Source organism: Pseudoalteromonas sp. AS71 (assembly GCF_038900275.1).
GTDB lineage: Bacteria > Pseudomonadota > Gammaproteobacteria > Enterobacterales > Alteromonadaceae > Pseudoalteromonas.
In genome coordinates this window covers 1-57,671 of the sequence record NZ_JBBMQZ010000011.1, presented here as the reverse complement: position 1 = coordinate 57,671, position 57,671 = coordinate 1, and the positions used below count along the sequence as shown (strand labels likewise).

At 39.2% G+C, this 57,671-nt stretch carries 49 protein-coding genes, 1 rRNA gene and 2 pseudogenes (1 of these 52 running past the window's edge); 24 read left to right on the top strand and 28 right to left on the bottom strand.

All coding sequences use genetic code 11. The features are described 5' to 3' along the window. The 6 genes from folE to ycaO form a co-directional block, all read right to left on the bottom strand. On the bottom strand, positions 1 to 153 hold the start of the coding sequence (gene folE, locus WNY98_RS10120; protein WP_024598803.1) for a GTP cyclohydrolase I FolE. 402 nt of this gene lie to the left of the window's left edge; only the first 153 of its 555 coding nucleotides appear in the window; its start codon is at positions 151 to 153; its stop codon lies beyond the left edge, outside the window. Between the two features lie 22 nt (positions 154 to 175). Continuing rightward, entirely contained in the window at positions 176 to 895 is a 720-nt protein-coding gene (folM, locus tag WNY98_RS10115) for a dihydromonapterin reductase (RefSeq protein WP_342877823.1), read from the bottom strand. Between the two features lie 223 nt (positions 896 to 1,118). Continuing rightward, positions 1,119 to 1,949: an ammonia-dependent NAD(+) synthetase gene (gene nadE / locus WNY98_RS10110; protein WP_342877822.1), complete on the bottom strand. Its 831-nt coding sequence runs from the start codon at positions 1,947 to 1,949 to the stop codon at positions 1,119 to 1,121. A gap of 68 nt (positions 1,950 to 2,017) precedes the next feature. Continuing rightward, the gene (locus WNY98_RS10105) at positions 2,018 to 2,647 is read right to left on the bottom strand and encodes a YceH family protein (protein ID WP_342877821.1); all 630 of its coding nucleotides are present in this window, start codon (positions 2,645 to 2,647) and stop codon (positions 2,018 to 2,020) included. 43 nt (positions 2,648 to 2,690) lie between these two features. Then, entirely contained in the window at positions 2,691 to 6,050 is a 3,360-nt protein-coding gene (locus WNY98_RS10100) for an ATP-binding protein (RefSeq protein ID WP_342877820.1), read from the bottom strand. 107 nt (positions 6,051 to 6,157) lie between these two features. Then, positions 6,158 to 7,918 carry a 30S ribosomal protein S12 methylthiotransferase accessory factor YcaO gene (gene ycaO / locus WNY98_RS10095; RefSeq protein ID WP_342877819.1) on the bottom strand — a complete coding sequence of 587 codons (1,761 nt, stop codon included), beginning with the start codon at positions 7,916 to 7,918 and terminating at the stop codon, positions 6,158 to 6,160. 157 nt (positions 7,919 to 8,075) lie between these two features. On the opposite strand from ycaO, the gene WNY98_RS10090 reads away from it, so the two are divergent. The 7 genes from WNY98_RS10090 to WNY98_RS10060 all read left to right on the top strand — a co-directional run bounded on the left by WNY98_RS10090 (position 8,076) and on the right by WNY98_RS10060 (position 16,777). After that, a complete protein-coding gene (locus tag WNY98_RS10090) occupies positions 8,076 to 10,361 on the top strand; it encodes a penicillin acylase family protein (protein ID WP_342877818.1) in 2,286 nt (761 codons plus the stop codon). A 58-nt stretch (positions 10,362 to 10,419) separates the two neighbouring features. After that, positions 10,420 to 11,268, top strand: coding sequence for an MBL fold metallo-hydrolase (locus tag WNY98_RS10085; protein ID WP_024598810.1), 849 nt, complete (start codon positions 10,420 to 10,422; stop codon positions 11,266 to 11,268). A gap of 88 nt (positions 11,269 to 11,356) precedes the next feature. Beyond that, positions 11,357 to 12,889, top strand: coding sequence for a bifunctional GNAT family N-acetyltransferase/carbon-nitrogen hydrolase family protein (locus WNY98_RS10080; protein WP_076925558.1), 1,533 nt, complete (start codon positions 11,357 to 11,359; stop codon positions 12,887 to 12,889). Beyond that, positions 12,889 to 13,206 (top strand): multidrug efflux SMR transporter, encoded by a 318-nt coding sequence (locus WNY98_RS10075; RefSeq protein ID WP_076925559.1) that lies wholly within the window; start codon positions 12,889 to 12,891, stop codon positions 13,204 to 13,206. The genes WNY98_RS10080 and WNY98_RS10075 overlap by 1 nt, the downstream gene beginning before the upstream one ends. 371 nt (positions 13,207 to 13,577) lie before the next feature. After that, positions 13,578 to 14,627, top strand: a complete 1,050-nt coding sequence (locus tag WNY98_RS10070; RefSeq protein WP_342877817.1) for a hypothetical protein — start codon at positions 13,578 to 13,580, stop codon at positions 14,625 to 14,627. Positions 14,628 to 14,720: 93 nt separating this feature from the next. Beyond that, complete coding sequence (locus WNY98_RS10065) at positions 14,721 to 15,434, top strand: response regulator transcription factor (protein WP_342876028.1); 714 nt, start codon at positions 14,721 to 14,723, stop codon at positions 15,432 to 15,434. A gap of 77 nt (positions 15,435 to 15,511) precedes the next feature. Next, positions 15,512 to 16,777 (top strand): ATP-binding protein, encoded by a 1,266-nt coding sequence (locus WNY98_RS10060; RefSeq protein ID WP_342877816.1) that lies wholly within the window; start codon positions 15,512 to 15,514, stop codon positions 16,775 to 16,777. A 338-nt stretch (positions 16,778 to 17,115) separates the two neighbouring features. Here the strand turns inward: WNY98_RS10060 and WNY98_RS10055 are convergent, their stop codons facing one another. Then, entirely contained in the window at positions 17,116 to 17,985 is an 870-nt protein-coding gene (locus WNY98_RS10055) for a DMT family transporter (RefSeq protein ID WP_342877815.1), read from the bottom strand. Positions 17,986 to 18,224: 239 nt separating this feature from the next. Here WNY98_RS10055 and WNY98_RS10050 point away from each other — a divergent pair, with 239 nt between their 5' ends. Continuing rightward, on the top strand, positions 18,225 to 18,608 hold the full coding sequence (locus WNY98_RS10050) for an MAPEG family protein (RefSeq protein WP_342877814.1): 384 nt from the start codon (positions 18,225 to 18,227) through the stop codon (positions 18,606 to 18,608). A gap of 73 nt (positions 18,609 to 18,681) precedes the next feature. On the opposite strand, the gene WNY98_RS10045 is transcribed toward WNY98_RS10050, so the two are convergent. From WNY98_RS10045 to WNY98_RS10035, 3 genes are all read right to left on the bottom strand, one after another. Beyond that, entirely contained in the window at positions 18,682 to 19,893 is a 1,212-nt protein-coding gene (locus tag WNY98_RS10045) for a M56 family metallopeptidase (RefSeq protein ID WP_342877813.1), read from the bottom strand. Between the two features lie 9 nt (positions 19,894 to 19,902). Further along, positions 19,903 to 20,277 carry a BlaI/MecI/CopY family transcriptional regulator gene (locus tag WNY98_RS10040; protein WP_007580531.1) on the bottom strand — a complete coding sequence of 125 codons (375 nt, stop codon included), beginning with the start codon at positions 20,275 to 20,277 and terminating at the stop codon, positions 19,903 to 19,905. A 108-nt stretch (positions 20,278 to 20,385) separates the two neighbouring features. Next, the gene (locus tag WNY98_RS10035) at positions 20,386 to 21,084 is read right to left on the bottom strand and encodes a pseudouridine synthase (RefSeq protein WP_165722700.1); all 699 of its coding nucleotides are present in this window, start codon (positions 21,082 to 21,084) and stop codon (positions 20,386 to 20,388) included. Positions 21,085 to 21,174: 90 nt separating this feature from the next. Between WNY98_RS10035 and WNY98_RS10030 the strand changes: the two are divergent. Further along, positions 21,175 to 21,496 (top strand): annotated as a pseudogene (locus WNY98_RS10030) (DUF6482 family protein). 40 nt (positions 21,497 to 21,536) lie between these two features. Next, the gene (locus WNY98_RS10025; RefSeq protein WP_342877812.1) at positions 21,537 to 21,944 is read left to right on the top strand and encodes a GNAT family N-acetyltransferase; all 408 of its coding nucleotides are present in this window, start codon (positions 21,537 to 21,539) and stop codon (positions 21,942 to 21,944) included. Between the two features lie 11 nt (positions 21,945 to 21,955). On the opposite strand, the pseudogene WNY98_RS10020 reads toward WNY98_RS10025, so the two are convergent. From WNY98_RS10020 to WNY98_RS09985, 8 genes and pseudogenes are all read right to left on the bottom strand, one after another. Next, positions 21,956 to 22,313, bottom strand: a pseudogene (locus WNY98_RS10020) (HopJ type III effector protein). A gap of 21 nt (positions 22,314 to 22,334) precedes the next feature. Further along, positions 22,335 to 23,438: a retroviral-like aspartic protease family protein gene (locus tag WNY98_RS10015; protein ID WP_342877811.1), complete on the bottom strand. Its 1,104-nt coding sequence runs from the start codon at positions 23,436 to 23,438 to the stop codon at positions 22,335 to 22,337. A 28-nt stretch (positions 23,439 to 23,466) separates the two neighbouring features. Beyond that, entirely contained in the window at positions 23,467 to 24,174 is a 708-nt protein-coding gene (locus WNY98_RS10010) for an HAD-IA family hydrolase (protein WP_342877810.1), read from the bottom strand. A gap of 10 nt (positions 24,175 to 24,184) precedes the next feature. Continuing rightward, the gene (locus WNY98_RS10005) at positions 24,185 to 25,129 is read right to left on the bottom strand and encodes a tyrosine recombinase XerC (RefSeq protein WP_342877809.1); all 945 of its coding nucleotides are present in this window, start codon (positions 25,127 to 25,129) and stop codon (positions 24,185 to 24,187) included. After that, positions 25,126 to 25,737, bottom strand: coding sequence for a DUF484 family protein (locus WNY98_RS10000; protein ID WP_342877808.1), 612 nt, complete (start codon positions 25,735 to 25,737; stop codon positions 25,126 to 25,128). Before WNY98_RS10000 ends, WNY98_RS10005 begins: the two co-directional genes overlap by 4 nt. Next, entirely contained in the window at positions 25,734 to 26,564 is an 831-nt protein-coding gene (gene dapF, locus WNY98_RS09995) for a diaminopimelate epimerase (RefSeq protein WP_024609948.1), read from the bottom strand. Before dapF ends, WNY98_RS10000 begins: the two co-directional genes overlap by 4 nt. A 64-nt stretch (positions 26,565 to 26,628) precedes the next feature. Continuing rightward, positions 26,629 to 27,882 carry a diaminopimelate decarboxylase gene (gene lysA / locus WNY98_RS09990; protein WP_024589650.1) on the bottom strand — a complete coding sequence of 418 codons (1,254 nt, stop codon included), beginning with the start codon at positions 27,880 to 27,882 and terminating at the stop codon, positions 26,629 to 26,631. Continuing rightward, on the bottom strand, positions 27,883 to 28,077 hold the full coding sequence (locus tag WNY98_RS09985; RefSeq protein ID WP_342877807.1) for a lipoprotein: 195 nt from the start codon (positions 28,075 to 28,077) through the stop codon (positions 27,883 to 27,885). A gap of 157 nt (positions 28,078 to 28,234) precedes the next feature. Between WNY98_RS09985 and cyaY the strand changes: the two genes are divergently transcribed. The 8 genes from cyaY to add all read left to right on the top strand — a co-directional run bounded on the left by cyaY (position 28,235) and on the right by add (position 37,999). Beyond that, positions 28,235 to 28,558: an iron donor protein CyaY gene (gene cyaY, locus WNY98_RS09980; RefSeq protein WP_002960979.1), complete on the top strand. Its 324-nt coding sequence runs from the start codon at positions 28,235 to 28,237 to the stop codon at positions 28,556 to 28,558. Next, entirely contained in the window at positions 28,555 to 29,211 is a 657-nt protein-coding gene (locus WNY98_RS09975; RefSeq protein ID WP_007580555.1) for a dienelactone hydrolase family protein, read from the top strand. The genes cyaY and WNY98_RS09975 overlap by 4 nt, the downstream gene beginning before the upstream one ends. Positions 29,212 to 29,233: 22 nt before the next feature. After that, positions 29,234 to 30,211: a DUF2914 domain-containing protein gene (locus WNY98_RS09970; protein WP_024598827.1), complete on the top strand. Its 978-nt coding sequence runs from the start codon at positions 29,234 to 29,236 to the stop codon at positions 30,209 to 30,211. Between the two features lie 35 nt (positions 30,212 to 30,246). After that, on the top strand, positions 30,247 to 31,185 hold the full coding sequence (gene hemC, locus WNY98_RS09965; RefSeq protein ID WP_342877806.1) for a hydroxymethylbilane synthase: 939 nt from the start codon (positions 30,247 to 30,249) through the stop codon (positions 31,183 to 31,185). Then, positions 31,186 to 33,027 (top strand): uroporphyrinogen-III synthase, encoded by a 1,842-nt coding sequence (locus WNY98_RS09960; protein WP_342877805.1) that lies wholly within the window; start codon positions 31,186 to 31,188, stop codon positions 33,025 to 33,027. It abuts the gene before it with no gap. Continuing rightward, a complete protein-coding gene (locus WNY98_RS09955; RefSeq protein ID WP_342877804.1) occupies positions 33,024 to 34,133 on the top strand; it encodes a heme biosynthesis HemY N-terminal domain-containing protein in 1,110 nt (369 codons plus the stop codon). The genes WNY98_RS09960 and WNY98_RS09955 overlap by 4 nt, the downstream gene beginning before the upstream one ends. A 49-nt stretch (positions 34,134 to 34,182) precedes the next feature. Continuing rightward, positions 34,183 to 36,870: a CHASE domain-containing protein gene (locus tag WNY98_RS09950; protein WP_342877803.1), complete on the top strand. Its 2,688-nt coding sequence runs from the start codon at positions 34,183 to 34,185 to the stop codon at positions 36,868 to 36,870. Positions 36,871 to 36,997: 127 nt separating this feature from the next. Next, positions 36,998 to 37,999, top strand: coding sequence for an adenosine deaminase (gene add, locus WNY98_RS09945; protein WP_024598832.1), 1,002 nt, complete (start codon positions 36,998 to 37,000; stop codon positions 37,997 to 37,999). A 58-nt stretch (positions 38,000 to 38,057) separates the two neighbouring features. On the opposite strand, the gene WNY98_RS09940 is transcribed toward add, so the two are convergent. The 4 genes from WNY98_RS09940 to WNY98_RS09925 form a co-directional block, all read right to left on the bottom strand. Beyond that, complete coding sequence (locus WNY98_RS09940; RefSeq protein ID WP_342877802.1) at positions 38,058 to 38,468, bottom strand: CBS domain-containing protein; 411 nt, start codon at positions 38,466 to 38,468, stop codon at positions 38,058 to 38,060. A 168-nt stretch (positions 38,469 to 38,636) separates the two neighbouring features. Next, positions 38,637 to 39,350 carry an NAD(P)H-flavin reductase gene (fre, locus tag WNY98_RS09935; RefSeq protein WP_342877801.1) on the bottom strand — a complete coding sequence of 238 codons (714 nt, stop codon included), beginning with the start codon at positions 39,348 to 39,350 and terminating at the stop codon, positions 38,637 to 38,639. 109 nt (positions 39,351 to 39,459) lie between these two features. Next, positions 39,460 to 40,926: a 4-hydroxy-3-polyprenylbenzoate decarboxylase gene (ubiD, locus tag WNY98_RS09930; protein WP_342877800.1), complete on the bottom strand. Its 1,467-nt coding sequence runs from the start codon at positions 40,924 to 40,926 to the stop codon at positions 39,460 to 39,462. A 209-nt stretch (positions 40,927 to 41,135) separates the two neighbouring features. Further along, entirely contained in the window at positions 41,136 to 41,417 is a 282-nt protein-coding gene (locus tag WNY98_RS09925) for an MliC family protein (RefSeq protein ID WP_294119778.1), read from the bottom strand. A 144-nt stretch (positions 41,418 to 41,561) separates the two neighbouring features. Between WNY98_RS09925 and WNY98_RS09920 the strand changes: the two genes are divergently transcribed. Next, positions 41,562 to 42,467, top strand: a complete 906-nt coding sequence (locus WNY98_RS09920; protein WP_170072757.1) for a DUF808 domain-containing protein — start codon at positions 41,562 to 41,564, stop codon at positions 42,465 to 42,467. 75 nt (positions 42,468 to 42,542) lie between these two features. On the opposite strand, the gene WNY98_RS09915 is transcribed toward WNY98_RS09920, so the two are convergent. The 3 genes from WNY98_RS09915 to WNY98_RS09905 all read right to left on the bottom strand — a co-directional run bounded on the left by WNY98_RS09915 (position 42,543) and on the right by WNY98_RS09905 (position 47,250). Then, positions 42,543 to 43,484 carry a tetratricopeptide repeat protein gene (locus WNY98_RS09915; RefSeq protein WP_342877799.1) on the bottom strand — a complete coding sequence of 314 codons (942 nt, stop codon included), beginning with the start codon at positions 43,482 to 43,484 and terminating at the stop codon, positions 42,543 to 42,545. Between the two features lie 106 nt (positions 43,485 to 43,590). Then, the gene (locus WNY98_RS09910) at positions 43,591 to 44,991 is read right to left on the bottom strand and encodes a M20/M25/M40 family metallo-hydrolase (protein ID WP_342877798.1); all 1,401 of its coding nucleotides are present in this window, start codon (positions 44,989 to 44,991) and stop codon (positions 43,591 to 43,593) included. Between the two features lie 180 nt (positions 44,992 to 45,171). Next, positions 45,172 to 47,250 (bottom strand): TonB-dependent receptor, encoded by a 2,079-nt coding sequence (locus WNY98_RS09905; protein WP_342877797.1) that lies wholly within the window; start codon positions 47,248 to 47,250, stop codon positions 45,172 to 45,174. Positions 47,251 to 47,441: 191 nt separating this feature from the next. Here WNY98_RS09905 and dbpA point away from each other — a divergent pair, with 191 nt between their 5' ends. Continuing rightward, positions 47,442 to 48,830, top strand: coding sequence for an ATP-dependent RNA helicase DbpA (gene dbpA, locus WNY98_RS09900; RefSeq protein ID WP_024598838.1), 1,389 nt, complete (start codon positions 47,442 to 47,444; stop codon positions 48,828 to 48,830). A 22-nt stretch (positions 48,831 to 48,852) separates the two neighbouring features. On the opposite strand, the gene WNY98_RS09895 is transcribed toward dbpA, so the two are convergent. Next, the gene (locus WNY98_RS09895) at positions 48,853 to 49,425 is read right to left on the bottom strand and encodes a DNA-J related domain-containing protein (protein ID WP_342877796.1); all 573 of its coding nucleotides are present in this window, start codon (positions 49,423 to 49,425) and stop codon (positions 48,853 to 48,855) included. A gap of 76 nt (positions 49,426 to 49,501) precedes the next feature. Between WNY98_RS09895 and WNY98_RS09890 the strand changes: the two genes are divergently transcribed. Beyond that, positions 49,502 to 52,321 carry an ATP-binding protein gene (locus WNY98_RS09890; protein WP_342877795.1) on the top strand — a complete coding sequence of 940 codons (2,820 nt, stop codon included), beginning with the start codon at positions 49,502 to 49,504 and terminating at the stop codon, positions 52,319 to 52,321. A 64-nt stretch (positions 52,322 to 52,385) separates the two neighbouring features. On the opposite strand, the gene rho is transcribed toward WNY98_RS09890, so the two are convergent. Continuing rightward, positions 52,386 to 53,645 (bottom strand): transcription termination factor Rho, encoded by a 1,260-nt coding sequence (gene rho / locus WNY98_RS09885; RefSeq protein WP_002960945.1) that lies wholly within the window; start codon positions 53,643 to 53,645, stop codon positions 52,386 to 52,388. A 185-nt stretch (positions 53,646 to 53,830) separates the two neighbouring features. After that, positions 53,831 to 54,157 carry a thioredoxin TrxA gene (gene trxA, locus WNY98_RS09880; RefSeq protein WP_002960942.1) on the bottom strand — a complete coding sequence of 109 codons (327 nt, stop codon included), beginning with the start codon at positions 54,155 to 54,157 and terminating at the stop codon, positions 53,831 to 53,833. Positions 54,158 to 54,248: 91 nt separating this feature from the next. Between trxA and rhlB the strand changes: the two genes are divergently transcribed. The 3 genes from rhlB to WNY98_RS09865 form a co-directional block, all read left to right on the top strand. Beyond that, entirely contained in the window at positions 54,249 to 55,526 is a 1,278-nt protein-coding gene (rhlB, locus tag WNY98_RS09875; RefSeq protein ID WP_024598841.1) for an ATP-dependent RNA helicase RhlB, read from the top strand. A 43-nt stretch (positions 55,527 to 55,569) separates the two neighbouring features. Further along, positions 55,570 to 57,063: a guanosine-5'-triphosphate,3'-diphosphate diphosphatase gene (gppA, locus tag WNY98_RS09870; protein WP_342877794.1), complete on the top strand. Its 1,494-nt coding sequence runs from the start codon at positions 55,570 to 55,572 to the stop codon at positions 57,061 to 57,063. A gap of 543 nt (positions 57,064 to 57,606) precedes the next feature. Beyond that, positions 57,607 to 57,671: ribosomal RNA gene (locus WNY98_RS09865) — 16S ribosomal RNA — on the top strand; the annotation flags it as partial.

Below are 57,671 nucleotides of genomic sequence, written 5' to 3'. Positions count from 1 at the left end.
GGTTATCTCATCAAGCGTTTGGCGATACCCTTGTGTTAAATATTCCATTGCTTTTGCGGCACGTTTTGGCGTATCAAGTAAACCTTCGCGGTTAGCATCTTCACCTACAGCAGTAATTATTTTTTGGTAACTTTCTTTTAACTCGTCATGCATAAGTTTCTCAGTCTAGTGTGTTCTACTTTAAATGGCGTCCGCCATCAACAGGCAAGGAGCGCCCTGTGATGTAGTGGCTTTGTAATAGTAAATCAATACTATTGATAATTTCTTGGCATCCGGGTTCAATGCCCATTAATGATTTTTTAAGGGTTTTAGCTCTATATTGCTCATCGTCATGTTCATTAAAAATAATGAGCGATGGAGCAACCGAGTTCACTTTTATATTTGGCGCATATTTAGCGCTAAACGATTTGGTTAGGTTGTCGAGTGCTGCTTTACTTGCTGCATAAGCTAAGTGTTTAGGGCTGCCTGTTTCAACTACATAATCAGTAAGATGTATTATATCGGCAGGTACTTTTTCCTTTTGCTGATAGTTTAAAAGCAGCTCTGCGCACATTAAATTAATTAAATACGGTGTTTTGGCATGTATCCGCATCATATTATCAAACAGTGCTGCAAAGTCAGGGTTGTTAGCTTCGCAGTCCCAGCTTGATGCGTTATGAACAATAGCGCGCAGCGATGTTGTATGCTCTTTAAGCGTATTTATAAATGTACTAATACCTTCATCGGTACTAAAATCGGCATAAATACATACAGCGCCTTGTTGCTCTAATTTATCAACAGCGGCGTGACGAGTACGATACGTGATAATAATACTCTGCCCTTGGGCTATATAATGCTGAGCGAGTGCTAAACCAATACGTTGGCCTGCGCCGGTAATTAAAATGGGCGATGTCATATAAGGCAGTGTTCTCTTTGGCGGGTAGTTATACCAATATAATTAAAAATATCATCATTCTATCGCTATTTCATAGGGCTATAATAGCTCACTAATTTAATGCAATTGGTATTATAAAATTCAAAGCGTTAATTTATTAAAATATACGCAGCTTCTTAATCTGTCGATCAAAAAAGCAATTAATCCTCAAAGGCATTAATTGCTTTATTTTAGCTACTAAACCTTAATCGTAAATTGTCGGAATTGGTTGACGCTTATGTTGTGTACGCGTGTAAATGTTTACAAGCTTTTGTTCAACATCATTAGACACAGGTTTACCTTCTAAAAAGTCATCAATTTGCTCATAGCTCAAACCAAGTGCTTCTTCGTCTGTTAAACCTGGGCGGTCACTTTCTAAATCAGCTGTAGGTGCTTTATCTACCAATAAAGCTGGCGCACCTAGCGCAGTAGCAAGTGCACGAACTTGGCGTTTTGATAAACCAAACAGAGGGGCTAAATCGCACGCGCCGTCACCAAATTTAGTATAAAAACCAGTAATGTTTTCAGCACTATGATCGGTACCCACTACTAGGCCTTGGCAAAAACCTGCAATTTCGTACTGAGCAACCATACGTTGACGCGCTTTGACATTACCTTTAATAAAATCTATTTGAGCTTGCTCAGGCAGTGCTTCACCACAGCCAACTACGGCAGCTAGCGCTTGCTCATGCAATGCATCAGCCGCAGGTTGTACGTTTACGGTCATACGTTTACTTGGTTGAATAAAATCAACCGCCATTTGTGCTTCGTCTTCATCGGCTTGTATGCCGTAAGGTAGGCGCACAGCAATAAACTGATACTTGTTTGTGTTTTGCTCTTTATTTAGTTCGTTTACGGCAAGTTGACATAAGCGACCGCAAGTTGATGAGTCAACACCACCACTAATACCCAGTATTAATGATCGTGAGTGAGCAGCTACTAAACGTGCTTTAATAAAAGCAACTCGACGAGTTATCTCAGCATTTACATCAATCGTTGACTGAACCTTCATTTCAGCCATAATTTCGGCGCGCATTGCCAGCTCCTTATAAAATTTAATATGTGATACGCAATAAACTTATTATGTGATTTAGTTTTAATTAATTAAAGTTTTAAATGAGCTTTTATTCTGCGAAGCTCTACTTTTAATTCTTCTACTTCTGCAAGTAAATCACTCAACTCTTTGTCTTTAATTACTTCGCTTGGTAGAGCAACAAAGGCATCAGCGGGATTATTTCGTTGTTCGCCAAATAAATGAATGTATCGGCTGTCGCGTTTACCAGCTTCTCGCTCTAATTTACGCGTGTACTCGCTTTCAATCAATTTATTGAGCGCTGCCTCTACTTCATTTACGTTATTAAAATCAGCAAGTCTAGCACTGCGGGTTCTTAATTCACCAGGGGTTTGAGCACCACGCAAAAGTAATAAACAAACAATGGCACGCTGCTGAGCAGAAAATTGCAGGTTACTAAATTCAGTGTTGCAAAAGCGGTGATCGTATTTATTTACGCGACCAGAAAGCCCTTCATCTATTGTAACCAAACGCATTTCTATTAGTTCATCAAGTGCGTTTTGCACGTCTTCATCTGTAAGACTTAACACAGGATCGCGATTAGACTTTTGGTTACATGCGTTCACGAGAGCGTTTAACGATAGCGGATAATGCTCTGGCGTCGTGCTTTGTTTTTCTAGTAAGCAACCAAGAATACGTTGTTGATTTGTTGATAACTGCATAAATAATCTCAAATTAGTAAGCGTATTTTATTAGCTTACACCTTTATTGAATGCCAAGCCATTGTTGAAGCTTTGGTTGTAATGCAGCTAAATCGAGAGGCTTACTTAAATAGTCGTTCATGCCTGCGGCTAGACATTTTTCTTTATCGCCCTGCATGGCATTGGCTGTTAGCGCAATAATAGTAATATTTTCATTATCTTTACCTGCATCACCTTCTCTAATGGCTTTAGTGGCTTGGTAGCCATCCATTTCGGGCATTTGGCAATCCATTAAAACTAGCTTATATGGTTTACCTTGTTTTGCATTGAGCTTTACAATTGCCTCAAGGCCATTTTCGGCAATATCAAAAGTAACACCCGCCTGCTTTAATAGCGCCGAGGCAACTACTTGGTTTATTTTATTGTCTTCAACGAGTAGTAGTTGTGGCTCTGATGAATCGAGTACCGGTGCTTTAGTTAGCTTGTTTTGCAGCTGTGCTTGTTGCTGCTGTTGTTCAATGTATTTATCGTTCGTGAGTGAGTCAAACAAATCAGAAGGTGTAAGTGGTTTGAAAATCATACAGTCGACTTCCATACCTACTTTAGACTCCTCAGGTGAATAACTCATTGGCGCCATAAGAACTAACTTGCAACTATGCATATTTATAAAGTTTTTAAGCGCAGTTATATGCGTTTGTGGGGCTTTTTCAAAAAAGTAGTAATCAACTAAAATAGCTTCAGGGTGGGTGGTTACATTATTTAAATAATCATCAACCTCGAGATAGTCACGTAAGCAATTGACCTTTGCACCCCATACCGTGAGTTGTTTGCTGGCTGTATTTGCATTTAACGAGCACTCATCAATAATTAAAATATGTTTGTTTTTAATTAAATGACTCGGTAAATCTTGTTCTTTGCTTAAGCGAGGCTGTATTTGTATTGTGAAAGAAAATGTACTTCCTTCACCTTGCATACTGTTTACGCTTACTTCTCCGTTCATTAGCTCACACAGTTGTTTTACTATGGCAAGGCCAAGCCCTGTGCCTCCAAACTGGCGTGTAGTTGAGGTATCTGCTTGTGTAAACGAATCAAATAGCGACGCTTGTTTTTTAGGGTCAATACCAATGCCAGTATCAATAATCGAACATTGTAGGAACGAGCCATCAGTTGTTTCATCCACTTTGGCAGTAATAACGACTTCGCCATCTATAGTAAATTTAACGGCGTTGCCAATTAAGTTATTCAAAATTTGGCGTAAGCGGTTAGGGTCACTAATTATTTCGCTAACTGTAATTTGAGTGGCATCTAAAATAAGTTTTGTATTGTTTTGCTCTACTTTTAAAGCAAACGATTCAACCACTTCTCCTAATAACCGAGGCAGATTAAATTGCACGTTTTCAATATCGAGTTTACCGGCTTCAATTTTAGAAAAGTCTAATATGTCGTTAATTATATTAAGTAAAGATTGAGCTGATGACTGAGCAAGTTCGATATGATGCTTTTGCTGCAGATCTAATTGAGTTTGCTTAATTATATTAAGCATACCTAAAACCCCATTCATGGGGGTGCGAATTTCGTGGCTCATACTCGCTAAAAATTCACTTTTAGCTTCAACCGCTTGTTCAGCAGTTTCTTTGGCGGTAACGAGTTGCTGCTCAGTTTCAATACGTTTTTGGCTTGAGTATAAACTGCCAATAAGCGCTGCGACGGCAATTAAAAAGCTCTCTTCGTTACGTGACCATACCTTTGGCGATTGACATTGTTCGGCACATACAACACCCAGTGCTCCACTACCTGCAGGAATAACCACGCATAACATAGCTTGAATTTCTAAAGGGTTTAAATAGTGCGCTTTTAAAGGCGCTAAAACAGGATTGTTTAGTGTATCAGGCGCGTTAAATACAGCTTGATGATCAATGGTATTAAAAAAGTTTTTGGCATGTTTCCTTAGCCAGACAGACTCTATTGTGTCGCTTTGTAAGTGCTTGCTATGTACAGCAAACGGATTTAATTGACTCTTATCTTCATTAAAAAACCAAATGCTGGCACGTTTAACGTCAAATGCTTGGCAAATCGATTGTGTGATTATGTCTTTAGATTGACTTAGTTGTCCGTTTAATATGAGTTTATTAACGGTTAGCGACGCGAGTATTTCATTATGCAGTGCAACTTTATTGCTTTCTAATTCAATTTTTTTACGGGTATCAATATTTTGCAATGATCCAAAGATACGAATGCTTCGGCCATTCTTTCGCTCCACTTCACCGTGCGCGAGTACCCATATAGTTTTATTTTCAGCGTTAATAACTTCAAGTTCTACTTCGTAACTTTCACCAAACTTTATAGCACGTTCAATTAACCCGGCTATTTTTTTTCGGCTTTCACCTTCTTTAAAATAACCTAAATCACTTGGCCACTCAGGTTGTGTATCTAGTGAGTATTTAAATATTTTTTTGGTCATGTCTGACCAATAAATTTGCTTGTTTTCTAAATTAAATGACCAAGCCCCAATTTGAGCTAGATCACTCATTGCTTCAAGCATTTTTTCATTTTGCTGCTGACGATTAAGCATTTTTAAAAAGAATAAAAAGGCCCAAATTAATAACCCGCAAATAATAATAATCGATAACCGAAGTGGCCATACAGCTGAGTTTGGAGGGCTCCAACCTATTTTAGGTGCAACATAAAGTTGCCAATTCCCACCTTGAAAGCTTAATGTAAACTCAAGGGGGTCTTGATCTGTTATATTTTGATCACCATAAAAAAACTCCCCTTTTTTGCCTAGCCCATGTCTGCCTTGTAAAGCGACGTTATACTCTTTTTCGAGCTCATAAATACCCGAATTTTTGTAGACTTTATCAATATTAAGAACAACTGAGAGTAATCCCCAAAAGCGATTCTCTGGAGGTACGTAAACAGGAACTCGGGCAATAAGTGCAATGTCACCTTGAATTAATTTTAATGGACCAGCCATAACTATGGTATTTGTATCGCGGGCTCTAATTGCATCAGCGCGTTGGTTTTTTTCTTCTAAGAAGTTTAAACCGAGTGCTTTTTCATTACCTTTTAAGGGGTAAGTCATGCGAATTACCATATCGGGAGCGCCACCAATATTACGAAGCTCATTTGAGGTTTTAAATAGCGGTTGAGCAATTTGTTCAAATTGTTTTTGCTTTAAATTAGGCTGTGCTGCGACGGCAACCCCTAAGCCCCGAACTAGTTGGATATTAGAAACTAAAATAGATTCTAATTGAGCACGATAGGTACTTACTTCAGAGAGTATTTGTAACCTATGTGCATCTTTTACACGATTATAGTTAATACGATCAAGAACAACACCAACTAGTACAGTTAGCGTAAGCGATAACCAAAAGGTCAGCTTAAAGTTATGAACATTTGTTTTGTTATTAGTAGACGGTGACATTAGCTATATCGTGGCGTTAATTTAGGCAAATTAACTATAGCTAATTTATGACATAAATGAAAACGGCGCATTAACAAATGCGCCGTTTTATTTTTATAATTAGTAGTTTAGCTATCGCTAACTTCACGCGCCCAATGATTTTGCTTTGCTACATGTAGCTTGCGGTAACCATCAAGTAGTGCCGCATGCTTTTTAAAGCCTTCAAGCGATAAACCAGGGAAAGTTAAACCGTTAAATTGTTTTTCACCTTCGGCAATTTCAATAGCGAGTGTTACGTTATTAGCGCCAAACATTAAGCCTAACGCATCTTGGTAATCAGCGTATTGGCGCTCGTCATCATATTTTATTTCTAAAATAGCTTTTAAACAGCGAAAATGGCGCATTGCATCTTCGTTTACTTGGCCTGTATGAAGTATCCAATCTACCCAATCGATTGCCTCTTCACTGCCTGCAGCTAAGCAAAGATGCGCTTTAAGCTCACCTATACGTAGTGTGTGCCATGGCGTGTCGGCATCAGTTGCTAAACCAATAAATTCTGCGGCGCGAATAATATCGCTGTGACCGGCTTCTTCAAGGCTGTCGTAAATCTCCATCCATTGCTCGGCATCGTACTGATCAAGCGATAGGAATGTTTCGCGGAATTTAGCGCCTTCATTGTTATTACGCCAAATTAGTTCATCAACAGGGTAAATGTCTGACATGCCCGGTACTAAAATACGACATGCGTATACGTTTAGGTGCGTGTAATCCATGATGTAGATATCATGATCCATGCTGTGAATTAGGTCGGTACAGAAATTATATTCTTGCTCTGTTGTACCGCTAAAGTCCCAATGTACAAATTCAAAGTCAGGTTTTGCACGGAAGAAATCATGTGAAATTAAACCACTTGAATCAATAAAGTGCAGTTCAATGTTCTCTGGTGTTGCTACTTCATCGTTATCAAATGTTGCTGGTTGAAATACATCTAACTGATCTAAACGGCGACCTTGTAGTAACTCGGTAACGGTACGCTCAAGTGCAACTTCAAATGATGGGTGAGCACCAAAAGAGGCAAATACAGAACCATCTGTTGGGTTAATAAGCGTTACGCTCATTACAGGGTATTTGCCACCAAGTGATGCATCGGCAATACGTAAATGAAAGCCATGGCCGCGAAGTTCTTCACACGCTTCGTGAATTTTAGGGTATTGCTTAACAACATCTTCAGGCACGATTGGTAAACAAATACCTTCGGCGATGATGCGGTTTTTAATAGCGCGTTCAAATACTTCTGATAAACCTTGTACGCGTGCTTCAAATTTTGTGTTACCTGCGCTCATACCGTTAGATACAAAAATATTACCAATAACATTTACTGGAATGTATACGTCTTGGTTATCGCGCTGGCGTGTGTAGGGCAGGGTACAAATACCACGGTCAATATTGCCTGAGTTAAAATCAAAAAGGTGTGATGCGGTAAGTTCGCGCTCTGGGTCAAAGTAATCCCATAAGCTTTCATCCATAATACCTTGTGGTACTTCATCGCCTTCAACTTTAAACCATTTTTCGGTTGGGTAATGAGTAAACTCGCCATTGGCAAATTCTTCACCTAAATAAAAGTCTGCAAAAAAGTAGTTACAGCTTAAACGCTCAAAGTATTCACCTAGCGCTGAGGCAATAGAGGCTTTGTCGGTTGCGCCTTTACCATTGGTAAACATAACACCGCAATCACTGTCTTTTATATGAACCGAATAACAGTTAGCTACAGGGTTAAGCCAAAGCGCTTCTTCAACATTAATGTTTAGGGCTTTAAGCTTGTTTTGCATGGTAGAGATTGACGATTCTAGGTCGCGGTCTTTACCTTTGATAAATGTTTTTTCAGTCATATTTTACTCAACTAGTTCTGCACGATGTGTGGAGCCGACATTATCGTGGATTTTGATGTTTATTTCACCCTTTGCGAGCAAGAACATTATTATTTAATAAAACTATGGTTATTATATGCCCTTAACGCTTGGTCAAAAACGTGCAAAGGAAAGGTTGATGTTTAAAGTAATCAAACGCTTGTTGTTATTAATTGTGATTTTAGGACTGGCAAGTACCGCCGTTGTTTATGGTGTACTTACTTTAAGTTTACCCGCCCTTGATGGAAACGGACGTAGTAACGCAGTAGTAGAGCCTGTAAAAATTTCGCGCGATGCACTAGGGCAAGCAGTAATAAACGCAAATAGCCGAAACGACGCCGCCTATGGTTTAGGTTATGCGCATGGGCAAGACCGCTTTTTTCAAATGGATTTATTAAGGCGCAACGCTGCAGGCGAGCTAAGTGAATTATTTGGTAAAGCAGCGCTGGGGCTTGATAAAAAAATGCGTTTTCATCAATTACGCAAACGCAGCCAAATTATTTTACAAACGCTGCCTGATGCAGATAAGCAATTACTTAAAAGTTACGCTCAAGGTGTAAACGAAGGATTGGCGCAAGTAGGGTATTCAAGCTTTGAATATTTACTAACGGGTGCAGCACAAAATCCATGGCAAAGCGAAGACAGCCTATTAGTTATATTTAGCATGTACCTTGATTTGCAAAGTGCCACATTTAAGCGTGACCAAGCACTTATTCAAATTGAGCAAGCGTATGGTAAGCAAATGGTTGATTTTTTAACGCAACCGAGCAAATACCAAGCCGCACTTGATGGCAGCAAATTAGCGGCCTATAACGGCGGCATACCTACTTTGCCAACTCAAACAAAACAGACAGTTAAAAGCATTGACGCTAATCAAGAGCGCGGCAGTAATAACTGGGCAGTTACGGGGACGCTTACTAAAACAGGTGCGGGTATGGTGTCGGATGATATGCACTTATCGATGGCAGTACCTGTAATTTGGTACAGAGCGCAGTTAAATTATATAAAAAATGGAGATCCTGCTCAGGTAACCGGTGTATCCCTGCCCGGAGCGCCCGCCATTGTAGTGGGCACTAACAATAATGTTGCATGGGGATTTACTAACGGTTATTTAGATACCGCCGATTGGATTGCATTAAACGATAACAGTAAAACATGGCAAGTTGATGAGCCTATTGCATTACCCGATGGGGAGGTCGAAAACTACTCATTAATACTCAGCGAATACGGACCTGTAAAATACATTAACGAAAAACCTTATGCACTTAGCTGGGCGGCATACCAGCCTTATGCCGTTAATATGCAGTTATTAAAATTAGAGCAAGCCAAAACAGTAGATGATGCACTTGCTGTCGCAAGCGATGTGGGAATACCGGTGCAAAATCTAATGGTGGTCGACAGCCAGGGCAGCGCAGCGTGGAAGCATATGGGCGGTATCCCAGCGCGTAAAACGCCTAGCGAACTTGGTGTAAATGCCGATGACTACTCAGCGCTTTGGCAGCAAAGCGAGTTACAACGCCCATTTGTTAAAAACCCACAAAGCGGGCGATTATGGACTGGTAATTCTCGCGTGGTGTCGGCTGAAGATAATACCCGTTTTGGTAATGGTGGCTATGCACTGGGCGCGCGCTCAAGCCAAATACGCGATAGATTATTTGAAAAACAAACATTTGCAGAGAGCGACTTTTACGCTCTACAGCTCGATAACCAAGCTCGCTTTTTAATGCCTTGGCATGCTTTGCTATTAAAGCAATTAAACACCGAGCAAACTAAAAATCAGCAATATATAACCGCGCTCGAAAATTGGCAGCAATGTGCATGTTCAACCTCCATAGGGTATACCTTAGTTAAGCGCTACCGCGATGAAGTCATTAATATTTTATTTAGTAATATTGAAAGCCAATTAAATAAACAGCAAGGCACACTTAAATACGTAAAACGAGATTTAGAGCCCGCAGTTTGGCAGCTTATTAACAACAAACCCGACACATGGTTAAACCCACAATTTAAAAGTTGGGATGCGCAATTACTCGGTGCATTTAGCCAAACTGTTACTAAGCTTACCGAGCAATTTGGTAATAACGTACAAAGTTGGCAGTGGGGCAAGGTAAACGAGCTAGTAATAGAGCATCCGTTTGCAAAGCAAATCCCCTTACTTGCTAAGTTTTTAAATATGCCTACAGCACAAGGTTTTGGCGATAGTTACATGCCCGCTGTACAAGGGCGTAGTTTTGGCGCATCGCAGCGCTTTATTGCTCAACCAGGTCATTTAAAACGTGCAATTTTAGCTATTCCGGGAGGGCAATCGGGGCATCCGTTATCTGAATTTTATAGAGCGGGTTTTAGTGACTATGTAGAGGGCAAACATACGCCTTTATTACCTCAAGAATTAATACATCAAATAGTAATAGAGCCTACGCGATGAACTAAAGTATACCTAAACACGTTCTATATAATCACTAATAAAACAACAGAGAACTAAAATGAAAAAAATACTACCCGCATTAATAACAGGTTTATTACTAAGCACTACAGCGCAAGCCGATGAAGGCCCAGTAACAGCACAAAAATTAAGTGACCATGTATACGTACTATTTGGGCAAGGCGGTAATATTGCAGCAAGTGTAGGCGATGATGGCATTTATATTATTGATGATCAGTTTGCCAAGTTATCAGATGATATTAAAAAAACGATTAGCGATTTAAAACCAGGCAGTGCAGAGTTTGTTATTAATACGCATCATCATGGCGATCACACCGGCGGCAACGAAAATTTTGCTAAAGCGGGTGCGCACGTTATAGCACACGACAATGTACATAAACGTTTAGAAGAGCAGCATGGAGAAGGGTCAGACTTTTTACCGCGCATTAGTTTTGGTCACGATTTAAAACTGCATTTTAATAACGAACACGCCCATGTGGTGCATTATGAGCATGCACATACCGATGGCGATTCAGTTATCTTTTTTAGTAACGACAACATAGTACACATGGGCGACATTTACTTTAATTTTGGTAGCTTACCGTTTGTTGATGTAGATAGCGGCGGTAGCGTTAATGGTATTTTAGCGGCAGTAGACGATGTAGTTAAACAAATTGACGACAACACTAAAGTAATACCAGGGCACGGTAAGGTAAGTGACCGTTCAGGACTAATAGCGTATGGTAAGTTAGTTCAAAGCGCGAAAGATGTGATGCTAAAAGCAATGCAAAATAATGCAAGCTTAGAGCAAGTACTTAAAGCCGATCCATTGGCAGAACTTGGTCTTGAATACGCAGGCTGGTTACCAAAAGAGAAAGTAACCACACTCTTTTACCGCAGCTTAAAGTAGTACATCTAAAGTAAAAAACATGATACAAAGCTGAATGTATTTTAAAGTGCATTCGGCTTTTATTTTCTTATGCCTAAAGGAGTTGTGTATGTCGGCAGAAAAAACCCATCTTGAAATTTGTAACTTAACCAGAGAGCAATATCCGCAAATTAAAACCTTGATGGATCAAGCGTATCCCGACTTAGGTGGTGCGTGGCCAAGTCATACCATTTTTAGATTAATAGACCAATTTCCTGAAGGACAAATAGGTATTGTAGATGACGGCGTGCTGGTGGGCTTAGCGCTGAGCGTGCAAGTTGATTACACACGCTTTTCAAACCCGCATACATACGAAGATATTGCAGATGGCCACGACCGTGTATTTAGCGATACCGACGGCGATGCGCTATACGGCTTAGATGTTGCTATTAGCGAAACTCACAGAGGCATGCGCTTAGGTCGTCGCCTTTATGATGCCCGTAAAGAACTGTGCCGCCAATATAACCTACGCGCTATTTTAGCGGGTGGGCGTATTCCACGTTATTTTAATCACAGTAGTGAAATGACGCCAATGGAATACATTGCAAAAGTAGATCAAAGAGAGCTGTACGATCCTATTTTAAGTTTTCAGTTATCTAACGATTTTCAGGTAAAGCGTTTACTTAAAAAGTACTTACCAGAGGATCAAGAGTCAGTTGGTTACGCCACTTTACTTGAGTGGAATAACATTATGTATGAACCAACCGACACGGTACTTGAGTCAACTAAATCAATAGTGCGTGTAGGTGCTGTGCAATGGCAAATGCGCTGCGTTGAATCGGTTGAAGAAATGCTAAAGCAGGTTGAATACTTTGTAGATACCGTATCTGACTACAAAAGTGACTTTATATTATTCCCTGAATTTTTTAACGCACCACTAATGGGCTTAGGAAATCAAAGCAACCAAACGGAAGCGATTCGTTATTTAGCCGAATATACCGAAACGTTTAAAAACGCGATGTCGCGTATGGCAATAGAATACAACGCCAATATAATTACTGGCTCTATGCCACTTGCCGAAGATGATAAAATTTATAACGTGAGTTATTTATGTCACCGTAGCGGTAAAATAGACGAGCAACGTAAAATACACATTACCCCGCATGAGCAAAACGATTGGGTTATTCAAGGCGGCGACAAAATTGCTGTATTTGAAACTGATGCCGGGCGTGTAGGTATTCAAATTTGTTATGACGTTGAGTTCCCTGAATTATCGCGCATATTAGCAAAACAAGGGTTAGATATTTTGTTTGTGCCATTTTGGACAGACACTAAAAATAGCTACTTACGTGTTCGCCATTGTGCACAAGCACGCGCAATCGAAAACGAATGTTATGTAGTTATTGCAGGCTCGGTAGGTAATTTACCACAAGTAGAAAGCCTTGATGTGCAGTACTCACAATCGGCAGTGTTAACGCCTTCTGATTTTTCGTTCCCGCACGATGCAACACTTAACGAAGCCACACCTAATACAGAAATGCTGTTATTTAGTGACCTTGATATGGATAAGTTAAAAATTCTTCACAGCGAAGGCACAGTGCGTAACTTAAAAGACCGCCGCGAAGATTTATATGAAGTTATATTGAAAAAGAGAGATGTTTAATGGCGTGGATTTATTTGGTTATTGCCGGTTTACTTGAAATTGGCTGGCCGATAGGTTTAAAGGTGTCGCAAAACCCAGATACTCGTTGGCAAGGCATAGCAATAGCGGTGGCATTTTTAGTTGCTAGTGGTTTTATGTTGTGGCTTGCCCAAAAGCAAATATCTATGGGCACCTCATACGCCGTATGGACAGGCATTGGCGCTGCAGGTACGTTTTTAGTGGGTATATTGTTTTATAACGATGCCGCCACATTTGGTCGTATTGCCGGTGTACTAATGATTATTAGCGGTGTAATAACACTAAAAATCAGCTCTTAGAATCAGTCTTTAAAGCTATAAAAAAATTATAATAGCGCAGGTATAAAAGCCTGCGCTTTTTGATACTTTTAACCTAGCAACATAACCAACCTAATCTTAAAGTTTAGCCTTATCAACAGGCTAAATCGTTATAAAAGTTAAAAGAAAGTTGAGTCGTTTAACCATCTAAGTTAGTAGGACAGTGCGATCGTATCAAGTGATTAATACTTCATTGTCAAATTTATGGATTCAGAAATCTAGAGCAATTAATGAATAATTCACCGTACAGAATGTAAGTTTTTTACATACATTTGCAAGACATATAAGTGATATTAGTAATTGTTGGTTTCCAATACACTTACTCCAGCTTAAGAAACTGAACTGGAAATACCATGAACACAATTTTGAAATATACTTGCCCAATTGTACTTGCCATAGCTTTAGTTGCTTGTGGTGGAAGTAACAGTACTAAGAGTGAGCCGATTACAACGGCATCAGATCCTACAGATAGCTCAACAACAATTACTCAACCTGAAGCAGTTTATAACCTTCATCCTGATGACGTTGCGGAATATGTTGAAGAGTTTAAATATAAGTATGATCAATTAGAGCTGCAAATTGATGGCGTGCAATATGATATATCGGTTCATTCTACTGATGTAAAGGGGAAAGTTGTATATGCCAGCTATGAAAAAGGTTTTTTGTCTTTTGGCTTTGACTTTATTGAAGGGGTACCCTTGGCTCACCTCTATGTAATAGAAACTGGGACTGGAGATCTAGGGGCTGCTCAAGAGGAAGTGGACGCATATTTGTTTGGCTATGACATATCGATTGAATTTGATGATGATAATGCCATTTATACTGGTAGACTTAATAATACTGCTCAACAAGATTACAGTGTTCGCCTTGTTATTAATGATTCTGTAGTTTCGAGTGGTAGTACAACATTAGCAATAGAAGGAACTATTGCAACAGTAAAAGGTGAATTAGGCACAAAGACTTACATACAGATTCAAGATCTTGTAAATAATAACCCTGAAGTTACAACGTTACTCTTACAAACTATTACTGGCTCTGTTGATGATGATATTAACTCACATACAGGAAGGTTGATCCGTAATGCTCAGTTAACAACAAAAGTAGAGAAAGGTTCTAGAATATATTCTGGAGGTGTAGATTTATTTGCATCTGGTTATCAACGTGTATATGAAAGCGGTGCTATAGTTGGCGTGCATTCTTGGTGTTGTGAATCTGGCAAAACGGCTGACCAGTTGAGCGAAGATGACCCTGCTCACAAATCACAATTAACTTATTTCCGTGAAATGTTAGGTGATGAATTAGGACCTGAGTTTTATTTCTTTACTATTAATGCTGCTCCTTTTGATAGTATTCATGAAATGTCTGATGAAGAAATGAGTAAATACTTACTCAAAGATGATTAAATAAAGTACTTAGAGGGGATGTTATCCCCTTACTAACTTTTCGGTATTTGTTATACTCAAAGTTTGCTAATCATATACGATACTTTGAGCGCTATGAACTTTTCTTCAAAAATACTCTTAATAGAAGATGATGAGGAGCTTTCTCATTTACTAACAAACTATTTATCAGGGTATGGTTTTAATGTAATAGCTCTTAATTCTGGGGAGAACGCCGTAGAAGTTATTCTTACTCATGACCCTGATATGGTTATATTGGATTTGATGTTACCTAAAGTTGACGGTTTAACCATAGGAGTTCAGTTAAGAAAACAATTTAAGGGTATAATTTTGATGCTCACTGCAAGTGCAGATGATATGGATCAGGTTGCGGCACTTGAAATGGGAATTGATGATTTCATGCAAAAACCCGTTTTACCGCGAGTTCTTTTGGCAAAAATTAAAAACTTACTTTCTCGAAAAGCCTCTATTCAAGAAAAAATCCTAATTCAACCTTCTAATAAAGAGCGGACCTATGGGGCGTTATGGCTAAGTAACCAACTCAAACGGTGTAAATTAGATAATCAGTTAATTCATTTAACCCCGTCTGAATTTTCATTGTTATGGCACCTTGTCGAAAACTCAGAGCAAGTAATCAGCCGAGAAGAATTAATTAAATCTTTAAGAAACATAGACTATGATGGACTGGATCGATCGATTGATAATAAAGTCTCTCAAATAAGAAAGAAGCTGAAAGATAATGCTTCTAGACCACAAGGGATAATTACTGTGCGTGGTAAAGGTTATATGTTCGTTCCTGATTTTTGGTAATCACACATCTAATTTATTTAGAAGCTATCTAAGTTCTCTTTGAGAACTATACTTCGCTAACTTGAAAAGTTTTTATCATGGCTAGACTATTTTTACCTTTGTATTTTGGTTTACTGTTTACATTGTATTTATTTTTTATAATGTTACATATATTAAATACCTACTTGTATGTTGATGTATACAATATTATTGATGCTGATAACTTTTCCGCAGAAGTTATCTTACTAAATGAGCTAGAAAAACACATATCAGAAGATAAACAAGAGCATCTCCTGCAATTAATCGCTGAACGTAACAAAGTTATTATTGAACCCATATCGAAATCTGCTATTCCTCCTAACATTCGTAATGAATTAACATCTCAAGATGTCTGGGTTGACGATGAATTTTATGATTACTTTAAAGTCTTTTCTGGCGAACAGTATTATAGAATGCGTGAAGATGAATCAAATGAATTGATTCAATTAACACATAAGTTAGATAATTATATTGTTCTTACTTTGGTTTTTATGGTTGCACTTTGCTGCTTTATTTGGTTTTTTAATTTACATCGAAAGCTGAGATTAATTGAAGCAACTGTAGTGAATATCAGCGAAGGGGAACTTTTTGCAAGAGTGCCTACGAAAAGCTCTCTGAGAGTGGGAAGACTAAATTCTTCTTTAAACGATATGGCTGAAAGATTAGAGCGACTGTTAAGTAGTCATAGGCGACTAACCCTTTCTCTTGCACATGAAATTCGCTCCCCTCTATTTAAAATGCACTTATATATAGAGCTATTAAGCAAAATAATAGATAAATCGTCACAAGAGCATTTTAGTGGTCTAGAGAAACAGATTTTTGTTATGGAAGAAATGGTAGAAGAGTTACTGCAATATGCTCAAATGGAAAGAGCAGAACTAAAGTTAGAACAGAAATCAATTGAGGTAGGGGATTTTTTAGCATTAAATTGCGAAAATTTTCAACAGGAGTGCAAGAGTAAAATCCACCTCAAAATTGAGTCACCCTGTAATCTAATTGCGGATGGCTCTTTATTGTCAAGAGCAATAAGAAACCTAGTGATAAATGCCGACAAATATGGCAAAGATAATATATATATAACCGTCCAAAAACAAAATAAAAATATTAATATCTTTATAGAAGATGATGGGCAGGGAATAAAAAAGGAAAATAGCGAACAGGTTTTTCAACCATATTTTCGACAAGAAGTTCATTCAGACAGGGCAGGATTTGGGCTCGGTTTGTCTATTGTAAAAGAAATAGTTGATCTTCACGGGGCGAATATTTTATTGTCGAATAGTAGTTATGGGGGAGCTAAGTTTACGCTTATATTCGAATTGGGATAATGCTCAGCAGTTGTACAGTAGTATAATGATCAAGGTAGTCAATAAGTTAGCGCTGGCTACCTCATCTTCATGAGAAAACATAATCTTGTATTTTCGATGAAGCCGTGCAGGGAGCTGTCATGATAATGCGGGTGCTGAAAGCTTTTTTACAACAATTAAAAAACGAATAATTAAGCATAAAATATATTCGCCACGCGAATATACGAAAGCTGAAATATTTTATAGATAAGTTTTACAGTACAAAAAAGTGCTAGCTACGCACAGGCGGCGTTTCACCTGCTAAGTTTGAAAAGGCTACTATCCTGAGTAAAAAGCTGCCTGGTGAAGGCTTTGCAAGTTTACATAACCAATATGGCAGCCACTGCAATCAATAATAGCCCTGCGCTTTCCTGGTGTTTTGGTGGTTGTTTTAGCCAAAGCACAGCAATTAGCATCGTAAAAAACACTTCCACCTGTCCAAGCGTTTTAACATACGCCACGTGCTGCAAGCTCATTGCACTAAACCAACCAATTGAGCCTACACAGCTAAAAATACTAACGGCTGTTGTAATACCTTTATATTGCCAAAGTTTACTAAGAGTATGTGGCTCTTTTAGTAATAAATAGCCCAGTAGTATTAGCGTTTGTAAGCTAATTACAAACAGTAAAACCCAAGCGGCTGAATGTGGGAATAATAATCCTGAGTTTAAGCTCGCTTCACGTACCCACAGTGAGGTAAGTGCAAAGCAAGTACCGCATGCCAGTCCTAGTAATGCAGTTTTAGCATTAAAGTGTTTAACGCTTGTTATGCCGCTGAGTAACAATACGGCAATAGCGCCAAAAAACACACCAAGCCAACCGAGTAAAGAAAGTGCCGAGCCAAAAAATAATACACCTAAAATAGCAGCCACTAACGCTTCGCTTTTGGCAAGACCAGCACCTACAGCGTAATTATTCATTTTAAATAACTTAACCATTAAACCAGTGGCAAGTATTTGCATAACACTTGCGCCTACAATAAATCCCCAAAAGGCATTATTAAACGTAGGCATGGCGGTATCTTGGTATTGATACAAACCATATAAATACACGGCAGCAATAGGGCCTGCAATAATAAAGCGGGAGAGGGTTACGCCAGCAACACTCACATCGTTACTTAATTTACTTTGCAGGGCATTACGCCATGCTTGCATGAAGGCGGCTAAAAAAGTGAAAAAGATCCAAGTCATGGTATTCGTCGTTAAAATGTAAGGCAGTAAAGTTAACAAGCTTTATGAAGTAAAGCGATTCATTAACCGTGATATTGAATATTCATCATCTGCGACATTATGTCGCACGGGTTTGAGGATAAATTTAGCTATAGTAAGCCTGATGTTATTGTTAGCCGCCAGCGTTTGTCATAAAACGTATCTGGCGGCTTTTTTATTACGTTTATGCTAAATTATCCGAAACATCAAAAGGATAAATTATGACAACATTAGTTGTATGTGCATTACTTGCGGTATTAATGCCTTACTTTGCAAAAGTGCCGGTTGCTATAGCAATGGCAAAATTAGGTCGATACGATAATAAACACCCAAGGGCGCAACAAACAAAATTAACCGGCTTTGGTGCACGGGCGCTCGCGGCTCATCAAAATTGTTTTGAATCGCTCGCTGTTTTTGCTGTCGCTATTGCAGTTGTACTGGGCACTGGCTCTGTAGGTGCAGTGACCGAAATGTTAGCTGTTACGCATATTGTGTCGCGTATTTTGTATTGCGTATTTTACTATATGAACCTAGATATAATTCGCTCATTAGTGTGGTTTATTGGTTTGGGTACGGCCATTGCCATGATTGTGGTGAGTTTATAACTTTATAGCGTAAAACCACAAAGCAAGCAGCCTAGAAGGGTGCTTGCTTTGTAGTCTTGAACAACTCGTGGTGTTAATGCGATACTTTAATTCGCTCAATTAAATCGGTAGGTGCCACTTCACTATTAATCGCAAAATCTAGTTGTACAAGTACATCTTCAAAACCTGAATCAGATGCTTTATATTTCCACTTTGCTAGTGCCTCTTTCGCTGATTTATCAAAAACATCTTTAGGTTTAGATTGAATAACACTAATGTTTTTTGTTTTACCGTTTGCTGCAATATCGTATTTTAATACAACAGAGCCGCTGATCCCTTGTTGAGCTGCTTGTATTGGATAAGCAGGTTCAATGCGTATTGTTGGTGAGATATGCTCCTCTTGCGTTTTATTTACTTCTGGTTGTTTTGCAATGGCTAAGCCGCTTAGCATGCTTGCGGCTACAAGTAATAAGCCACCTTTAGCAAACTTTGAACGCTCTGCGCTGTGTTTTATATTAGTTAGTCGTTGTAACATGGTTTTTTTATCTCCGTAGTGTGAATAAGCCATAAGCCCTGTGGGCGCATTCGCCGCGCAGTTTATTAAGGCTTTGCTATATAAAATATGTTGTTGTGTGGTTTTATTGCTAAGTACCCGTTCATCACAAGTCAGCTCTTGTAGTCGGCGCATACTTGCGTAACAAAACCAAGCTAGTGGGTTAAACCACAGTAAAATGGTAGGCAGTAATATAAGTGCGTTTGTTAGGTTGTCTTTGCGTTTAATGTGTACGTTTTCGTGCTCTAAAATAAGTGCTAATGTGGCTTGATCAAACTGAGTATTGTAGTTAGTCGGTAACACCAGTTTGCTGTTTAAAATACCGACCACCATTGGCGTGGCTACATGTTGGCTGGTATAAGTTTTAACATCAGCGGTAAGAGTGCCTTCAAATTGTGGTAACTCAGTTAACTGCAGGCTTTTAACAAAACGGGTATGCGTAATAAAGCTGGCTATTAATAACCCTGCGGTAATAAGTACATATATGAGCGCCCAGCTAATACCTACCTCGTTTGTAAAAGGTTGGTTGGGGGTGATTAAGTAGTGACTAATATTACTGTTTTGCAGTGGTTTAATCGCGTTTGGTAAATTAGCGATAACCAATGCCGCAGGTAATAGCCATGCTAATTTATATACAAATCGCGAGCCAAGGGCTTTTAAACCAAATCGCTCGAGTAAAATAAATCCACAAAACAAAATGCTTAATAGTAATTGCTGCTCAATCAACCAATTAAAACCAGTTTGAATAACCATGTTAATCCCTTACTTTTGGTTTTTTTCCCAGTCATCTATAACTTTTTTAAGCTCGTTTATATCTTGCTGAGAAAGCTGCTCCGATTTAGCAAAACCGCTTACAAGTGGCGCAATACGTCCACTAAAAAAGCGCTCAATAAAGTTTTGGCTTTCTTTTAAGGTGTAGTCGGCGCGCTCCATACACGGCATATAAATATACTGACGACCTTCTTTTTCAAATGTAAGTGCGCCTTTTTTTACTAGTCGACCTAGTAGGGTTTTAATGGTTTTTTCGTGCCATTGCTTATCGTCGCTTAAGCGCTCAATTATTTGGCTCGCGGTGGCGGGGTAGTTAATCCAAAGTGCGTCGAGCACGTCAAATTCTGCTTTTGATAACTCAATCATGCTATTGCCTACAAATGTAATCTTTAATCAAAGACTACACCTGTAATCCATAAATGCAAGTTTATTTTTTAACTTTTTAGTGTGTTATTTAAACTAATAGGCAGGAGGTTAGCTGTGGGCTTTTAAAATATCAGCTTTATTAATGCGGATATACTGCCCTTCAGGGAGGTTTAAATCCTCAAGTACAAGGTCACTAAATTGCGCTCTATATAAATCAATAACTTTGTATCCGCAGTAATGCGCCATTTTACGTATTTGCCTGTTTAGCCCCTGCTTTAAAACAATACTAAACTGGTTACTGGCTATTTTACTTACCTCACAAGGTAGGGTTATGTGTTTATCAACGGGTACGCCTGCTGCCATTTTTTTACAAAAAGCATCGTCTAAAGGCTTATGTACGGTGACTAAATAATGTTTAGGCTGGTGGAAGTCAGGATGTATTAGTTGGTTACAAAAATCCCCATCGTTGGTCAAAATAAGTAAACCGCGAGAGTCTTTATCTAATCGTCCAATAGGGTAAACACGGGTGAGATTGGGCAAATGGTGGATAAGGCTGGCTGAGTCATCAATATTTAATTTGCAATCAATACCCACTGGTTTGTGATACGCAAAATAAACTAAGTCGGCAGCACCTTTAATTTCTTTTTCGTTCACTATTATTGTGTCTTGCTCATCAACGTGATCAATATGATTTGCTGGGCGATTATTTACAGTCACAACACCTTCATCAATTAAACGCGATGCCTGTTTACGAGAACAAATACCTGCATGGGCAATATATTTAGCGAGTCGGATTTTTGTGCTCATAACGTGTGATGCCAGCGGCTAATAAAAATTTGATCGCGATTATAGCAAAGCTGCGTATCGATAATGTTAAATTTAATTAAGGCAAAAATTATGGGTATTAAATTTTCACAGTTAAAAAAGCACGAGCCGCTACAAAAAGTTATTGTTCACTCTTTAGATATGGCGCTTTATCAAGTATCGGTAATGATTAATAATGTTGAATATTATGTAACAGAAGACAGCGGTGAGTTTTTAAGAGCTCTCAGCCCACTGCATGTACAAAAACGTTTTGACAAAATAGCGTATGCCGAAATGGTGCTGCGCCAAACAAGCGCTGCGCCAAACAAGCGCTTACGATGAAATGTGCGGCCAGCCAGAAAAAACCGGCAGCAATATGCTTGAAGTACCTTACGGTAAAAATAATCTTTATTGATTAAGCTAATTTGCTAGTATCTGCTTTTTAAGGGCGATAAATGTATCAATTAAAAGTAGATAATACCGATGCGTTAAACTCAGCGCTTCGCGCACAAATGGTTGAATTTAACGCCCAGTATTTTGATGCGCAAAGAGTGCCATTAGGTTATAAATTTACTGATGAGCAAGGCGAGCTTGTTGCCGGTATTAGTGGGTGTGTGTTTGGAAATTGGCTGATGATTAGTTGGCTTTGGTGTAGCGATAGTGCACGAGGTAAAGGGCTTGCAGATAAACTGCTAACGGCACTTGAACAAGCTGCTATTGAACTAGAAGCAACAACTGCTCAGCTTGATACACTTGATTTTCAAGCAAAACCTTTTTACGAAAAGCGCGGTTATAGTGTCAAGTATCAACTTAATAATTACCCACGCTCTGGTACGCGTTATTTTATGGAAAAGCCACTTTAATTTTTTGCTGACTATTTTGCTTTTAGTGGCTCGCCTTCAAAGGTAATACCTAAAAACGGTGTTGCCTCTGGTGCTAACATAAACGTGCGAATGTTCATGTGATCATCCCCCTTTAGGGTTTTGCAGTACGTCTTCGCGGTAAAATTTACCAAAGCAATCCAATGTATTTTGTTTACTTAAATCGTTTAATTTAGCAAACGCAAAAATTTTACACGATCCGTTGTTCTCACTTGCTGAGCTAAGTAATCCATGGTTATTAAAGCCACATGCAGTAAAGTCGTAATTTGCTTCAATCACCGCCATTGTATCGGTAAATTGAATGCTTTTTGGGTTTTCTGCAAGGGTTTTTAAATAGTCATTTAGTGTCATGTGTTACCTTTGGGTTTTTAATTATTTAGCACTCAACTCTAACTCATCTGTTTGTTGATTTATATTAAATTTAAATCGCGATAAAAAGTTCATTCCTAGCAAACCTTGGTCGCGGGTGTTTTCAATGCTTAGCACTTCAAAACCATAAATAATTTGCGAGCCCACTTTAAACGATTCAATTTGATAGCGCTTTACAACAATTTGACCATTCGCTGTGTTTACCGTCACATCGCCTAAATACAAAGGTTGTGGTGAAATTTGGTTAATAATATTACTAGGCAGTGAGGTGACGCTTGCGCCTGTATCAATCATTAGTTCGGTTGATAGATTATTATTTATTTCGGTATTTATTAAGTAATGCGCGCCGTAAGGTGTTAAAGCAACGAAGTCGTCTTGCGATTGCGCTTTATTGATCATGGCTTGCAGTGTTTGCACTTGGCTTTTTAGATTATGCTGGTGTGGCATTCGCTCAAGGGTTGCTTGTGCGCTAATTAAATCGCCTTGCTGATAGTAGGCATACGCAAGCGGGTATAAAAACTGTGCGTTATCGCTTTTATAATCAAGCCAAATTTGTGTTTGCTCAATAATAGCTTGCCAATTTTGTTGCTCAGTTAATGTGTGTAATTCGTTTTGAGTGAGTGTATTTAAACGTGTATTTACGTTGTTTTGCTGATGGGCAGGTAGTAATGAATTAAGCTCAAATAAAGCAATAATGGCGTTTTGTATTTGCTCGCTATTTATTAAATACTCAACCTGCAAATTAAGTAATTCTACGTTATAAGGGCTGTTATTTAATAGCGCATTGAGAAATGATTCGCTAAGTAATAAATTGCTATTTAGCCATGTTTTAAGCTGCACTAGCCACGATGAATAAAGGTTTTTTGCAATTTCTGGGTAGCTATTTTTGAGTTGTTGATAGCTACTAAGTGCGGCTTCAAATTGGTGTTGTTTAAATTGCTGCTTTGCCGTATTTAATAACGTATTTTGTTGTTTAGGCGATACGCTTTGCTGGGCACTTTGCGTTTTTTGTACTTTAGTTAACGCAGGCTGCGGCCATAATAAATAAGCGTTAAGGCTAAGTGAGCCAATTAATAGCAAGGTGATTAGCTTGGCATAGTGACTCATTATTACCTCTTATTTAATGCAATTGGTATTATTTTATAAAGTGCGTTAATGCATGAATATTGGCTATTTCAATATCAGCCAGCCCTTTATAGCTATAATTAGCGTCTTGGTCGTTTAACCATACCGATTGGCAACCGGCATTATTTGCGCCTTGCACGTCGGTATCTAGGCTATCACCAATATGTAAAATATCGCTTTTAGCAACGTTTAAATGTGCGGCTGCTTTATCAAATAAAGTGGTGTGAGGTTTTGCTTTACCGTGCATACCCGCTTGCAGTACTAGCTCAAATTTATTGTGTAAATTAAAGCGTTCAATTTCTACGTTACCGTTAGTAATTGCAATAAGAGTGAAATGTTTTGCCAAGTTATCCAGCAGGTTAAGTACGTCATCGTTAACCACTATGTTGCTGCGCGCATCGGCAAAGGCGTTATAGGCGGCATTTGCATGAAGCTCTACATCATCGACGTTTAAATTTAACTTGGAAAGCGCTAAACGCAGTGTATGTTGGCGCCATTTAGTGACGTTATCGGCAAGTTCTGGTGATTGTAATACGGCTTCGTTACGGCATAGTTGCCAGTACTTTGGACCTTGCTCTTGATAGCCCGGTAGCGCGTTTAGATAATTTTGTTGGGCTTTAACGGCTGCTTTTATAATAGGGTGATTGCTGTATAGCGTGTCGTCTAAATCAAAGCTCATGACAGAAAATGGCTTAATAGCACGATTAAATCGGATCATATTTATTTTCCTAATCAGTTCGTTTTTTTGCGCGAGGGTGAGTGTTGTCGTACACCTTGGCTAAATGTTGAAAATCTAAATGCGTATACACTTGTGTAGCCGACAAACTGCTATGCCCTAGTAATTCTTGCACGGCGCGTAAATCACCAGATGATTCTAAAATATGTGACGCAAACGAGTGGCGCAGCTTATGCGGGTGAACCTGCGAGCTAATGCCTTGTTTTATTCCCCACTCTTGCATGCGTAGGCGCACTTGGCGAATCGAAATACGATTTTTTTGGCTACTTAAAAATACTGCTATTTCATCGGGCTTTGCAAACTGAGGGCGTATTGAGAGCCATTTTTTTAATGCGTCTAACGCTTTTTTGCCCACCGGAATTAATCGCTCTTTATTGCCTTTACCACGCACTAAAATTTCGCCATTAGCAGCGCTAATATCTTGCATGTTAGCGCCAACTAATTCGCTTATACGAAGCCCTGATGAATACATAAGCTCCATCATTGCTTTATCTCTAATTGCGAGAGGTTCGTCGTCGGGTATTTCGAGTAAGCGTGCCATTTGATCTACATCGAGATTTTTAGGTAGGGGCTTTGCAAACTTAGGGCCTTTTATACCTATTGCCGGATTATGGTAATGCGATTGCTCGGCAATATTTTTTGCTTTTAAAAACTTATACAAACTACGAATGCAGCTGAGTTTTAAGCTAATAGTACGCCCACTTAATTGTTTTGAGCGCAGTGCCATGCTGTAGCGGCGAATATGCTCGCCTTGAACGCCAAACCAGTCATCACATAATTTGCTAAAATAAAGGGCTGCAAAGCCAAGTTGACTTACATATTGGTTTACGGTGTGCGCTGAATATTGTTTTTCAAACTTTAAATAGTCGCTAAATAGCGTTATGGGAGTACGCCAATTGTCGCTTAACTCAGTGGTATTAGGCGCATCGTCATTCATGCTAGTTTTTGCAACCGCAGGTGCAATGCGTTTATAAAGTCGAGTACAAACAGGTTATCTTGAGCGGGCTCAAAATGGTTTACGTTACTGCTACCAAACGCCAAAATAGCGATAGGGTGTTTAGTATCGCCAATTAAATAAATAGCGACAGATTGTGTATCTTCACTAAATAATAATTCGCGCTCTTGCTGATTAATACGCCCTAAATAATGCCCAGAATGGGTAAGGCGATGCGCAATAAGCTCGTCGTATTCGGGATTATATTTCACTAATTTGCAGTCGTTAACATCTTTACTTGAGCAAATTATATTGCGTAGATTATTTGCAAGAGTGTCAAAATCGTCATGATTCCAAAGCTGGCGATGGCACTGACTAAACAAACGATATACAAGCTCGTTTTGCGTTGCATGCTTGCTCATAGCGTCTATTTGGCTTTTTAAAAGCGTGTTGTGCTCGCGTAATTGGCGTTGCTGAATATGTACCAGCGACGTTGCACCTTGAGCTTGCTGTTGCAGCTCAAGTTGTGCGAGTAGCTCTGGGTGCTGAACTAGAAAATCAGGGTGTTGCTGTAAGTAATCAATAACCTGTTCTTTACTTAGCTCGCTCATAGCGCTACTTGCCCGTCGAACACATGCTCTGCGGGGCCAGTCATGCGTACCGGGTGACCTTCGCCACTCCAGCGTACTTGTAAGCTACCGCCTGGTAAATCTACTTGAACGGTTGTTGATAATTTATTTTGCATATGACCAATAACCATTGCTGCACAAGCACCTGTACCACAGGCTAGGGTTTCGTTAACGCCGCGCTCCCACACTCTTAATTTAATGTGTTCTTGCGATACAACCTGCATAAAGCCAATGTTCGCTTTTTGCGGAAAGCGTTCGTGGTTTTCAAGTAATGGACCCAATATATCAACTTGCGCGGTGGTTACGTCATCAACTTCTAGCACGCAATGCGGGTTACCCATAGATACCGCGCCACTAAATACGGTGTGCTCTTGCGTTCTAATAATATAGGTAAGCTCGCGCTTGCTCGCTTTTAAAGGGATTTTACTAGGCTCAAAATTTGGATGACCCATGTTAACGGTTACTTGACCGTCTTTTTCTATGTAGAGCGTTAAGTTGCCCGACTTGGTCGACACCGTAATTTTATGCTTGTTAGTAAGGCCCTTCATACGAACAAAGCGGGCAAAACAGCGTGCGCCGTTACCGCATTGTTCTACTTCGGTACCATCGGCATTAAATATTCGATAATGAAAGTCGAGATCGGGAGAGTACGGCGCTTCAACCATCAGCAATTGGTCAAAGCCAATGCCAAAATGGCGATCTGCCAGTTTTTTGATTTGATCTCGCGACAAAAAAACATTTTGTGTAATGTTATCAATCACAACAAAGTCGTTGCCTAAGCCGTGCATTTTGGAAAAATTAACTAACATAGCGCTCTAATTCGGTTTTGCTCTGTGCTAATCATGCCACAGAGCAGCTAGTAGACAAAAACGTTTATGGTAAAACTTTCTCACCTTGATAAAGGCTTTCAATAGTTTCGCGTTCACGAATAAGGTGATGCTGTTGACCATCTACCATTATTTCTGCAACACGCGGACGCGAGTTGTAGTTTGAGCTCATGGTAAAGCCATATGCACCAGCGCTTCGTTGTGCGAGTAAATCGCCTTGTTTTAGGGCTAGTTCACGATCTTTTCCTAAAAAGTCGCCGGTTTCGCACACCGGACCCACAATATCAAAGTTGTGAGTAGGTGTTTCGTCATCGCGAACTGATACCGGAATAATTTTTTGCCACGCTTGATAAAGCGCAGGGCGAAGCATATCGTTCATACCTGCATCTACAATGGCAAAAAATTTGTCTTGGTTTTGTTTAATAAATTCAACTTGAGTAACTAAAATACCTGCGTTAGCTGCAATAGCGCGTCCTGGTTCAAAAATTAGTTCAAGGTGTTTATAGTTTGCTAAGCGCTCGGTAACTTGCGCTGCATATTCACTTGGGTGTGGTGGTTGCTCATTGTTATATGGTACGCCTAAACCGCCGCCAATATCTAAGTGAGTTAGCTCAATACCGTTAGTTTTTAGCTCATCAATAAGCGCCATTAATTTATCAAGTGCTTCTAAAAATGGTCTTACTTCAGTTAATTGAGAGCCAATGTGGCAATCAACACCAATAATTTTTAAACCAGGTAAAGCCGCTGCTTGTTGATAAACACTCACGGCAGTTTGAATATCAATACCAAATTTATTTTCTTTTAAACCAGTAGAAATATACGGGTGTGTTTTTGCATCTATGTCGGGGTTTACGCGAATAGAAATAGGCGCTTCTAGGTTAAGCTCGCAAGCCACTTCAGAAATACGCTCAAGCTCAGAGGCTGATTCAACGTTAAAGCATTTAATACCTAACTTTAATGCGTACGCTATTTCGTCTGCTGTTTTAGCCACGCCCGAAAAAACTACTTTAGAGGCATCGCCTCCCGCTTTAATTACACGTGCAAGTTCGCCTTTGGATACAATATCGAAACCCGAACCTAAGCGCGCTAATATATTAAGGACGGCTATATTTGAGTTTGCTTTAACGGCGTAACACACCAAGCTTTTATGATTTTTTGTGGCGTTAGCAAACGCTAAATAATGGCGCTCAAAGGTAGCACGCGAGTACACATAACACGGCGTACCGTATTGCTGCGCTATGCTTGCCACACTGACGTCTTCGGCAAATAATTGGTTGTTTTTGTAGTTAAAATAATCCATTTATTGCCCCTGACTTTGCTGTGTTTTGGCTTGCTCAGCGGTAGTGACTGGCTGAACTGTATTTTGAGGTTGGTTTTGTTCTGTTTGTTGCTCTGGTAAATATAACGGACCGCTTTGTCCGCAGCCAGCTAAGGCGCTTAACAGTACAGTGCTTATTAATAGTCTTTTTAATTGTATGGTATGTGTCGCTTTCATTAGATTAATATGGTTGCTGGCTTTATAATCGCAGAGTAACAGAATATCTAAAAAATGCAGCTATTCGCGGATGATTTTATTCCTGTTACACTAGCTGCACACTTTTAAAGCTAAAACGTACCCAATATTAGGCGGCTCGCCTGCAAAGGAAATAACAATGACTGAACACGAATATCACCAATTAGCCGAAGCTCTTATGTTCACTATTGAAGAGCAGGTTGATGATTGCGAAGCTGATTTAGACTATGAATCGGCACAAGGTATTTTAGAAATTATTTTTCCTGATAAAAGTAAAATAGTGATTAACAAGCAAGCACCTCTTCATCAAGTATGGGTTGCGACTAAATTTAACGGACATCATTTTGAAATGCGTGATGGGTTATGGATTGATAACCGCTCTGGCGCTGAATTTTGGGCATTTATAAATGAAGCCTCAACTCGCCAAGCAGGCCAAGAAGTTAAGTGGCAATCATCACTATGAGTTTAGAATTTGTAGAATATGCAGCCCAAAGTGAGCACAAAGCAACGGTTATTTGGTTACATGGTTTAGGTGACTCTGGGGATGGTTTTGCGCCAGTAGCTCCGCAGCTTAATTTACCAAGTGAGCTTGGTATACGGTTTGTTTTTCCGCATGCGCCAGTACAACCAGTCACCATAAATGGTGGCATGGAAATGCGCTCTTGGTATGATATTAAATCTATAGAATTAGATAAGCGTGCCGATGAACAAGGCGTAAGGGATTCGGCTGCAAAGGTAGAAGAGTTAATTAATAAAGAAATTGCTAATGGCATACCTGCTAATAAAATTATTTTAGCTGGTTTTTCTCAAGGTGGTGTTGTGTCATTACATTTAGCGCCGCGCTTTGAGCAAAAGCTTGGGGGTGTTATGGCGCTTTCTACTTATATGTGTGTGCCGCAAAAATTTGCTGATGAAGCAAAACATACTGATTTAAACGTATTTATGGCTCATGGTAGCCAAGATAACGTTGTACCGCATAGTGCGGGAAGAAGTGCGTTTGAAGTATTAACAGCACATAACATGGATGTAAGCTGGCAAGAATATCCAATGGCTCACCAAGTTTGCGCAGAAGAATTGCAAGCTATTCGCCAATGGTTAATTGCTCGTTTAAGCTAATTTTGGAACCGCTGAGGTCAATATGAGTCAAAAAATAGTTATTAAAGCAAATGTTAAACGCGAACTACAAGAGAGTGTACCAACGGTAAGCTACGAGTGGAATTGGCGTCGTATTGTGAGTATTGCTATGTTGGTATTAATGACCTCTGCAGCAGTTGTGTATGGCTTAACAACGTCAGCCAGTGCAGAGCAAGGTGAGCATCCAAATGAGCAGGAACAATTTTTAAGCTTTAGTAGTAACGCTCAAAACCAGACAAGCGTTGAAGTTACCGATGTTGAGCCTCAATCATCAGTAAACAATAGCCCTAATGAGCCTGCAGAGGTAATGCAAGCTCGGATTGAACCGTTGTCAGCTGAGCAAAATGAGGTTGAGCAAAACATATCAATTAATGCACCGGCTAAAGCGGATCCTGTAAATACTGATACAGTTTTACTAGCTAACAACGATATTGTGATTGATCAAAGTGAGAGTATTAATACAGAGTTAAACTCAGACCTTGATAATGATCTACAAGAAGAAACCGAAGAAGCTCAAAACGTAGCTGAACCTGCTAATCAAACAGAGTTACTTTTAGATTTAGAAAGTGATGATGGTGCATTGAGTGGCACTGAAGGTTTTTCACCAACAGCACAAGTGGCAAGTGTGGCATTGGGCGCGCAAATAGACACAGGTAAAATTAGCCGTGCAGTACTGACTCGCAAAGTAAGTAAGCGTGAACCTACTAATGTGTTTGCTGCTGATATTAGATTAAGTCAGTTTGATGAAGGACTATCGTTTTTTAGCGAGATTAAAAATCTTCAAGGCCAGCAAGTTAAGCATATTTGGTCGTTTGAAGGTGAAATTATGGCTGAAATTACACTTGATGTTACTTCGCCTCGCTACAGAACGTACTCAACAAAAAATATCATGGACTCACAAACAGGCCATTGGCGTGTTGATGTAGTTGATGAGCAAGGCAATTTAATTGCCCAAAAAGAATTTAGAATTTTAGCTGAATAAAGCTAGCTAAACGCAGTAATTAATTGGATACCCCTATGATAGAAAAAACAAAATTAGTACGCATTGCAACGCGCAAAAGCGCCTTAGCACTTTGGCAGGCCGAATTTGTGAAAGCAGAGCTTGAGCGTTTTCATGCAGATGTGCGCGTAGAATTAGTCCCAATGTCGACGCAAGGGGATATCATTTTAGATACGCCATTGGCTAAAATAGGCGGTAAAGGCTTATTTGTTAAAGAGCTAGAGCAAGCAATGTTAGATGGCCGAGCTGATATTGCCGTACATTCTATGAAGGACGTGCCAGTAGAGTTCCCAGAAGGATTAGAGCTGTATACTATTTGTGAGCGTGAAGATCCGCGTGATGCGTTTGTATCAAACAATTTTGCTAATTTAAACGAGCTACCACAGGGCGCCATTGTGGGTACTTCTAGCTTACGCCGTCAGTGCCAAATTAAAGCACTTCGCCCTGATTTAGATATTCGTGATTTGCGCGGTAATGTAAATACGCGTTTAGGTAAATTAGATGACGGCCAATATGATGCTATTATTTTAGCGGCTGCAGGGCTTATTCGTTTGAAAATGGAGTCGCGTATTGCTGACTACATTGAGCCAGAAGTGTCATTACCGGCAAATGGTCAAGGTGCTGTAGGTATTGAATGCCGTGTTGATGATGAAGTAACAAAAGCATTACTTGCACCACTTGAGCATACCCAAACACGTATTCGCGTAAACGCAGAACGTTCAATGAACCGCTATTTAGAAGGTGGTTGCCAAGTTCCTATTGGTGCTTATGCATTAGTTGATGGCGAGCAGGTGCATTTACGTGGTTTAGTTGGTGCCGTTGATGGCAGCGAAATTTTACGTGACGAAGTAACAGGTCATGTAAATGATGCAGAAGAACTAGGTATTGAGCTTGCTAAAAAATTATTAGCTCAAGGCGCAGACAAAATATTAGCTGAAGTTTATAGAGACGCATAAATGACACATATTCTGATAACTCGGCCCGAAGGAAAAGGCGCAGCCCTTGCACAGCAATTAGAGCAAGCGGGTTATCAGGCGTCTTTATTTCCGGTATTAAAAATAACGCATTTAACACCCTCCAGCACTGAACTTAGTCCGCTGTTAAATGCAGATAAAATAATATTTATATCGCAAGATGCAGTCAGTGCACTTTCGCAATTAAAACCCGATATAAATACCAAAGCGCAGTTTTATGCAGTTGGACAACAAACAGCCGACATTATATATGAGCAATTTGGTGTGCGCGCAGCAGTACCGAAGCAGTATGATTCAGAAGGGTTACTTGCGCTTAAATCACTCGCCGAGGTTGATGGCAGTAATATAGTGTTAGTTAAGGGGCAAGGTGGCCGCCCTGAGTTAGCTAAAACGCTGAAAGAGCGCGGTGCTTTTTTAAATAATTGTATTGTGTATAAACGTGAACCCACAGAGAGTATTACTCCTAACTGGCCAGACCACTGGAAAAGCCAGAATGTACACGGTATAGTCATAACAAGTAATGCAGCAGTTGATGCTATATTTAAAAGCCTTACTGCACACCAACTACAATGGTTACAACAGTGCCGATTTTATGTTGCAAGCGAGCGGATAGCCGCTTATTTAAAGTTGCAACAGGTAAGTTCGGCTAATATACACATTGCAGCAGGGGCAAGCGATAATGCTATGTTTACCTGCATAAATCAGCAAGGTAGCAACATGAGCGAACAGTCAAAGCCAGTTACGGCAGAAAAAGCCACACCAACAATAGCTAACACGGCCTCAGCTAAATCAGCTAAGCAAGAGCCAGCAGCCGCTAAAAACACTGCAGATAAAAATAAACAAAAAGTTAGCAAAGTTGCAGTGCTTGCACTTCTTATTTCGCTAATTGTGGCCTCAGGCGTGGGTTACGAGTTTTATCAAAAATTAAATGCGGGTAAGGCTCAAAACCTGGCCGCGAATGAGTTGAGTGAGCAAAATAAGTCACTCGCCCAAGAGCTGCAAGCACTTAAGTCAGCACAATCTAATTTGCAGCAAGCGCTATTTAATAGTGAGAAAAAAGTTGCCGCAGCACTCAGTGAAAGTGCAACTCAAAATCAGCAAGAACTAAAAGCAGCTTTGCAAAAAGCGCAGCAACAAGGTTCGTCTTTAAATCCACAAGAAGTGACCAGCTTGCAGCGTATGGCTGAATTTAAACTATGGGCTGAAAAAGATTACCAAGGCACTAGTGCTGTTTTAAAGCGCTTAGATGCATTACTTAGCGAACATCCAGGAACAGTTGAAGTTCGCCAAGCTATTATGCAAGACATACAAACACTTGATAGCCTTAAACCTATAGCAACAGAGGCTATTTATTTACAGTTAAATAGTGTGTTAACTAGTGTTGATAACTTAGTTTTTAATGCGGTTAACTTGCCAGAAGAAGCGGCTGCAATAGATGAAAACGCTTTAAGTGATGACGTGAGTGATTGGCAGCAAAATCTGAGTAATAGCTGGAATAAAATTGTGGATAGCTTTATTACTATTCGCCAGCACGAAGCTGTTTCCATTGAGCCATTACTTACGGATCAAGAGCGCCATTTAATAAATCAACGTATAAAGCTTAATATAACTCAGGCACAAGATGCACTTATGAGTAAGCAGGCGAGTATTTTCTTTAGCGCCTTAAGTGAAGCAAAACGTTTAGTTGGTGAGTACTTTAAGCAAGACGATGATACAACTAAAACGGTACTTAAAGCGTTGTCTAAACTTGAAAAAGAGCAGCTTAACTTTAATCCAAAAGTAACCTTAAACAGTACACAAAAGGTTAAGGAGTGGGCGCAATGATAGGGCTAATTATTTTAATTGTAGCTATTGTTGTTGTATTAGCGGTTACTCCATTTGTGCTAGATGAAAAAGGTTATGTACTTATTTCATTTAACAACACGACGATAGAAGGCACGATAGTATCGTTTTGTATAATGGCGGTCATTACCGCTGTTGTTTTATATTTAACATATAAATTAATTCGTTATTTATTATCGATTTATCATAATACTAAGCATGGCTTTTTTGCACGTAGCCAAGAGCGCAAACAAGCAGCTATTGAGCAGGCTCTGTGGAGTGCTATTAATGATGATTACGAGCACGTAGAAAAGGCTCTATCGGGTAATAGCGTACCAGATAAGTTTGAAGATATTCGCTTAGCATTACTTGCAAAAGCAGCGCTTGCTAATAATCAAACAGATAAAGCACTTGAGCGTTTATTTGAAATAAGCCCAGAACATCAATTAAAAGTAGCAAAGCTATGGTTGGCAAGTGGCGACAGTAGCGCGATTGAATCACAAATGCGTATTAGCGCAGAAGCTAAAAAAGCCACCGCACTTGAGTTAAAACTTTATGCAGAAGTATTGGTACAGCAACAACACTTTAGTGCGCTTGAGGAGTTTTTACCGCGTTTACTACGCAAAAAAGCACTTACTGATGCACAGTGGACGCAGTTATTTAGTGCTTACTTTAATGCGTTAGATGCAGGTCAACTGAGTGAAAAATATAAACAGCTACCTAAAAAACTGCAAGTTCATGCCCACACTGCATATTTAATGCAAATGGCGCAAGTAGGTCAATTGGCTGTTATTGAGGGTGACCTAATTAAAATGGTTAAGCACAACGAACAGCATGCGCAACTGGCTAATATATTAAGTAAAGCGACGTCTGCTGATGCAGCTAAACTGCAAGTAAGCATCCAAGATCGTCTTAAGAAGGATGATTCAAATAACTCATTATTACTTGCATTGGCTTGCCTGGCCAACGCGCAAGGTGATTATGACTTAGCAGCTAGGATTTTTGATAAAGCACTGAATAGTGAAAATAAAAAACAGTTCTCTGAACAAGCTGTTTTAAGTTATAAAAATAGTGCACAGGCAGAAAAGGCGCTCGTTTTATATCAATAAATGACTACACTATAACTACTTAGCATTTTGTAGTTCAGGAGCACAAGCATTGAGAAAGTTTTTAATATTAACCCTTAGCTTGGCTTGTGCTTACTTTTTTACTGGGTATTTTAGCAACTCACTTCTTTCTGTAGATGGCTATGCGGTCGCCTCTTGGCCGCCCTCAGGAATTGCTTTAGCGAGCTTTTTAATTTGGGGACGTAAGTCATTTATTGGCCTTATTCTTGGTGCTTTCTGTACTAACTTAATTCATCTTGATAACACTGTAGATATTCTTCATTTTAATGTGCTTTTACAAGCTATTTGCGTCACTTTAGCCTCTGTTTTACAGGCTTGGATTGGTCGTCAAATTATAGTAAATGTTATTAAGGCGCCGCTAGATTTATCTTCTTTAAAACACAGTATACAAAGCTTAATAGTAGCAGGGCCAATATGCTGTGTTATTGCAGCAGGTGTGGGAACTAGCTTATTAGCATTGAATAATGTGATCCCGACCAATGCTATTTTTGATAATTTTATAGCATGGTGGATTGGCGACAGTATTGGTGTACTTATATTTACACCGCTAGTACTGGCTGCTTTTAACTACACGCAAGTACGCCATCGTATGCTGGTGATTTTACCTTCACTATTAATTTATATACTAATTAGCGTTAGTTTTTATGGTGCTGCCAGTGTTAAAAAAGAAAAAGACATTCAAAAGCAAGAAGCCAAAATACTTGTTGTGCAAAATGCTATAAGCCAGAAGCTCGATGGTATTACTGCTCACTTAGGATTGTTAGCTACATACTTTGCTAGTAGTGATAACGTGAATTTTAAAGAGTTTAAACAGTTTACTTCAAAGCAATTGGACTATAGCCAAGAAATTTTAGCATTTGAATGGATACCTTATGTATCAGCAAATAAACTCACTGATTTTGAAACACATGAAAATACAGCCACAGGCAAACCTTTATACATAAAAGAAAAGTCACTAGATGGAGCTTGGCAACCTGCAGGTGATCGTAGAAATTACTTTCCTGTAAAATATGTATATCCATTAGAGGGCAATGAAGATGCTTTAGGATTTGATTTGGCTTCAAGTAAAGTAAGAGGAGTAGCGCTTAGCAAAGCGAAAACACTCAATGAGCTAGCACTAAGTGAGCCAATTAATTTAGTCCAAAATACAGCTGAGCAGGGAGTGCTCTTTTTATATCCTGTTTTTGGTGAATCATCTACCGAAGATGATTTTCAAGGTTTTGTGGCCGCTATTGTTAGCCTTAAGCGCTTATCGCAAACATTGTTATTTGATCACAACAATTCAATTTCAGCCAGTTTTTTTGATACAACGATACCAGGGGAAAAGCAGGCAATTTATATTGCCGATACCGATAACTCGCAAATGCTGTTTAAAGAATATCAATTGTTGATTGGCAAACGCATGTGGCAGGTCGAGTTATATGAACCAATAGTTAGAACGTCTTGGTTAATGTATTGGCTTGCACAAATAGTAGGGATGTTGTTTGTGTGGCTATTGATTACATTTTTGATTTCAGTTACTGGTACAAACATACAAATTCGCGAACAAGTGGCTAAGCAAACACATACTTTACGTAAAGAAAAACAAAAAGCAGATGAAGCGAGTCATATTAAGGGACAATTTTTGGCAAATATGAGCCACGAAGTCCGCACCCCTATTAACGGTATAAAAGGGCTGCATTATTTAGCGCTACAGCAAAATGATTGGCAACAAGCAAGAAGTTACATTGAACAAGCAGATGGGGCACTTGGTGTTTTACTGCGGGTATTAAACGATGTGCTCGACTTTTCAAAAATGGAAGCAGGCAAGCTAGACTTAATACAAGAGCCCATTAATGTAGTGAGTTTAGCGGATGAAATGCTCAATTTACTTCAGTTTGAAGCTGACATTAAATCAATAAAGTTAAGTCTCGATTTTGATAAAACATCAAATTTGGTTATTAATGCCGATCCAATCCGCTTAAAACAAGTGCTGCTGAATCTGCTCAATAATGCGGTTAAATTTACAGGAGCAGGTGAGATAACTCTGAAAATTTGGCAATCTAAAAAAATGACTTACTTTAGTATTAACGATACGGGTATTGGTATTAGTAGCGAAGCACAAAAACAATTATTTAAACCATTTGCGCAAGCCGATAGCTCAACCTCTCGTCAATATGGTGGCACTGGCTTAGGGTTAAGTATTTGTAGAAAATTGGTTGAACTAATGGGCGGTGCAATTGATTTAGTTAGTTATGAAGGAAAGGGCTCTACATTCACATTTAGTTTGCCGCTCATCTCGCCTTTACCAAAAGCAGAGCAAATACAGCAGCAATATAACGAAATAGATGTAAGTACTTTATCATTCACAAACTATAAATTACTTTTAGTCGAAGACAACCCGCTTAATCAGCATGTTGCCAATGCCATTTTAAAAACGAAAGGGTGTATTGCCGACATTGCTAACGATGGTTTTGAAGCCATAGAAAAGCTAACCGAAAATAGCTACGACATTGTTCTTATGGATATTCAGATGCCAAGAATGGATGGACTCCAAGCAACAAAAGTAATTCGTTGTGATTTAGGGTTAATTGATTTACCCATAATAGGACTATCGGCGAACGCCCATGACGATGATGTTAAAAAGGCATTAGCCTCGGGGATGAATAGTTATATTACTAAACCTATTGATGCAAATACGCTTTTTAAAACTCTTTGGCATTATTTATCAAATAAATAAGTAACGCTATTTTTTTGCACAAAAAGCAGACATATGACCGCTTAAACTTAACGCAAACCATATACACTTGAAAAATAACTATATCTGCGTATCATGCGCGCAAATTTAACTAAACTGGGTTGCTATTATGATCAATAGAAAATTACCTTTGCTAGATATTCACCGTCATTTAGACGGTAATGTACGTGCGCAAACCATATTAGAACTTGGTCGTCAGTTTAATATAGAGTTACCTGCAGATAACGTTGAGGCATTAATTCCTCATGTTCAAGTTATTGACCCTGAGCCAAACCTTATGGCTTTTTTACAAAAGCTAGATTGGGGTGTCACTGTACTTGGTGACTACGATGCGTGTAGACGCATAGCGATTGAAAACATTGAAGATGCACAAGCGCAAGGCCTTGATTATGTAGAGCTTCGCTTTAGCCCTTACTACATGGCGCAGAGCCAAGGTTTACACCCTGAAGGGGTTGTAGAAGCGGTTGTTGATGGTATTAAATCAGCAACAAAGGGTGCAAATATAAAAGCTAACTTGATTGGTATTTTATCGCGTACTTATGGCGTAAAAACATGTCAAAAAGAGCTTGATGCATTACTCGCATTTAAAAATGATTTAGTGGCTGTTGATTTAGCCGGTGACGAAATTGGTTTTCCGGGGGAGTTATTTGTAGATCACTTTAAGCAAGTACGAAATGCTTATTTAGCTTCGACTATTCATGCTGGAGAGGCACTTGGTGCCCCAAGTATTTGGCAAGCAATTAACGAGCTAGGTGCGAGCCGAATAGGGCATGGCGTTAAAGCTATTGAAGATCCAAAATTAATGGATTACTTACGCGATAACCGTATTGGTATTGAGTCGTGCTTAACAAGTAATATTCAAACAAGTACAGTGAACGACTTAGCTAAACATCCACTTAAACAGTTTTTAGATCACGGTATTTTAGCGTGTATTAATACTGATGACCCAGCAGTTGAAGGCATTGAAATTGAGTACGAATATACTGTTGCAGCACCTAAAGCTGGTTTAACACAAGCTGATATGGAAAAAGCGCAAAAAAATGCGTTAGAAATAGCATTTTTAAGCGATGGCGATAAAAAAGAACTTTCAGCACTCGTTAGCGCGCGTTAATTTAAGAACATTAAAAATGCCGCTTTATAAGCGGCATTTTTGTATCTGTAAATTATATTTAGTGTGTTTGGCAGCTCATGTAATTATCGTAGAGTGCTTTAAGTACATCTGCTCGGCTGATCATGCCGATTACTTTAACACCCTCTACAACAGGGTAGTTTTTTGGTTTACCAGGCTGCATCTGCTGTGCAAGCTCGATAATGTTGGTATCGCCGCTAACAGTCACTACCCCTGTTTGCATAAGTTGCGATACTTTAACCATCCCATCACAAAAATAACTGCTTTGCGTAAGCGGTTTTAAAAGTTCATGCTCTGAGATAAATCCGACTAGGCATTTATCTTTATCAAATACTGGTGCGCCAAGTAGTTTAAATTTTTGTAGTTCTGCTATGGCTGTCGTCATTTCTGTATCTGGTGTGATATTTGGCAACTTGCGTTGCATAAAATCTTTTACTTTTGTATTTAGCATTTGGGTCTCTCCCGCTGATGTTCTATACAAAGTATGGTTTATAGATAGGGATTTAGGAAATTGTTTATATTGATGAGGTTGATAGATTTTAACTATTAAATATTTTTTGCTATATAAAATAAAAGCACCGATTAGGTGCCTTTATTTATAACTGAAAGTAAATTTCAATTATTTGATAAATGCGAATGCATCTGCATACATGTTTTCGCGTATTGCACCATGAGTAATAAAGTCATCACGCACTATACCTATCATGTCAAAACGACCGGCCATATAAATATCGTACGATTCAAGCGATACAATATCTTGCATTACTGCTTTGTGTACATAGCCAGTATGACCTTGCCAATTAGCCGATGGATTTTCTACCACAGGGATAAACTCAAAGTTTTTGTGGCTATCGGCCCATGTTTGCATTTCTGTATGTGCGTATAAAGCAGACTCTTCTTTTACACCCCAGTAAAATAATACCGGACGGTCGCACTTAATTTCAGCTAAGTGATCAGCCATTGATTTTGCGTATGAAAAACCAGTACCACCGGCAAGTAAAATAATAGGGCGCTCACATTGCAGGCGCAACTGTGAAATACCCAAGCCAGCTTCAATGTCTACTAATTGCCCAGTGGTATGGGCGTTTCGTAAATGTTCCAGCGATTGCATTGCATACGAATCGGCACCTGACGCGCCAATATGCAGTTCTATTGCATCGCATTGTGAAGGGCGGCTAGCTATAGAAAAAGCACGTTTGTCTTTTTCGCCCAATACGAGTTGCATGTATTGGCCAGCTTCAAAGGTCACAGGTTGTTGTGGCTTTAAAATTACTTTATGAACAAATTCTGTAAGTGGGCTGATAGCTACAACTTCAGCTTTTAATGTTTGCATTTTTTACCTTTTAGCAGCGCTTGTAACAGCAGATACGCAATCGAATAGCTCGATTCTAGCATATCTGCAGGGTTATTTTATAGCCTGATATGTACTTACATATAAACACTTAAACAATATTAAGGCTTTCCCAAATATCATCTACGCGGTCTTTGGTGTCTTTATCCATAACAATAGGCTCGCCCCATTCGCGGGTGGTTTCGCCAGGCCATTTGTTGGTAGCATCCATTCCCATTTTTGAACCAAGGCCAGAGACTGGCGATGCAAAATCGAGATAATCAATAGGTGTGTTTTCTATTAATGTTGTATCGCGTGCTGGATCCATTCGGGTTGTTATAGCCCAAATAACATCTTCCCAATCGCGGGCGTTAACATCGTCATCGCACACAATTACAAACTTGGTATACATAAACTGACGTAAGAACGACCAAACTCCCATCATCACGCGCTTGGCATGGCCAGGATATTGTTTTTTCATTGTTACAATCGCCATACGGTACGAACACCCTTCAGGCGGAAGGTAAAAATCAACGATTTCAGGAAATTGCTTTTGTAATATCGGCACAAACACTTCATTAAGTGCTACACCTAAGATCGCAGGCTCATCAGGCGGACGACCAGTAAATGTACTATGATAAATAGGGTCTTTACGATGCGTTAAGTGAGTCACGGTCATAACAGGAAAGTCATCTACTTCATTATAGTAACCAGTATGATCGCCATAAGGGCCTTCTGGCGCCATTTCACCTGGCATAATGTAACCTTCAAGTACTATTTCTGCACTGGCAGGGACTTGCAAGTCATTGGAAATAGATTTAACAACTTCGGTTCTGCTACCACGTAATAAACCAGCAAACGCATATTCGCTTAATGTGTCGGGTACAGGCGTTACTGCACCTAATATAGTAGCAGGATCGGCACCTAGTGCTACCGAGACAGGGTAAGGTTGCCCTGGATTTTCTTTACACCATTCTTGAAAATCAAGCGCGCCACCACGGTGTGATAACCAACGCATAATTATTTTATTTTTGCCTAATAGCTGCTGGCGATAAATACCTAAATTTTGGCGCTTTTTATAAGGCCCTTTAGTTACGGTAAGGCCCCAAGTAATTAATGGTGCAGCGTCACCTGGCCAGCAATGCTGAATAGGTAATTTAGTTAAGTCTACATCATCACCTTCTAAAACTACTTGTTGACAAGGCGCTTTTTTAACTTCTTTTGCTGGCATATTAAGCACTTGCTTAAAAATCGGTATAGCGCCTAGAGCTTCTTTAATGCCCTTTGGTGGATCTGGCTCTTTTAAAAAAGCGAGTAGCTTACCTACTTCGCGCAGCTCACTAACATCGGTTTGGCCCATGCCCATTGCTACGCGTTTTGGTGTACCAAATAAGTTGGTAAGCACCGGCATACCGTAGCCTTTTGGGTTTTCAAATAATAACGCGGGACCTTTAGCACGCAATGTGCGATCAGATATTTCGGTCATTTCAAGATACGGGTCGATTTCTTGGGTGATACGTTTAAGTTCGCCTTTTTTTTCAAGCAAATCGATAAAATCACGTAGATCTTTATATTTCATTGTGGGCCGCTATTAAGCAAAAGAGTTGAAGTATTATACCCAGTTCATACAAGGCAAGTCATTATTTGCACTCAAAACTTAGAGTACCCTCAATACAGTTTAAATATGTATGAGTTAATTAGTTTTTAACTTGGCTTTATAGGGTGGTTATTCTTTTAGTACGCTTTATTACTTTATTTAGTTCAGCATTGAATTGGATATATTATTTTTTACTCTGTAACGCATTGGTATTTTTTTCCTGCAATTATTAGCATTGCGTTGTTACCTTTCCCCCAAAATAAAACATCTTCATTTATATATTTATTACCGGATGCACTTCTTTCTCGATTAAGTAAATAAGTATGATTATTGAAAGTAAGCTCAGCATTGCTCTGATTAATAACATTAAGATTAACAGTGCTTTTATCACATAAGTAGGTGGTACTTATTTGCGGGTCGTTACATGCCGTTAAGCTAAGTAAACCGGACACTATAGCCAAATATACTTTCATCATTCCTCCATTTACTTTTAAGCCACTATTTTTAGATGACTTATCTGTTTTGTTTGTATGAGAATAACAAAGCAAAATTAACCGTTGGTGAAAATTACGCTTTACGTTATGTTTATAGCAATATTTTTTGAGCTCGGAAGCTTTATGGCAGGCACTAACCTTTTAACGTTATTAGACGATATAACCACTTTACTTGACGACATTGCGACTATGAGTAAGGTAGCAACAAAAAAAACGGCTGGTGTACTAGGCGATGACTTAGCACTCAATGCCCAGCAGGTTACAGGTGTTGCAGCAGAGCGTGAATTACCTGTTGTTTGGGCTGTAGCAAAGGGCTCATTTTTAAATAAAACGATACTCGTACCCGCCGCTTTATTAATAAGCGTATGGCTGCCTTGGTTAATAACACCTCTGTTAATGATGGGTGGTTTGTTTTTATGTTTTGAGGGAGCGGAAAAAGTATTTGCTAAGTTTTTGCCTCATCACAATGAAGTGGTAGATGAGGATGAAAAATTAGACTTAGTCGAATACGAAAAGCAAAAAATAAAAGGCGCAATAAGAACCGACTTCATTCTTTCTGCCGAAATTATTGTTATTACTTTAGGCACAGTGGCTGGTGCTACATTGCTTAACCAAGCTTTAGTGCTTTGTGTTATCGCAATTATAATGACGATTGGCGTTTATGGCTTGGTGGCCGGTATTGTAAAATTGGATGATGCAGGGCTTTATTTACTTAATCAATCTAAAGTGTCAGCAAATAAATTTAAAGAGTTACTCGGAAAAGGCTTACTCGCAGCAGCGCCTAGATTAATGCAGTTTTTAGCATTTGCGGGCACCATTGCAATGTTTTTAGTAGGCGGCGGGATTTTAGTACATGGCGTTGAGTTACTACATCATACTCAGTTGGATGTAACAAGCTATGCTCAGTCTGTTGCTGGCGGCACAGGAGAAGTATTAGCGCCTCTCTTGTTTGATGGTTTGCTAGGCGTTATTGCTGGCTTAGTTGTTGTGCTTATACATGTAAGTTATACAAAGTTATTTAAAAAATAATTAATAGCTGGCGTATTTACTACGCCAGCTTTATAAAAACCGACTTTTAGTCAATTGATAGCTTACCTAATCGATTTACCCGCATTCAGCTATTTCACAAAGAGATTCCAATTCAAATTGTGCTTTAGTATTTTTTTGCTCTATGGCCCTTTTATACCAGTAAATAGCTTGTTGATGATTTTGAGCTATTCCTTCACCATCACGATACATCTGCGCTAAATTTAATTGCCCCCACTGAGAGCCTGCTTCAGCAGCTAATTTAAAGCTATCAAATGCTTCAACAAATAATCCATCTTTAAAATAAATAATGCCTTGTTGATTATTTTTATCGAGCTTTAAGCCTTTATATAGTGGCTTAGGTTTAGGAGGAAACATCACAAATCCGCCATAAAGGCTGTTGGCATAAGGGCGTAGTACGTCGTAAATAACTTCGTCATTATATAAGCGCTTTATTTCATTGCGGGGGAGAGTAATGGTGTTAGTTGAAAAATAGTTATTTTGTACCAATTGGCTAGTACGCATTGCCAGCGTAACACTGTTGTTTCGTTTATAGCTGTAGTTACTTACTTGAAAGGTAGTAAATTGCGCGTCAAAACTTATCACCTGAGCAATTTTTAGGTTTGTAAGAGTCCAAGGTTCATGGGTAAATTTATCAGCCTGTACTAAATAGGTATCGTATAGTTTTGGTGTGCTTAAGTAATTTTGCTTTTGAGCTTCGTTATCAAGATGCTGTTGATAAAAGAAGGTGATTATCCAAAGCAATAAAAAAGTGCCAATAAAGTACTTAGGTAGGCTTAGTTTTTCTATTAATGGTAGTTGCGTTATTTTTACAGGTTCGTTTTTTCCGCATTGATAGCACTCGCGTTTGTAATTTAATTTTAAGGCGAGCATGGGCAAAATACTAAATCGTAAATAGCGGCTTTTATTTATTAAATGGTAGGCGTCGCTTTGACAGTGAGGGCAGCGTATTGTTTGTGCAAAATGTGGAAATGATTCACTCGTGTTGAAAAGTAACATAAAGCACGCTCCTTGTTTAATTACCTAAAGGTAAAACAAGGAGCGCATTAATCAAAGCAACAAACTGTAAGTAAGTATGTCAGTTACTGTTTAACCTGAGTTCAGGTTATTTAGTTTGTGCTTTAGGCTTGATTGTTGTTTTTGCATCAGCAGCCATTAGAGCAAATACGGCGTATGCTGCGGTATTTTGACGAAGCTTAGCGGGTGTTACTTTATCAAGCGTATCGTCAGCTGTATGGTGGTAATCAAAGTAATCAGTTCCATCTTGAGCAAGTTCAAAAATAGGTGCTGACGTTGCATTCTTAAGTGGAATTAGATCCGGGCCTCCATTCGCTTGGTTTTTACCAATGTATTCAACATTTAATGGTGAAAGCTCTTTTGCTATTGCGCGTACTACAGGAAGCGAAGCGGCATCTACATTTGACTCAAAAGCGTATACTACATCGGCACCAAAGTCAGACTCAGCGGCTGCAACAATATTGCTTAACTCGTTTTTATGCTCTTCAAAATAAGCTTTTGCACCCCAAAGACCTAGCTCTTCAGCTGCAAAAAGTACCACACGAATACTGCGCTTAGGACGTTTTACATCGCTAATATGTTTAGCGGCTGCCATTGTTAGTGCAACGCCTGCGCCGTCATCTAGTGCGCCAGTCCCTAAGTCCCAAGAATCTAAATGCCCGCCAATTAATACATATTGCTCAGGGTTTTCGGTACCATTAAATTGGCCAATAACGTTATAACCTGTTCCTTCACCTAGATTTTCGGTTTGCACATTAATATTTACCGACACGTCTTTATTCAATGCAATAAGTCGTGCGATTTGGTCTGCATCTGGGTTAGCAATTGTTACGTTAGGTATTTTTGTAACACCTTCTTTGTAGTAACTACCGCCAGTGTGAGCAAAACGATGATGGCCGGTACTTACTGATCGCATCATGTAGGCAACAGCCCCTTTTTTAGAGGCTTCTATAGCGCCTGTGCCACGTGCTTTTACAGCCGGTCCGTAACCATTGCCGTCTATATCGCGGTTCATGCGGTAATTAATATACGCAATTTTACCTTTTAAGCTGTTATCTGGTGCAGCAATTAACTCATCAAGTGTTTCGAACAAGACTACTGGTGCTGTGATCCCATCTTTTGGTGTACTTATACTGTTACCTAATGCAGTTAAATGAAGAGGTTGCTCGCTTGGTGTTAGTATTTTTCCGCTTTCGCTATAACGGCGCCATTCAGGGAAGGTGGCTTTTTCTAGCCATACTTTATCAAAGCCCAGTTCATTAAATTTGGCTTGAGCCCATGCCACGGCTTTTTTATCGTTTTCGGTTCCAGGAAGTCGTGGGCCAACTTCAGTTGTTAATGACTCTAGTAATTTATAGCTTAAATCACTATTTAGAGCCGAGGTGCGTACTTCGTCTACTTGTTGTAATTGTTTTTGGGTAAATTCGGCGCTGTTAGCGTTTGCAGCCATACTGCTAGTAAGCAGTAATGCGGTAATGATTTTTTTCATTTGGGTAAGCCTTTTTAATAATTAACACTATTAAAGCATGTAATAAACGCTATAAAAAATAGATGAGATGAATAGGCGTTGTAATGGGTTTAATACTGTTAGGTATAAATTTTTAGATGTAAAAAAGCCCACGTAAATGCACGTGGGCTATATTTTAAAGCTGTTATTTAAGGCATTTATTTAAAAGCTAAATTGCGCAGCTAAACGAAGATTTGTGCCTTCGCCAACAGTTACATTACTAGTACCGCCACCACCTAAATAGTTTTTATCAAATAAGTTTTCGATATTAAGGCGTAAATTAATATCGGTATTACTTAAGTTAAATTTATAAGTAGCACCTACATCAACGCGAGTGTACGCATCTTTAGTAATTGTATTGGCGCTATCAGCAAAACGCTCGCCTTCGTAAAAAGCACCTGCATTAAGTGCAATTGCGTCGTTTAATTCATAACGTGTCCAAAGTGATACCGACCATTTTGGTGCATCGGTAGGGCGTTTGCCTTCAAGTTCTTCGTCACGCTCAAAGTTTGCATCGAGGTACATAGTTGACGCCATAACAAATAAACGGTCAGTAGCGGCACCTTGAGCGCTTAGCTCAACACCTTTATGACGTTGTTCACCTACTTGGTTTGTTTCACTTGTGAATGACCCAATAGGAACTTCAAGCTGTTCGCTAACAAGAGTACCTTCTTTGCTAATATCAAAAATAGCACTGGTAAGCATTAGGCGGTCATCAAATAACTGCCATTTAATGCCAATCTCTCTTTGCTCAGACGTAATAGCATCTAATTTCATACCGTTATTTACATCTGTTTCATCAATTAAGGTTTCACTACCTTGAGGCTCGAAACCTTCTGAGTAACTAGCGTATATAGTTGCAGAAGCATTTGGGTGATAAAGCACGCCTACTTTTGGTACAAATGATTCGTTATCTGCATCTTCTCGCGTTTGCTTATCGTAACGTCCACCTAGCGATAATTGCCACTCTGGCGAAAACGAAATTAAGTCTTGAACGTAAATACCGTAGTAGTCGTATTCAGTTTCGCTTATTGTATCATCTGTTTTATAGCTTACTGATGGGCGAGATGGTTCTGCTTGCCCTGCTGAAAAGTCGAAGTAGTCGGCAGACGTGCGGCGTTGTCCATAGTAGTAATCCAATGAGTTTGCGCCAATTAATAATTGGTGTTGAATACCAGCTGTTTCAAATTCACCAATAAAATCAATAAATGCGGTTTTAAACTGCCAATCATCAAAACGATCGTAAGGGCGAGATTGATAGCTGTCACCTTCAGCAAAGCCGCCTGGCATACGCGGTGCTGACTCAAAGCGTTGGCGCTCAAACGTTTGTTCGTTATAGCCAAGCTTTACCTGCCAGTTATCGGTTAAAAATACCTCTAGGTCTAAACCTACGTTTTCTACCGTTATATCGGTAAATGCCCAAGACATATCACGAATTGTTTTGTCGCTACCAATTACTTTGGCGTTATCGTCTATCCATGCACCCGTATCTAAACCTGCTTCGTCGTCTGTACGGTCGTAATGCACACGTACTAATGCATTGTCGCTAATATCGTAATCTACAACTAAAGCACCTAAAAAGCGGTCACGCTCACGGTTTTCACCATTTTGATATTTACGCCAGTAATCTACGTCTTGCTTTACTAATATGCCACGTGCACGTAAATCTTCAGATTCAGTCAAGGCACCACTGGCATCCATCATAAAACGAGTTGAGCCATGCTGATCTACATCGGCACTGGCATTAAACAGTGTAGTTACAGTTGGTTTTTTGGTTACCATGTTAACCAAGCCACCAGGGCCTGACTGACCGTATAAAATGCTTGATGGGCCTTTAATTACTTCAACTTGTTGTAAAATTTCGATTGGTTGTTGATAGTGAGACCAATGCTGATGGCCGTCACGTAAATAACCTGTTGATGAGCTTAGCTCAAACCCACGTAGGTTAAATACTTCACGGTTTCGTTGCTGTGAGCCTGCCGTTAAGCTGGCGTCATTTGTTAGCACTTCGCCAAGTGTAGTGGCGAGCTGTTCGTTAACAATAGTGTCTGTTATTACGGTTACAGATTGTGCGGTTTCAAGTAATGAAGCTGATGTTCTCATTGCGCCATTAGCGTTGTCTACTTTGTAGTCGTTAAAGTAGCTACCTTTTACTTCTATACGTTCAAGGTCGGTAGAGTTTGCATATGCGTTTGTTGTAATGCTTGCCAGTAGTGCTAGGTAAAGAGAATTCAGTTTCATTGATTGCTTCCAGCGCAGTTATGTAAAAAACAATCGCGATCTTAATGCAAACTACTATCATTTTCAACACCTTTTGTTAACGTACTTTATTATGTGTTTGTTAATGGTTGCTAATTACGAATTCTGCTATTATTAGCGGCATATTTAGTGGGGCTTTCCCCCACGTTATTTTTATTGCTATGGAACTTACTGTGACTTCAACTGCTTTTTCATCTTTGGCTTTACCGACTGGACTCGTTGATAATTTATCAACACTTGGCTATGCCCACATGACACCCGTACAAGCACAAAGTTTACCGCCTGTACTTGCTGGTAAAGACATCATTGCTCAGGCAAAAACCGGTTCAGGTAAAACTGCTGCGTTTAGTTTAGGTGTACTCGCTAAATTAAACGTAAAACGCTTTCGTATTCAGTCGTTAGTTTTATGCCCAACCCGAGAGCTTGCTGAGCAGGTTGCGGTTGAAATGCGAAAATTAGCGCGCGGTATCCACAATATTAAAATATTAACGCTATGCGGTGGTGTATCAATTGGTCCTCAAATTGGCTCGCTTGAACATGGTGCGCATATTATTGTTGGCACGCCTGGGCGTGTTGACGACCATATTCGTAAAGGTACTTTACGTTTAGATGATGTTGAAACATTGGTGCTTGATGAAGCCGATCAAATGCTTGATATGGGTTTTCAAGACACACTTGATGCAATTATTGAGCGTATTCCACAAAATCGTCAAACATTGTTATTTAGTGCTACATTCCCAAGAGCTATTGAAGCAATTGCTAAGCGTGTACTTAAAAACCCAGAAATGGTTAAAGTAGAAGAAGAACAAGCCAAAAGTACAATTAAGCAGTACTTCTACAAAATGGATAATAATAAGCAGCGCTACCCAACGCTAAAATTATTACTACTTAAATTTACACCACAAAGCTGTGTTGTATTTTGTAATACCAAAGTAGAAACACAACAAGTGTGTGACGATTTAGCTGACGAAGGCTTTAGTGCTGTTTCGCTACACGGTGATTTAGAGCAGCGCGATCGTGAACGTACGTTAATTCACTTTTCAAATAAAAGTGCTTCAATACTTGTTGCTACCGATGTTGCTGCACGTGGTTTAGATATTGATGATATGGATATGGTTATTAACTACCATTTGGCACATGATACGCAAACACATGTTCACCGTGTTGGTCGTACTGGGCGCGCAGGTAAAAAGGGCATTGCATGTTCTATTTACGGTGAAGCAGAAGCGTTTAAAATTGCTCAAATAGGCGAACATTACGAGCGTGATATTACGCCAGAACAAATGCCACCATTTAATTTATTAGACAAGCCGCCGTACCGCCCTGAAATGGTTACTTTAATGATTGATTCAGGTAAAAAGCAAAAAGTGCGCGCTGGTGATATTTTAGGTGCTTTAACGGGTAAAGATGGTGTTGCAGGTCGTCAGGTAGGTAAAATTAACGTACTTGATAACGTAGCATTTGTTGCTGTTGAACGTAATTCATCAAAACCAGCGCTTCGTAAATTAACCGAAGGTAATATTAAAGGGCGAAAAATCCGCGCTCGTCGCCTTACTCGTTAATTTAAACTTCTAAATTAATAGATTAACGAGCAGCTACCTTTAGCTGCTCGTATTGTAATTTTATTTTTTTAAACTTCACTTCACACCCACTTGGTTTATCTGGGTGCATTTGTAATGCAAGTTGTCTCCAGCGCTTTTGAACGTTTTTAAGAGTAAAATTTTCAGGTAACTTCCATTCTAAAGCCAACTCTTTAAATTCATTTTCATTTAAAGCCTGTTGTGGCGGCAGCGTTTTAAACTGACGCCAAAAGCTATTTAAAAGCTCATCAATCTGCTCTTCACTAGTATCGTAATTATACCAATCTAAATAATAATCTCGCAAATTCTCGTTTGTTGTTACTAAACTATTATCTCCTTTTTCTAAAAGCTCGATATGCAGAGCTGAAATGAGTAAACTCTGAGGGCATAATTGTGCCTGCAGTTGGTACAGTGCATTCATAATTAAAAAGTTACGTTTAAATAAATCACGTTCAGGACTTTTATCGAGAGTGGTCATAGCGCTACGGGTGGTCAGTTCTGCTGCTAAAGTATGAACTTGCCAAACCTGCTTTGTTAGTATTAGCTCAAAAATCTCATCAATCAGTGGGTTAAGCATTGTTTAGGCCCTAGTAGTTGGTGTATCTTCAATAAAGATTACACTGATATAAGTAACGGTTTGAAGGATTAAAATTATGCTGGGCAAGTTAAAATGCCTCTTATTTACTATATGCTGTGTACTAATAGCTCCTGGCTATGCCCAAAATACTGATTCTTTATTTGAGCAATTCAAAAACGAAGTACAGTGGGAGCCTAAATTACAATTAGCAAACATGCTACTTACTAATAAAGATGCCTCCAAAAAAGAGCGTGTCGCTGTTTATTCGGCATTAGGTAATAGTGCGTTATCGGCTGATAATTTTAAAGAATCTTTACACTATTTTAAATTATTAGAAAAAAACACTTCAGATACTTTCTTTCCTGACGAGCACTTTCGTGCAATAAAAATGCAAGGTGTAGCACTTTTTTATCAAGGCCTATTTCAAAAGGCCATAAGTGAATATACCCGCACCCTAGTATTAGCTGAAAAAAATGAACAACTACTTGAACAAGCAAATTTACTAAATAATATTGGTTTGGCTTATTTTAATATGAATAAGCTAGGCGATACCCTAGAGTTTTACTTAAAGGCAAAAGCTATTTACGAAGCGCACGGTAGTGAGCAAGATCAAACCGACATATTACTTAATATAGCAGGCGTTTATATACGCTTATCACGCTACGATAGTGCATTTAGTCTTTATCAAGATGTACTTAAAGTTTATCAGCGGTTAGATGATAAAAGTGGTATTGCGCAGGTATACAACAATATGGGTGTTGCTCATATGGAGAGTAATCAATTTGACTTAGCACTTCATTATTACCAGCTAGCGCTGCGTTATTATATTTCAGCCAATGATTACAATAAGTTATCTACGCAATATACTAACTTGGCAAATACTAATTTAGTGTTAAAAAAAGTAGATGAAGCGTACGAGCAAGCTAAATTAGGTGAGTACTATGCGCTTAAAATAGGTAACCATAATTTAGAGCTTAATGCGCTACATGCGCTTGGTAAAATTCAGTTTGTTAAAGGCAACTTAGAAGAGGCGAAAATAAGTTTAGATAGAGCTATTTCACTTGCTCACGAATATGGCAGTGAGCGAATAATTAGGGAGGGTTTAGGGACTAAAGCACTACTTGAAGCCAGTAAAGGCGATTATTCAAGCGCAATGGCCTTGCAACAAGAATATATTAGTGAGCTACGAAAGCTCAGAAGTACAGCAATTATAAATGCACTAGCGGTACTTCAGCATCAATTTAAAGCAACACAATTAAACCAAGAGATAGAAAAACTTAAACAAGATCGACGTGTGCAAGAGCTAAAAATGTCGCAGCGTTCTCAGCTTACTTTATTCTCTTTTTTACTATTACTTTTGGTTGTTGTAACTGGTATTGCGCTTTACCGCCGTGGCGCAGAAAAACGCGCTAAGCAGCAGTTAACAGAGCAAGTTACGCAGCGCACTGCCGAGTTACAGGCAATAGCACAGGAGCTAAGAGAAGCTAACGATGTTAAAAGCCAGTTTTTGGCCAATATTAGCCACGAAATCCGCACTCCACTAACGGCTATTTTAGGGCAAACAGATGCTTTAATTAATGAATTATATGAGCCTGAGTCACTTAAAGATGAATTAAGAGTAATTCAGCGCCATAGCGACCATTTAAAAAGCTTAATAAACGACGTGCTCGATTTAAGTAAAATTGAAGCTAATAGGTTAGAGTTAAATATTTCGTGCTTTGATATTGTAGAGCTTGTAAATGACGTACATGCAATGTTTATCACTCAAGCAAAAGCAAAAAATTTACGCCTCATTTTAGACAATCAAGTGGGTAATGAGTTTTACACTAAGCTCGATTTGATTCGCGTAAAGCAGATTCTTATAAACTTATGTGCCAATGCTATTAAGTTTACTCACGCTGGCCAGATCATCATTGCTTTAAATAAGAGTGATCAAGGGCTGGTTATTATTATAAAAGATACCGGTATTGGTATGAGCTCTAAACAGTTAAAGCTTATTTTTGAATGCTTTAGCCAAGCAGATAACAGCATTAGCCGTCGCTTTGGTGGTACAGGGTTAGGCCTTAGCTTATCACAACAATTAGCCGCGATGATGGGCGGTTATATTAGCGTACAAAGCGAATACAAAAAGGGCAGTCAGTTCTCGTTCTTTTTACCGTGCGCAGAAGTAAATAAATCGCAAAGCATGATTGAAGCTCAAAGTACTTCTAAGGAAAATAAGCGATTGGCGGGTCGTGTTTTACTTGCGGAGGATCATCCTGATAATCGTAGGTTAATAAGCCGCTATTTACGCTCAATGGGACTCGAGGTTATTGCTGTTGAAAATGGTGAGCAAGCGGTAGAGCAGTGCTTAAAAGAATACCCTGACTTAGTATTACTCGATATTCAAATGCCAGTGATGGACGGGCGTTCTGCTTTCCAACTATTGAAACAGTGTGGTTTTGAACGGCCTATTTTTGCTTTAACAGCAAATGCTATGAGTCATGAAGTAGATAGTTACTTAGAGTTAGGGTTTACAGGTTACTTAGGTAAACCGATAGACAAAGAGTCATTTTATAAAGCGCTCTCTAATCACCTACATAATGCAGAAGATCAACCAATTATAAAGCAAAATGAAGTTGATATGAGCGATCTTGTGATTAGTTTCAAGCAGAGCTTTGCTTTGGAGAGTGAAACGATTACCCAGCATTTTATAAGCGAAGATTTAGGTGCGCTACAAAAAGATAGCCATCGCATTTTAGGGGCTGCACAAATGTTTGGTTTGGATGAAATTGCGCAATCGGCTAAAAATTTAGACAGAGCACTTCTACACAGAACCCAAAAAAGCAGTGCAAATGATTTTAAAGCGCTCGTTGATACACTGCAGAGTGTACTTAAAAAGTATAATGAGAGTTAAACTGTATTTAATCCAGACACAAAAAAAGCGCCTTAGGCGCTTTTTTTATTCAATTAAAACGCTTTTATTGGCGTCTCATCGAATCAAAAAATTCATCATTGGTTTTGCTCATCGATAGTTTATCGATTAAGAATTCCATTGCATCAATTTCTGACATGTCATGAACAATTTTACGTAAAATCCAAAGCTTTTGAAGTTCATCTGGTTTTGTTAGTAATTCTTCACGACGAGTACCTGAGCGGTTAAAGTCGATAGCTGGGAATACACGTCTTTCCGCAATTTTACGGTTAAGGTGAAGTTCCATGTTACCAGTACCTTTAAACTCTTCGTAGATAACTTCATCCATTTTAGAGCCAGTATCGATAAGAGCTGTAGCTATGATTGTTAAGCTACCACCTTCCTCAACGTTACGTGCAGCACCAAAGAAGCGCTTAGGTTTATGTAATGCGTTAGCGTCAACACCACCAGTAAGTACTTTACCTGATGAAGGAATAACGGTGTTATAAGCACGTGCTAAACGAGTGATTGAATCCAATAAGATAACAACATCTTTTTTATGTTCAACTAGGCGTTTTGCTTTTTCGATAACCATTTCGGCAACTTGTACGTGACGAGAAGCTGGCTCATCGAACGTTGATGCAATAACTTCACCTTTAACTAGGCGTTGCATCTCTGTTACTTCTTCCGGACGTTCATCAATAAGTAAAACCATTAATGTTACATCAGGATGATTGTGCGTAATTGATTGTGCAATATTTTGAAGCAGCATTGTTTTACCCGCTTTTGGCGGAGCTACTAACAAACCACGTTGGCCGCGGCCAATAGGAGATGCTAAATCAAGTACACGGGCTGTAATATCTTCTTTACTGCCGTTACCACGTTCCATGCGAAAACGTTCGTTTGCATGTAATGGAGTAAGGTTTTCAAAAAGAATTTTAGTTCGAGAGTTTTCAGGTTTATCAAAGTTAACTTCATTTACTTTAAGTAAAGCAAAGTAACGTTCACCGTCTTTAGGTGGACGAATAAGACCTGAAATTGAATCGCCAGTACGCATGCTGAAACGGCGAATTTGGCTAGGTGAAACATAAATGTCATCTGGGCCAGCTAAGTAAGAGGCTTCTGATGATCTTAAGAAGCCGAAACCATCTTGTAAAATCTCTAATACACCGCCGCCGAAGATATTCTCTCCGCCTTTGGCATGGGATTTAAGAATGGCAAAAATGATATCTTGCTTTCTTAAGCGGGCTACGTTTTCGAGCCCCATGGACTCAGCTAAGTCTACAAGCTCTTTAATGGACTTGTCTTTTAATTCGCGTAAATGCATATTGGTGGGTTCTTTATTACAGTTGTCATACTCAAAATCGCTTTGATCGTTGAGTGAGGTTTGTTGAATATAACTAAGGATTAGTTGGCTTTATAAACTAGCAGTTCACTGGCAAAGCGTCCAGTCTTTATACAAAATAAATTTAAAAAAGGGCAAAAAGCCCTTTTTATTGTTCTAGCTTACAGTTAGATGTTGTTTTCTAAAAACTCGATAAGTTGAGTTTTTGAAAGAGCACCTACTTTCGTTGCAGCTACTTGGCCATCTTTAAAAAGAAGTAAAGTAGGAATACCACGAATACCAAATTTTGGTGGTGTGCCAGCATTTTGGTCGATATTTAATTTAGCAACAGTCACACGGCTGTCGTATTCATCAGCAACTTCGTGAAGAATAGGGGCGATCATTTTACAAGGTCCACACCATTCAGCCCAGAAATCTACTAGTACTGGTTTGTCTGATTGTAATACGTCAGCTTCAAAGCTATCGTCAGTAATTTGGATTATTTTCTCGCTCATTGCGCTCTCCGATTTAGTTAGGCGAAATATTTAGTGCGTATTTAAACACTCTTGTTTCTTATTGCAAGTTTAAACGTTATGCTTAAACGCTATGACTAAGACACATTTAACCGATAAAAAGTTTTCAGACTTTGCTATCGCACCGGAAGTGGTTGCCGGTTTAACCGAGAATGGGTTTGAATATTGCACACCTATTCAAGCAAAATGCCTACCTTTTATTTGTGATGGACGCGATATCGCGGGCCAAGCTCAAACTGGTACAGGCAAAACGTTGGCATTTTTAACTGCCACGTGCCATCGGTTATTACAATCTAGCAAAGCACCTAGTAAACATCCAAGAGCCCTGATCATGGCCCCTACTCGGGAGCTTGCGATTCAGATACACAAAGATGCTAAAATTTTAGCGCCGCACTGTAATCTTAACTTAGGTTTAGTATATGGTGGCGAAGATTACGAAAAACAACGTGCACAACTAGAAAAAGGCGTTGATATTTTAATTGGTACTACAGGTCGTCTAATTGATCTGTATAAGCAAGGCTGTTACACCCTTAATGAAATTGAGGTAGTCGTGCTTGACGAAGCTGATCGTATGTTCGATTTAGGTTTTATCAAAGATATTCGCTATATGTTCGATCGTATGCCAGATACATCAAAGCGTTTAAACTTATTATTTTCTGCCACATTATCATATCGCGTACAAGAATTAGCTTTTGAGCACATGACAAACCCAGAGCATGTTCAAATTGAACCTGACGTTAAAACGGGTAAACGTATTCAAGAAGAGCTATTTCATCCTTCGCAAGAAGATAAAATTAAGCTGTTGTTAACCTTAATTGAAGAAGAATGGCCAGAGAAAGCAATCGTGTTTGCAAATACTAAGCACAGTTGTGAAACTGTTTATGCTTGGCTTAAGTCAGACGGTCATCGTGTAGGCATGCTTACTGGTGATGTTAACCAGAAAAAACGCCAAACTATATTAGCGCAGTTTAGCAAGGGCGACTTAGACTTTTTAGTTGCTACAGATGTTGCTGCGCGTGGTCTTCATATTCCAGAAGTAAGTCATGTATTTAACTTTGATTTACCTGACGATTGTGAAGATTATGTTCACCGTATCGGCCGAACTGGCCGCGCCGGTGCATCAGGCCACGCAATCAGTTTTGCGTGTGAGCAATATGCTTATAACTTGCATGAAATTGAAGAATATATAGAGCACAGCATTCCTTTATCTCATTATGATAAAACAGCATTGCTAGATGATTTAACTCAGCCTATTATTCAAAGAAAGCGCAACTATTCAAATGGTCCACGTAACCGTAGTAATAACAGCGGACGTCGCCCAAATAATAGTTACCAAAAAGGACGGTCGTAAGCGACCGTTTGTATAAGTAGTAGTAACTAGAGGTTTTTGAACGGTGGGGCAACTTAAACCGCAAAAAAATGTATACGCAGTTATTGATTTGGGCTCAAATAGCTTTCATATGCTTATAGCCAAATCAATTGCTGGCGGTCTACAAACAATTGGACGTGTTAAACGCAAAGTCCGATTAGCCGCAGGGCTTGATAAAGATAACGTATTGAGCACTGAAGCAATGCAGCGAGGCTGGGAATGCCTTGCCCTTTTTGCTGAGCGTCTACAAGATATCCCAGATAAAAACATCACCATAGTAGCAACAGCTACCTTAAGGTTGGCAACTAACGCCGAAGTATTCAAAAACCATGCAGAAAAGATTCTTGGCCATAGCATTAATGTTATTAGCGGAGAATTAGAAGCGCGCACAATTTATAAAGGTGTTGCTCATACTTCATCTTGTACTGGCAAACAGCTTGTTATTGATATTGGTGGTGCAAGTACCGAAGTTGTAATTGGTAAAGCATTTGATGCCTTACATTACAAAAGCCTCAATATGGGGTGTGTTACCTATCTTGAACGCTACTTTAAAGACTGCCAATTAAGTAAGGGTAACTTTAACGCAGCTATAAAGGCAGCTCGTACAGTCATTGATGAAATTTCTCCAGAATATAAAACAGCGGGATGGCAAATTGCATCTGGTGCTTCTGGCACAGTGCAAGCAATTCAAGAAATTATGGTCGCTCAAAATCTTGACGATTTACTCACGCTTGAAAAGCTCAACACTATAAAAGAGCAAGCAATTGCATTTAGCACCATTGCAGCGCTAGACCTTCCTGGATTAAGTGAAGACCGTCGACTGGTATTTGTATCAGGACTCGCAATCTTAATCGCACTATTTGAATCTCTTGAAATAGAAAAAATGGGATTGGCGGGTGGAGCACTGCGTGAAGGTGTTTTATATAGCATGGTTCCGGAGTTTCATAATAACGACATTCGTAAACGCACAGTTGATGGGTTTATGAGTCGTTATCACGTTGATCAAAAACAAGCGTGTCGAGTTTCAAGCTTGGCTATGCAGTTAACGATAAGTATTGATAAAGATTGGCCAATTGAAAGTTTAAATGGGTTACCACTATTAAAAGCGGTAGCGCAGCTTCATGAGATTGGATTACTAATAGAATATAAGCAGTACCATAAACACACCGCTTATATTTTGGAAAATACTGATATGCCTGGTTTTTCACAGTCAGAGCATAAATTAATAGTAGCGGTAGCGGATGCGCATCGTTCTGATTTTCCAAAAGACTGTTTTAATTCACTCGGCGTAAATAGTCTATTAGCGCAATATATAGTGAGATTACTACGAATAGCAGTCATCTTATCAATGCGCAGACAAGATGATGTACTGCCTAAGTTTGAGTTAACAGCTAAAAATGAAGTGTTAGACCTTAAGTTTGAAAGTAACTGGTTAAAAGATCATCCATTAATGGCTAGCGAGCTACAACAAGAGTCTAAACAGCAAGGTAAACTTGGGTGGAAGCTCATAGTAAACTAATTAAAAAGGCCCATCAGGGCCTTTTTAGTGTTTAAAGTAACCATTTCGATGTAAATATGTGCGAACAGCACATTATTTCAAGTTTTCTTCAAAAAAGGGTTGATCTGTTTTCGGATCTCCCTATAATGCGACCCCACTGAGACGGGAAACGCCAACGCATAGCAAGGCAGGAACTACTCAGTGTGTTAAGTAAAACTTAGATTTAATCTTTTTAGAAAGTTTAAATTTAAGTGTTGACAAAAAAATAGGAAAGCGTAATATACGCAGCCCTAGCGAGATAAAGTTTAACTTTAATCGCAACGTTCTTTAACAATATAAAGCAATCATCTGTGTGGGCACTCGTACAGATTGAGTTCTAACAGCCAACCTACTTCTTTCTTTATTGAGCAAGTAGCGAGGCAAACAAATTAGAGTCTCAATTGAAAACTGAGTGACCAACAGAAGTAACTTATTTATAAGTTGCTTCGGCACAGTCAATTCAATATCGAAAGATATTAAAATAAATTCAGAATTCATTGAGCTGTCGAAAGACATAAAACTTTTTAATTGAAGAGTTTGATCATGGCTCAGATTGAACGCTGGCGGCAGGCCTAACACATGCAAGTCGA

Coding starts and splice junctions, on each gene's coding strand:
- WNY98_RS09905 (WP_342877797.1), bottom strand. CDS start 47,250: ATGAAACTGAATTCTCTTTACCTAGCACTACTGGCAAGCATTACAACA.
- WNY98_RS10040 (WP_007580531.1), bottom strand. CDS start 20,277: ATGATTGAGTTATCAAAAGCAGAATTTGACGTGCTCGACGCACTTTGG.
- cyaY (WP_002960979.1), top strand. CDS start 28,235: ATGACTGAACACGAATATCACCAATTAGCCGAAGCTCTTATGTTCACT.
- nadE (WP_342877822.1), bottom strand. CDS start 1,949: ATGCGCGCCGAAATTATGGCTGAAATGAAGGTTCAGTCAACGATTGAT.
- ubiD (WP_342877800.1), bottom strand. CDS start 40,926: ATGAAATATAAAGATCTACGTGATTTTATCGATTTGCTTGAAAAAAAA.
- WNY98_RS10025 (WP_342877812.1), top strand. CDS start 21,537: ATGTATCAATTAAAAGTAGATAATACCGATGCGTTAAACTCAGCGCTT.
- rho (WP_002960945.1), bottom strand. CDS start 53,645: ATGCATTTACGCGAATTAAAAGACAAGTCCATTAAAGAGCTTGTAGAC.
- WNY98_RS09975 (WP_007580555.1), top strand. CDS start 28,555: ATGAGTTTAGAATTTGTAGAATATGCAGCCCAAAGTGAGCACAAAGCA.
- WNY98_RS10080 (WP_076925558.1), top strand. CDS start 11,357: ATGTCGGCAGAAAAAACCCATCTTGAAATTTGTAACTTAACCAGAGAG.
- ycaO (WP_342877819.1), bottom strand. CDS start 7,918: ATGACTGAAAAAACATTTATCAAAGGTAAAGACCGCGACCTAGAATCG.
- WNY98_RS10065 (WP_342876028.1), top strand. CDS start 14,721: ATGAACTTTTCTTCAAAAATACTCTTAATAGAAGATGATGAGGAGCTT.
- WNY98_RS10070 (WP_342877817.1), top strand. CDS start 13,578: ATGAACACAATTTTGAAATATACTTGCCCAATTGTACTTGCCATAGCT.
- WNY98_RS09960 (WP_342877805.1), top strand. CDS start 31,186: ATGACACATATTCTGATAACTCGGCCCGAAGGAAAAGGCGCAGCCCTT.
- WNY98_RS09895 (WP_342877796.1), bottom strand. CDS start 49,425: ATGCTTAACCCACTGATTGATGAGATTTTTGAGCTAATACTAACAAAG.
- WNY98_RS09920 (WP_170072757.1), top strand. CDS start 41,562: ATGGCAGGCACTAACCTTTTAACGTTATTAGACGATATAACCACTTTA.
- WNY98_RS09940 (WP_342877802.1), bottom strand. CDS start 38,468: ATGCTAAATACAAAAGTAAAAGATTTTATGCAACGCAAGTTGCCAAAT.
- lysA (WP_024589650.1), bottom strand. CDS start 27,882: ATGGATTATTTTAACTACAAAAACAACCAATTATTTGCCGAAGACGTC.
- WNY98_RS09955 (WP_342877804.1), top strand. CDS start 33,024: ATGATAGGGCTAATTATTTTAATTGTAGCTATTGTTGTTGTATTAGCG.
- WNY98_RS09970 (WP_024598827.1), top strand. CDS start 29,234: ATGAGTCAAAAAATAGTTATTAAAGCAAATGTTAAACGCGAACTACAA.
- WNY98_RS09985 (WP_342877807.1), bottom strand. CDS start 28,077: ATGAAAGCGACACATACCATACAATTAAAAAGACTATTAATAAGCACT.
- WNY98_RS09925 (WP_294119778.1), bottom strand. CDS start 41,417: ATGAAAGTATATTTGGCTATAGTGTCCGGTTTACTTAGCTTAACGGCA.
- folM (WP_342877823.1), bottom strand. CDS start 895: ATGACATCGCCCATTTTAATTACCGGCGCAGGCCAACGTATTGGTTTA.
- hemC (WP_342877806.1), top strand. CDS start 30,247: ATGATAGAAAAAACAAAATTAGTACGCATTGCAACGCGCAAAAGCGCC.
- WNY98_RS10105 (WP_342877821.1), bottom strand. CDS start 2,647: ATGCAGTTATCAACAAATCAACAACGTATTCTTGGTTGCTTACTAGAA.
- WNY98_RS10050 (WP_342877814.1), top strand. CDS start 18,225: ATGACAACATTAGTTGTATGTGCATTACTTGCGGTATTAATGCCTTAC.
- WNY98_RS10100 (WP_342877820.1), bottom strand. CDS start 6,050: ATGTCACCGTCTACTAATAACAAAACAAATGTTCATAACTTTAAGCTG.
- WNY98_RS10090 (WP_342877818.1), top strand. CDS start 8,076: ATGTTTAAAGTAATCAAACGCTTGTTGTTATTAATTGTGATTTTAGGA.
- WNY98_RS10035 (WP_165722700.1), bottom strand. CDS start 21,084: ATGAGCACAAAAATCCGACTCGCTAAATATATTGCCCATGCAGGTATT.
- WNY98_RS10055 (WP_342877815.1), bottom strand. CDS start 17,985: ATGACTTGGATCTTTTTCACTTTTTTAGCCGCCTTCATGCAAGCATGG.
- trxA (WP_002960942.1), bottom strand. CDS start 54,157: ATGAGCGAGAAAATAATCCAAATTACTGACGATAGCTTTGAAGCTGAC.
- WNY98_RS10045 (WP_342877813.1), bottom strand. CDS start 19,893: ATGGTTATTCAAACTGGTTTTAATTGGTTGATTGAGCAGCAATTACTA.
- WNY98_RS10010 (WP_342877810.1), bottom strand. CDS start 24,174: ATGATCCGATTTAATCGTGCTATTAAGCCATTTTCTGTCATGAGCTTT.
- WNY98_RS09915 (WP_342877799.1), bottom strand. CDS start 43,484: ATGTTACTTTTCAACACGAGTGAATCATTTCCACATTTTGCACAAACA.
- WNY98_RS10005 (WP_342877809.1), bottom strand. CDS start 25,129: ATGAATGACGATGCGCCTAATACCACTGAGTTAAGCGACAATTGGCGT.
- dapF (WP_024609948.1), bottom strand. CDS start 26,564: ATGTTAGTTAATTTTTCCAAAATGCACGGCTTAGGCAACGACTTTGTT.
- WNY98_RS10085 (WP_024598810.1), top strand. CDS start 10,420: ATGAAAAAAATACTACCCGCATTAATAACAGGTTTATTACTAAGCACT.
- rhlB (WP_024598841.1), top strand. CDS start 54,249: ATGACTAAGACACATTTAACCGATAAAAAGTTTTCAGACTTTGCTATC.
- WNY98_RS10060 (WP_342877816.1), top strand. CDS start 15,512: ATGGCTAGACTATTTTTACCTTTGTATTTTGGTTTACTGTTTACATTG.
- WNY98_RS09910 (WP_342877798.1), bottom strand. CDS start 44,991: ATGAAAAAAATCATTACCGCATTACTGCTTACTAGCAGTATGGCTGCA.
- WNY98_RS10075 (WP_076925559.1), top strand. CDS start 12,889: ATGGCGTGGATTTATTTGGTTATTGCCGGTTTACTTGAAATTGGCTGG.
- add (WP_024598832.1), top strand. CDS start 36,998: ATGATCAATAGAAAATTACCTTTGCTAGATATTCACCGTCATTTAGAC.
- WNY98_RS10000 (WP_342877808.1), bottom strand. CDS start 25,737: ATGAGCGAGCTAAGTAAAGAACAGGTTATTGATTACTTACAGCAACAC.
- WNY98_RS10015 (WP_342877811.1), bottom strand. CDS start 23,438: ATGAGTCACTATGCCAAGCTAATCACCTTGCTATTAATTGGCTCACTT.
- WNY98_RS09890 (WP_342877795.1), top strand. CDS start 49,502: ATGCTGGGCAAGTTAAAATGCCTCTTATTTACTATATGCTGTGTACTA.
- fre (WP_342877801.1), bottom strand. CDS start 39,350: ATGCAAACATTAAAAGCTGAAGTTGTAGCTATCAGCCCACTTACAGAA.